The organism is Acidaminobacter sp. JC074, assembly GCF_022496765.1.
Classification (GTDB): Bacteria; Bacillota; Clostridia; order Peptostreptococcales; family Acidaminobacteraceae; genus JABXKX01.
Window position 1 is genome coordinate 1 of sequence record NZ_VANV01000020.1, and the last position, 57,671, is coordinate 57,671.

At 36.0% G+C, this 57,671-nt stretch carries 54 protein-coding genes and 1 tRNA gene (1 of these 55 running past the window's edge); 38 read left to right on the forward strand and 17 right to left on the reverse strand.

Going from position 1 to position 57,671, the window contains the following annotated elements; translation table 11 throughout:
- Positions 1-72: 72 nt before the first annotated feature.
- Positions 73-148: transfer RNA gene (locus EZV73_RS20690), tRNA-Phe, on the forward strand.
- A 16-nt stretch (positions 149-164) separates the two neighbouring features.
- On the opposite strand, the gene trpA is transcribed toward EZV73_RS20690, so the two are convergent.
- The 7 genes from trpA to aroF all read right to left on the reverse strand — a co-directional run bounded on the left by trpA (position 165) and on the right by aroF (position 7,309).
- A complete protein-coding gene (trpA, locus tag EZV73_RS20695) occupies positions 165-887 on the reverse strand; it encodes a tryptophan synthase subunit alpha (protein WP_240842337.1) in 723 nt (240 codons plus the stop codon).
- The gene (gene trpB, locus EZV73_RS20700) at positions 881-2,053 is read right to left on the reverse strand and encodes a tryptophan synthase subunit beta (protein WP_240842338.1); all 1,173 of its coding nucleotides are present in this window, start codon (positions 2,051-2,053) and stop codon (positions 881-883) included. Before trpB ends, trpA begins: the two co-directional genes overlap by 7 nt.
- Positions 2,053-3,381, reverse strand: coding sequence for a hypothetical protein (locus EZV73_RS20705; protein ID WP_240842339.1), 1,329 nt, complete (start codon positions 3,379-3,381; stop codon positions 2,053-2,055). The genes trpB and EZV73_RS20705 overlap by 1 nt, the downstream gene beginning before the upstream one ends.
- Positions 3,350-4,345, reverse strand: coding sequence for an anthranilate phosphoribosyltransferase (gene trpD / locus EZV73_RS20710; RefSeq protein WP_240842340.1), 996 nt, complete (start codon positions 4,343-4,345; stop codon positions 3,350-3,352). Before trpD ends, EZV73_RS20705 begins: the two co-directional genes overlap by 32 nt.
- Positions 4,338-4,922, reverse strand: coding sequence for an aminodeoxychorismate/anthranilate synthase component II (locus tag EZV73_RS20715; RefSeq protein WP_240842341.1), 585 nt, complete (start codon positions 4,920-4,922; stop codon positions 4,338-4,340). Before EZV73_RS20715 ends, trpD begins: the two co-directional genes overlap by 8 nt.
- Entirely contained in the window at positions 4,903-6,210 is a 1,308-nt protein-coding gene (locus tag EZV73_RS20720) for an anthranilate synthase component I family protein (protein ID WP_240842342.1), read from the reverse strand. The genes EZV73_RS20715 and EZV73_RS20720 overlap by 20 nt, the downstream gene beginning before the upstream one ends.
- A gap of 226 nt (positions 6,211-6,436) precedes the next feature.
- Positions 6,437-7,309, reverse strand: coding sequence for a 3-deoxy-7-phosphoheptulonate synthase (gene aroF / locus EZV73_RS20725; RefSeq protein WP_240842343.1), 873 nt, complete (start codon positions 7,307-7,309; stop codon positions 6,437-6,439).
- 656 nt (positions 7,310-7,965) lie between these two features.
- On the opposite strand from aroF, the gene aroB reads away from it, so the two are divergent.
- The 14 genes from aroB to EZV73_RS20795 all read left to right on the forward strand — a co-directional run bounded on the left by aroB (position 7,966) and on the right by EZV73_RS20795 (position 21,992).
- Positions 7,966-9,036 (forward strand): 3-dehydroquinate synthase, encoded by a 1,071-nt coding sequence (gene aroB, locus EZV73_RS20730; RefSeq protein WP_240842344.1) that lies wholly within the window; start codon positions 7,966-7,968, stop codon positions 9,034-9,036.
- The gene (aroA, locus tag EZV73_RS20735; RefSeq protein ID WP_240842345.1) at positions 9,030-10,310 is read left to right on the forward strand and encodes a 3-phosphoshikimate 1-carboxyvinyltransferase; all 1,281 of its coding nucleotides are present in this window, start codon (positions 9,030-9,032) and stop codon (positions 10,308-10,310) included. Before aroB ends, aroA begins: the two co-directional genes overlap by 7 nt.
- Positions 10,288-11,352 carry a chorismate synthase gene (gene aroC, locus EZV73_RS20740; RefSeq protein WP_240842346.1) on the forward strand — a complete coding sequence of 355 codons (1,065 nt, stop codon included), beginning with the start codon at positions 10,288-10,290 and terminating at the stop codon, positions 11,350-11,352. Before aroA ends, aroC begins: the two co-directional genes overlap by 23 nt.
- Before the next feature lie 111 nt (positions 11,353-11,463).
- A complete protein-coding gene (gene cdaA / locus EZV73_RS20745; RefSeq protein WP_240842347.1) occupies positions 11,464-12,312 on the forward strand; it encodes a diadenylate cyclase CdaA in 849 nt (282 codons plus the stop codon).
- On the forward strand, positions 12,275-13,564 hold the full coding sequence (locus EZV73_RS20750; protein WP_240842348.1) for a YbbR-like domain-containing protein: 1,290 nt from the start codon (positions 12,275-12,277) through the stop codon (positions 13,562-13,564). Before cdaA ends, EZV73_RS20750 begins: the two co-directional genes overlap by 38 nt.
- 110 nt (positions 13,565-13,674) lie before the next feature.
- The gene (locus tag EZV73_RS20755) at positions 13,675-15,390 is read left to right on the forward strand and encodes a sigma-54-dependent Fis family transcriptional regulator (RefSeq protein ID WP_240842349.1); all 1,716 of its coding nucleotides are present in this window, start codon (positions 13,675-13,677) and stop codon (positions 15,388-15,390) included.
- Positions 15,391-15,399: 9 nt separating this feature from the next.
- Positions 15,400-16,479, forward strand: coding sequence for a butyrate kinase (gene buk / locus EZV73_RS20760; RefSeq protein ID WP_240842350.1), 1,080 nt, complete (start codon positions 15,400-15,402; stop codon positions 16,477-16,479).
- Between the two features lie 220 nt (positions 16,480-16,699).
- The gene (gene ptb / locus EZV73_RS20765; protein WP_240842351.1) at positions 16,700-17,605 is read left to right on the forward strand and encodes a phosphate butyryltransferase; all 906 of its coding nucleotides are present in this window, start codon (positions 16,700-16,702) and stop codon (positions 17,603-17,605) included.
- A gap of 9 nt (positions 17,606-17,614) precedes the next feature.
- Complete coding sequence (gene buk, locus EZV73_RS20770; protein ID WP_240842352.1) at positions 17,615-18,685, forward strand: butyrate kinase; 1,071 nt, start codon at positions 17,615-17,617, stop codon at positions 18,683-18,685.
- 18 nt (positions 18,686-18,703) lie between these two features.
- Positions 18,704-19,378 carry an ATP-binding protein gene (locus tag EZV73_RS20775; RefSeq protein WP_240842353.1) on the forward strand — a complete coding sequence of 225 codons (675 nt, stop codon included), beginning with the start codon at positions 18,704-18,706 and terminating at the stop codon, positions 19,376-19,378.
- A 45-nt stretch (positions 19,379-19,423) separates the two neighbouring features.
- Positions 19,424-19,630 (forward strand): ferredoxin family protein, encoded by a 207-nt coding sequence (locus EZV73_RS20780; protein ID WP_240842354.1) that lies wholly within the window; start codon positions 19,424-19,426, stop codon positions 19,628-19,630.
- Between the two features lie 10 nt (positions 19,631-19,640).
- On the forward strand, positions 19,641-20,705 hold the full coding sequence (locus tag EZV73_RS20785) for a 3-methyl-2-oxobutanoate dehydrogenase subunit VorB (RefSeq protein WP_240842355.1): 1,065 nt from the start codon (positions 19,641-19,643) through the stop codon (positions 20,703-20,705).
- Positions 20,705-21,448, forward strand: a complete 744-nt coding sequence (locus EZV73_RS20790; protein WP_240842356.1) for a thiamine pyrophosphate-dependent enzyme — start codon at positions 20,705-20,707, stop codon at positions 21,446-21,448. The genes EZV73_RS20785 and EZV73_RS20790 overlap by 1 nt, the downstream gene beginning before the upstream one ends.
- A gap of 1 nt (position 21,449) precedes the next feature.
- A complete protein-coding gene (locus tag EZV73_RS20795; protein WP_240842357.1) occupies positions 21,450-21,992 on the forward strand; it encodes a 2-oxoacid:acceptor oxidoreductase family protein in 543 nt (180 codons plus the stop codon).
- 48 nt (positions 21,993-22,040) lie between these two features.
- Here the strand turns inward: EZV73_RS20795 and EZV73_RS20800 are convergent, their stop codons facing one another.
- Both EZV73_RS20800 and EZV73_RS20805 read right to left on the reverse strand, forming a co-directional pair.
- Positions 22,041-22,607, reverse strand: a complete 567-nt coding sequence (locus EZV73_RS20800) for a DUF1700 domain-containing protein (RefSeq protein WP_240842358.1) — start codon at positions 22,605-22,607, stop codon at positions 22,041-22,043.
- Between the two features lies 1 nt (position 22,608).
- Positions 22,609-22,920, reverse strand: a complete 312-nt coding sequence (locus EZV73_RS20805) for a PadR family transcriptional regulator (protein WP_240842359.1) — start codon at positions 22,918-22,920, stop codon at positions 22,609-22,611.
- A gap of 185 nt (positions 22,921-23,105) precedes the next feature.
- Between EZV73_RS20805 and glmM the strand changes: the two genes are divergently transcribed.
- Complete coding sequence (glmM, locus tag EZV73_RS20810; RefSeq protein ID WP_240842360.1) at positions 23,106-24,452, forward strand: phosphoglucosamine mutase; 1,347 nt, start codon at positions 23,106-23,108, stop codon at positions 24,450-24,452.
- Positions 24,453-24,459: 7 nt separating this feature from the next.
- Here the strand turns inward: glmM and EZV73_RS20815 are convergent, their stop codons facing one another.
- Both EZV73_RS20815 and EZV73_RS20820 read right to left on the reverse strand, forming a co-directional pair.
- Positions 24,460-25,059 (reverse strand): hypothetical protein, encoded by a 600-nt coding sequence (locus EZV73_RS20815; protein WP_240842361.1) that lies wholly within the window; start codon positions 25,057-25,059, stop codon positions 24,460-24,462.
- On the reverse strand, positions 25,052-25,534 hold the full coding sequence (locus EZV73_RS20820) for a flavodoxin family protein (protein ID WP_240842362.1): 483 nt from the start codon (positions 25,532-25,534) through the stop codon (positions 25,052-25,054). Before EZV73_RS20820 ends, EZV73_RS20815 begins: the two co-directional genes overlap by 8 nt.
- A 100-nt stretch (positions 25,535-25,634) precedes the next feature.
- Here EZV73_RS20820 and EZV73_RS20825 point away from each other — a divergent pair, with 100 nt between their 5' ends.
- Genes EZV73_RS20825 through EZV73_RS20845 form a run of 5 tightly spaced genes read left to right on the forward strand, consistent with a single transcriptional unit; the run spans position 25,635 to position 30,932 of the window.
- Positions 25,635-26,219: a TetR/AcrR family transcriptional regulator gene (locus EZV73_RS20825; RefSeq protein ID WP_240842363.1), complete on the forward strand. Its 585-nt coding sequence runs from the start codon at positions 25,635-25,637 to the stop codon at positions 26,217-26,219.
- Between the two features lie 54 nt (positions 26,220-26,273).
- Positions 26,274-26,936, forward strand: a complete 663-nt coding sequence (locus EZV73_RS20830) for an ABC transporter ATP-binding protein (RefSeq protein WP_240842364.1) — start codon at positions 26,274-26,276, stop codon at positions 26,934-26,936.
- A complete protein-coding gene (locus EZV73_RS20835) occupies positions 26,933-29,317 on the forward strand; it encodes an ABC transporter permease (protein WP_240842365.1) in 2,385 nt (794 codons plus the stop codon). Before EZV73_RS20830 ends, EZV73_RS20835 begins: the two co-directional genes overlap by 4 nt.
- Before the next feature lie 9 nt (positions 29,318-29,326).
- The gene (locus EZV73_RS20840; protein WP_240842366.1) at positions 29,327-29,968 is read left to right on the forward strand and encodes a response regulator transcription factor; all 642 of its coding nucleotides are present in this window, start codon (positions 29,327-29,329) and stop codon (positions 29,966-29,968) included.
- Positions 29,961-30,932: a HAMP domain-containing sensor histidine kinase gene (locus tag EZV73_RS20845; RefSeq protein WP_240842367.1), complete on the forward strand. Its 972-nt coding sequence runs from the start codon at positions 29,961-29,963 to the stop codon at positions 30,930-30,932. Before EZV73_RS20840 ends, EZV73_RS20845 begins: the two co-directional genes overlap by 8 nt.
- A gap of 44 nt (positions 30,933-30,976) precedes the next feature.
- Here the strand turns inward: EZV73_RS20845 and EZV73_RS20850 are convergent, their stop codons facing one another.
- Entirely contained in the window at positions 30,977-32,455 is a 1,479-nt protein-coding gene (locus EZV73_RS20850; protein WP_240842368.1) for a hypothetical protein, read from the reverse strand.
- Between the two features lie 421 nt (positions 32,456-32,876).
- On the opposite strand from EZV73_RS20850, the gene glmS reads away from it, so the two are divergent.
- From glmS to EZV73_RS20870, 4 genes are all read left to right on the forward strand, one after another.
- The gene (glmS, locus tag EZV73_RS20855; protein WP_240842369.1) at positions 32,877-34,706 is read left to right on the forward strand and encodes a glutamine--fructose-6-phosphate transaminase (isomerizing); all 1,830 of its coding nucleotides are present in this window, start codon (positions 32,877-32,879) and stop codon (positions 34,704-34,706) included.
- Positions 34,707-34,895: 189 nt separating this feature from the next.
- Positions 34,896-36,719, forward strand: a complete 1,824-nt coding sequence (locus tag EZV73_RS20860; RefSeq protein ID WP_240842370.1) for a hypothetical protein — start codon at positions 34,896-34,898, stop codon at positions 36,717-36,719.
- 175 nt (positions 36,720-36,894) lie between these two features.
- Positions 36,895-37,287 carry a cytidine deaminase gene (locus tag EZV73_RS20865; RefSeq protein ID WP_240842371.1) on the forward strand — a complete coding sequence of 131 codons (393 nt, stop codon included), beginning with the start codon at positions 36,895-36,897 and terminating at the stop codon, positions 37,285-37,287.
- A gap of 221 nt (positions 37,288-37,508) precedes the next feature.
- Positions 37,509-39,572, forward strand: a complete 2,064-nt coding sequence (locus tag EZV73_RS20870) for a hypothetical protein (protein ID WP_240842372.1) — start codon at positions 37,509-37,511, stop codon at positions 39,570-39,572.
- Positions 39,573-39,617: 45 nt separating this feature from the next.
- Here EZV73_RS20870 and EZV73_RS20875 read toward each other — a convergent pair whose 3' ends face one another.
- The 4 genes from EZV73_RS20875 to EZV73_RS20890 form a co-directional block, all read right to left on the reverse strand.
- On the reverse strand, positions 39,618-40,094 hold the full coding sequence (locus EZV73_RS20875) for a hypothetical protein (RefSeq protein WP_240842373.1): 477 nt from the start codon (positions 40,092-40,094) through the stop codon (positions 39,618-39,620).
- A gap of 106 nt (positions 40,095-40,200) precedes the next feature.
- Entirely contained in the window at positions 40,201-41,445 is a 1,245-nt protein-coding gene (locus EZV73_RS20880; protein WP_240842374.1) for a transposase, read from the reverse strand.
- Positions 41,446-41,461: 16 nt separating this feature from the next.
- Positions 41,462-41,551, reverse strand: a complete 90-nt coding sequence (locus tag EZV73_RS29015; RefSeq protein ID WP_240842375.1) for a transposase — start codon at positions 41,549-41,551, stop codon at positions 41,462-41,464.
- Positions 41,552-41,902: 351 nt separating this feature from the next.
- Positions 41,903-42,211, reverse strand: a complete 309-nt coding sequence (locus EZV73_RS20890) for a MerR family transcriptional regulator (RefSeq protein WP_240842376.1) — start codon at positions 42,209-42,211, stop codon at positions 41,903-41,905.
- 86 nt (positions 42,212-42,297) lie between these two features.
- On the opposite strand from EZV73_RS20890, the gene uvrA reads away from it, so the two are divergent.
- From uvrA to EZV73_RS20925, 7 genes are all read left to right on the forward strand, one after another.
- The gene (uvrA, locus tag EZV73_RS20895) at positions 42,298-44,772 is read left to right on the forward strand and encodes an excinuclease ABC subunit UvrA (RefSeq protein ID WP_240842377.1); all 2,475 of its coding nucleotides are present in this window, start codon (positions 42,298-42,300) and stop codon (positions 44,770-44,772) included.
- A complete protein-coding gene (locus tag EZV73_RS20900; protein ID WP_255813807.1) occupies positions 44,772-45,302 on the forward strand; it encodes a dihydrofolate reductase family protein in 531 nt (176 codons plus the stop codon). The genes uvrA and EZV73_RS20900 overlap by 1 nt, the downstream gene beginning before the upstream one ends.
- Before the next feature lie 95 nt (positions 45,303-45,397).
- Positions 45,398-46,186: an ABC transporter ATP-binding protein gene (locus EZV73_RS20905; protein WP_240842378.1), complete on the forward strand. Its 789-nt coding sequence runs from the start codon at positions 45,398-45,400 to the stop codon at positions 46,184-46,186.
- Positions 46,179-47,804, forward strand: coding sequence for a hypothetical protein (locus tag EZV73_RS20910; protein WP_240842379.1), 1,626 nt, complete (start codon positions 46,179-46,181; stop codon positions 47,802-47,804). Before EZV73_RS20905 ends, EZV73_RS20910 begins: the two co-directional genes overlap by 8 nt.
- A 71-nt stretch (positions 47,805-47,875) precedes the next feature.
- Positions 47,876-48,742 (forward strand): endonuclease/exonuclease/phosphatase family protein, encoded by an 867-nt coding sequence (locus EZV73_RS20915; RefSeq protein WP_240842380.1) that lies wholly within the window; start codon positions 47,876-47,878, stop codon positions 48,740-48,742.
- A gap of 142 nt (positions 48,743-48,884) precedes the next feature.
- Entirely contained in the window at positions 48,885-50,426 is a 1,542-nt protein-coding gene (locus EZV73_RS20920; RefSeq protein WP_240842381.1) for a GGDEF domain-containing protein, read from the forward strand.
- Positions 50,426-51,205, forward strand: a complete 780-nt coding sequence (locus EZV73_RS20925) for a MerR family transcriptional regulator (RefSeq protein ID WP_240842382.1) — start codon at positions 50,426-50,428, stop codon at positions 51,203-51,205. Before EZV73_RS20920 ends, EZV73_RS20925 begins: the two co-directional genes overlap by 1 nt.
- Here EZV73_RS20925 and EZV73_RS20930 read toward each other — a convergent pair.
- Positions 51,202-52,059, reverse strand: coding sequence for a nitroreductase family protein (locus tag EZV73_RS20930; protein ID WP_240842383.1), 858 nt, complete (start codon positions 52,057-52,059; stop codon positions 51,202-51,204). The two genes, EZV73_RS20925 and EZV73_RS20930, sit on opposite strands and share 4 nt — an antisense overlap.
- 119 nt (positions 52,060-52,178) lie before the next feature.
- Between EZV73_RS20930 and EZV73_RS20935 the strand changes: the two genes are divergently transcribed.
- The 6 genes from EZV73_RS20935 to EZV73_RS20960 all read left to right on the forward strand — a co-directional run.
- Entirely contained in the window at positions 52,179-53,537 is a 1,359-nt protein-coding gene (locus EZV73_RS20935; protein WP_240842384.1) for an MATE family efflux transporter, read from the forward strand.
- A gap of 11 nt (positions 53,538-53,548) precedes the next feature.
- A complete protein-coding gene (locus EZV73_RS20940) occupies positions 53,549-54,349 on the forward strand; it encodes a hypothetical protein (RefSeq protein WP_240842385.1) in 801 nt (266 codons plus the stop codon).
- Positions 54,350-54,387: 38 nt separating this feature from the next.
- Positions 54,388-55,269 carry an EamA family transporter gene (locus tag EZV73_RS20945; RefSeq protein WP_240842386.1) on the forward strand — a complete coding sequence of 294 codons (882 nt, stop codon included), beginning with the start codon at positions 54,388-54,390 and terminating at the stop codon, positions 55,267-55,269.
- A 124-nt stretch (positions 55,270-55,393) separates the two neighbouring features.
- Complete coding sequence (locus tag EZV73_RS20950) at positions 55,394-56,173, forward strand: YidC/Oxa1 family membrane protein insertase (RefSeq protein ID WP_240842387.1); 780 nt, start codon at positions 55,394-55,396, stop codon at positions 56,171-56,173.
- Positions 56,163-56,999 carry a DegV family protein gene (locus EZV73_RS20955; protein WP_240842388.1) on the forward strand — a complete coding sequence of 279 codons (837 nt, stop codon included), beginning with the start codon at positions 56,163-56,165 and terminating at the stop codon, positions 56,997-56,999. Before EZV73_RS20950 ends, EZV73_RS20955 begins: the two co-directional genes overlap by 11 nt.
- 88 nt (positions 57,000-57,087) lie before the next feature.
- Positions 57,088-57,671, forward strand: the 5' portion of a protein-coding gene (locus tag EZV73_RS20960; RefSeq protein WP_240842389.1) for a DNA-3-methyladenine glycosylase 2 family protein. Its footprint extends 832 nt past the window's final position; 584 of the gene's 1,416 nt are visible here — the first part of the coding sequence; it begins with the start codon at positions 57,088-57,090; the stop codon falls past the right edge of the window.

Genomic DNA, 57,671 nt, shown 5'->3' on the forward strand with positions numbered 1-57,671 from the left:
TAACGGGGCGGTCTTGAAAACCGTTAGGGTGCAAGCCCACGTGGGTTCGAATCCCACCCTCTGCGCCATTTTGCCCAAGTAGCTCAGTCGGTAGAGCAAGGGACTGAAAATCCCTGTGTCGGTGGTTCGATTCCGCCCTTGGGCACCACCAAAAAAACTGTTATTTATATAGCAGTTTTTTTTATGATTTCATATATAGAAGTCATGTCATTTTCATATGCAAGTTCTACAAAGTGACTACCTATTATAATACCATCAAAGTCATTTTTAAAGTAATTAACCTTTTCTTTGCTGTTTATTCCAAAACCAATTGCCACAGGCAAATCTGAATTTCTACGTATCCTTTCTAATGTTTGATAAATATAGGCGTAATCAAAGTCTGATGCACCTGTTGTACCTATATTAGATACTAGGTATATAAAGCTACCAGACTTATCACATATTTTTTTTATGCGCTCTTCACATGTATTGATTGGAATAAGTCCTATTATTGGGATATCCATGTTTAATATAGAAAACTCTTCAATTGGCATATCAGGAATGATTAAACCATCTACATTAGAATCTATGATGTGTTTATTATCAATGGTCAGGATAGGGTTTAAATAAGACATTAAATACACGCTAACATGAGGGTGTTTTTCTTTTATAGCTGACACAACTCTTAAGCTATCTTGTATGCTGCTACCATTCTTGATGGCTCTCGATGAAGCTCTTTGAATAACAGGTCCATCTGCTGTGGGGTCAGAGAAAGGCACGCCAATTTCCATTGCCATAATACCGTTACTGATATAGAAATCTGCCATTTCCAATGTTTTTTCTATTGTGTCATCTCCTGTCATTATAAAAGGGATGATAGGATGTTTATTTAAGTTGTTCTTTAACATAATTCACTCTCCTTAAGTATGGTGTCCATATCTTTATCACCGCGTCCAGAAAGACAGATGACGATGGACTCATTTTCTGTCATACCAAGAACTTCTTTTTCTACTTGTGCAACAGCATGTGAGCTTTCGAGTGCTGGAATGATACCTTCTAATCGTGTAAGTAGTTTGAAGGCATTTACTGCTTCGATATCAGATATAGCCTCATAACGAACACGACCTATATCCTTTAAGTATGCATGCTCAGGTCCGATTCCTGGATAGTCTAGACCAGCCGATATTGAATAGGCTTCTTGGACATTACCATTTTCATCTTGTAAAAGATACATATGACTACCATGTAGAACACCCGTCTTTCCTAAAGACAGGGTAGCTGCTGTTTCAAAAGTATCTATGCCCTTACCAGAAGCTTCTACACCAATAAGAGACGAACCAGTGTCGACAAAGTCATTAAACATGCCTATGGCGTTGCTACCGCCACCAACACAGGCGATGATTTTATCAGGCAGCTTACCTTCTAATTCAAGTATCTGCTTTTTAGTTTCTCTACCAATGATACTTTGAAAATATTTGACGATGGAAGGATAAGGGTGTGGTCCTATTGCAGAGCCAATGATATAAAAAGTCTCTTCCTGGTGATTGATCCAGTATCGAATGGCTTCATTAGTAGCGTCTTTTAAAACCCTGCTACCACTTTTAACAGCAACGACCTTTGCTCCTAAGAGCTGAATACGTTTGACATTTGCAGCCTGCCTTTTGACATCGATTTCACCCATAAACACTGTACATTCCAAGTTTAATAAAGCGCAGGCCGTTGCTGTAGCCACACCATGTTGTCCTGCACCAGTCTCTGCAATGATATGTTTTTTACCTTGGTACTTTGCAATCAGTGCCTGACCAAGGGCATTGTTTATCTTATGGGCACCAGTATGATTTAAATCCTCTCTTTTAAGATATATCTTTGGGCCCCCATAATGGTCAGTTAATCGAGAGGCATAGTAAAGTGGTGTTTCTCTGCCCACATAGTGCGCCAACAATGTATTGTATTCATTGACGAAGTCTTCATCATTTATACATTTTTTAAAATCACCTTCAAGTTGATTGAGTGGTGGTATAAGGGCCTCTGATACAAATTGGCCCCCATATTTACCGAAATATCTTTTAAGCATTATATACCTCCTGTAGTTTCTATAAACTCTTTAATTTTATGGATGTCCTTCTTATGGTTTGTCTCAACTGAACTGCTTAAATCAACTACATCAGCACCGCTAATAAGTAGACGGTCACGAACATTGTCATGATTGAGTCCGCCTGCAAGAAAGACTGTCTTACACTTGTTGTCAATTTTTGAAATAGGGTAAGTCTGACCACTTCCTGGTGAATGGCCATCTATTAACACATTGGCTGCCTGTGTCTTTTTAATATCATCATAGCTAAAGGCCTTTATGATTTTCTTAGAATCAATTGTTAACTCGTTTTCATTTATTTGACCATGTAACTGTACATAATCAAGATTCAAATCCTTATAAACTTGATGAATAAAGTCTATACTTTGATTTTTAAAGACACCAACGATTTTAGAGTAACCGACATTTTTGATGATGTCCTTGGCTTGAGCCATAGTGACCTGTCTTTTGGACTTTGCAAAGACCAACCCAATATAATCGACCTTTTTATTATCACAGAATTCAGCAGTGTGAGCATCGGTAAGGCCACATATTTTTACTTTAACAGGCAACTTCCTTATAGTAAGGGTTTTGAGTAGTTTTGGATCATTGACCAAGCTTTCGCCAATTAGAGCGCCATCAATATAGGGTCTTAAACCTAGTAAGTCATCTTTGGTGTGTATACCACTTTCTGTGATTAAAAGTTTATTATGAGCTTTGATGTGTCCTGCGAGTTTTTTACTCTTATCAAGGTCAATGGAAAAATCCTTCAGCGATCGGTTATTAATGCCACACAGTTTAAAGTCTAAATCTGAGATTTCATCAAATTCAGATTTGGAATGCACTTCAACAAGTACTTCAAGCTTTAGATTGTGCGCATAATCCAGTAGTGCCTTGAATCTATCTCTGGTAAGAATTCTTTTTATTAAGAGTATGACATCAGCTCCTAAATCTTTAGCTTGTTTGATTTGAATCTCGTTTATTATGAAATCCTTAAACAAGAGTGGCAGTTTTGTATGTTTTCTAACTGTAGATAAATAATCAGGACTACCGTAGAAAAAATGCTTATCTGTTAATACAGAAATGCATGAAGCACCATTTTCTTGGTAATACTTTGCCTGGGAAATAATATCTAAATCAGGTGCAAAACATCCTTTTGATGGAGAGCCTTTTTTAATTTCAGCTATAATTGCCATTTCATTGGATTGTCTGATGGCATCAATTAATGAAATTGATTCATGAACACTGATCTCTTTTTTTAATAGGGGACTGTTCATCAGCTGTGCAACTTCGATTTTCTTATGCGCCACTATTGTCTGCAAGATGTTCATATCTACTCCTTTCTCCTTGTAGGTATTGGTGTACGACTTTTATGCCTTGTTCAATACTTGAAGCAACTTCACCAATGTATAAGGCAAAGCCTGCATTTAGGGCTACAAGGTCATACTTAGGTCCCATGGCGCCATTTAAAATGGACTGAGTGATTTTGACATTATCTTCTGGTGTACCGCCTTGAAGGTCAGTAAGGCTTGCATATGATAAATCATAATCTTTGGGATCTAGTTTTGCATAGGTGATTTGACCATCATTTATTATAGCGATATCATTGATCCCTGTTGTCGAAAGTTCATCCATTTTGTTATGGCCACAAACAACTGCACCTCTTTTTACATTCTGACGAAGAAGTACATTTGCCATAGGCATGATAAGGTCAGGGTCATAAACACCAATCACTTGATGACTTAGAGTAACTGGATTACAAAGAGGACCAAGTACATTAAAAATGGTTGGGATTTTCAGTTGTTTTCTTACCCCCATTATTGATTTCATCTTTGGATGCATATAAGGGGCAAAGAGAAATGAAAAGTTATTTTTTTCTAGTTCCTCTGAAATAGCCAGGCCTTCATGATGAAAGCTTTGTCCCATCTTTTCAAGAAGATCTGCACTACCAGACTTGGATGATATTGAACCGTTGCCATGTTTGGCAACAGTAATAAAGTTTTTTAGTATCAGTGCAACCGTTGTTGAGACATTGAAAGTATTGTGACCATCTCCACCAGTACCGCAAACATCTATTACTTTTTTAGACTTGAAAGGTACTTGAACAGCATGTTTCTTCATAGCAGTACTAAATCCATGAAGGACCTCTTCAGTAAGAGGCAGGGTGGTTAAAAGTGTTAATAGGGATGATATTTCAACATCATTTGCGTCAAATAACAAGTACTCTGCTAAGTTGTTTGAAATATCATAATCAATATGACCTTTCATAAGTTGATTGTAGAATGTTTTATACATAATGCCTCCTAGCTAGTTCCACAAAGTTGTAAATAATTTGGCTTCCATATTCGGTCATGTAGGATTCCGGGTGATACTGTAAGCCAAAAATGGGTTTAGATTTATGTTCAATGCTCATGATTTCATTATCCGTTTCAGAAATGCCAGTCACTAAGAAGTCAGAAGAAAGGGTAGGTGGATCGACGATCAGTGAATGATAACGTGTTGCCTTGATAATTTCTGGCACAGTCTTATAAATATTCGAATAGGATGTTTTTATCTTATCAACAACCCCATGATAGATTTTCTCAGCATGGGTGATCCTTGCATCGTATGCTGCAGCAATAACTTGCAGACCCAGGCAAATGCCAAGCAAAGGGATGTGACTCGGTAGATTTCTAACCAGGTCTAGACATATACCAGCCTCTTTTGGAGAGGAAGGTCCTGGGGACAAAACAATGGCTTTTGGCTTAAGACTCAGAATCTCATGAATACTAAGCTCATCATTTTTAACCACTTTTATGTCAGCATAGTATTTGGCTATTAACTGCTTGACATTGTAAGTAAATGAATCATAATTATCGATAATCAAAATCATATCTTGCTCCTTTTGTATAAAAACTAGAGAGTGTTTGAATAAGCGCTCTGCCTTTGTTTATGGTTTCTAGATATTCGTCATGGCAATTGGCCTTAATGACAATGCCGGATCCTACTTGAATAGTATACTTATTGTCTTCTTTTAAAATAGTTCTGATGGCTATGCAGGCATCAAGTTCTTTAGCAGTCGAAATACATATACCGCCGCCATAAAGTTTTCTATTGTCTTTTTCTTCGACATCAATTATACTCATAGCCATGTCCTTAGGTGCACCAGAAACTGTTCCTGCTGGAAAGACCGATGCCAAGGCATCGATAGGTGACTTAGAATCAGATAGTTTTCCCCTGACTGTTGATACAAGGTGCATGACTTGTTGATAATATTTGACCTGACAAAAGTTATCAACAGTAACTGTATCAGTTTTAGAGACTCGGCCAACATCGTTACGCCCTAAATCCACCAGCATGAGGTGTTCAGCTCTTTCTTTAGGATCTTTGATCATGGAAGCTGCTCTCTTTTCATCTTTGCCATCATATTTCCTTGCCCGTGTGCCCGCTATAGGGACAACCTCAACGATTCTATCCTTGACACTTACCAATCTTTCTGGTGATGTGCATATAATGCTTTTGTCACGGTTTTCAATATATATTTGATAAGGTGAAGGATTTAATTCACAAGCTCTTTTGAAGACATCAAGACCAGTTAAAGTACTTTTGGCTTCAAAGCATTGAGAAAGTACAACTTGAAAGACATCACCATCGATTAAATGTTTAATAGCGGAATCAAACATCGTCTGGTATTCTTCCTTTGTAATATTGGATGTAAAATCGATAAAACCATCATACTTAGGCGTCTTGTAAGCTTCTAAAGCTTTCAACTTATCTTTAATTTCATTTATAATGTTCTCGCTAAGTTCAATGTTTAGGTCATTAGAGCGATGTACAATCTTAAGTGATTCTTTTTCTAATACCAATATAATCTTAGGCACAAAGACTTCTATTTGATTTTTTTTCTGATCAAAGGGGAGTGTTGTGAGTTTGATATCGCAGTAGTGAGGAAGTTCATTTAGATATGTATCCCCATTAAGTTCTACTTCTGATAAGCAAGTAAAACTTTCTATATCTGCATCTAATCCAATAATCTTTACATGCTCATAATCTGGGAACTTATCTATGAGAAATGAGGGTTTGTCATCCTTGAGTTTGCGATAAAGACTAAAGACGTCTCCTGAAAAAGCGACGTTATCGTGACTTAAGACGTACTTAAACTGACTAAAATTTTGATTCATGCATTTTCCTCCAAAAAAAAATCGTCCCTAAAAAAGGACGATTACTCGCTATGCCACCTTATTTGTGTTGTTCCAATCCATCAATTGGTCATCTCTGTAACGGGAGATCCCGGCGCCCCTACTATGGTTCAGTTTGCTCTCATAAGTCCATTCAAAACAACTCTAGATGTTCGCTCTCACCTAACCGAACTCGCTGGAATCTTTTGTTGAGTTTACTACTCTTAATCTATGATTTACTTTGCTTTAATTGTTTGATGCTTATATCTTCAATGCTGCTAATCTGTTTAATAGACTGCATCATTTTTTCAAATGCTTTTGGCTTGAGTGATTGTGGACCATCGCAAAGGGCTAATTCTGGTTGGTAGTGTACTTCAACCATTAAACCGTGAGCCCCAACTATAACAGAAGCTTTTGCAAGTGGTTCAATCATGTTGTGTCGTCCAGTTGCATGACTAGGATCAACGATGACTGGTAAGTGAGTCAGCTCTTTAAGGGCAAGTACTGCACTTAAGTCTAAGGTATTTCTTGTGTAGGTTTCAAATGTTCGAATACCTCTTTCACACAAGATAATTTGTTCATTGCCTTCACTCATAATGTATTCAGCTGCCATCAGTAGTTCTTCGATTGTCGCTGACATACCTCTTTTCAAGAGGATTGGTTTCTTTGAGCGTCCGGCTCGTTTTAAGAGTGGGAAGTTCTGCATGTTTCTTGCACCAATTTGGAGTATATCCACATACTGTTCAACAACGTCAAATGTTTCAGTTGAAATGACTTCAGAAACAATCGGCAGCTCAGTAAGTTCACCGGCCATTTTGAGAAGTCTTAACCCTTCTTCTTCAAGACCTTGAAAACTGTATGGTGACGTTCTTGGCTTATAAGCACCGCCTCTAAGGATGGTTGCACCTGCAGCTTTTACTGCTCTTGCTGTAGAAAGCATTTGGTATTCATTTTCTACAGCACATGGACCTGCTATGACGGTCAGGTGACTGCCACCTATTTTTGTGTTCTTGATCTTAATAACTGTGTCGTCGGCTTTGGATAAGCGACTTGCCAGCTTGTACGAAGGTAATTTTATTTCTTTTTCAACTATGTTTAACATTTTTATTCTCCCATCTAATATTATTCCAAATTTAATTACTAAAAAAGGAGCTTCCCATCGGGAAACTCCTCTACTTGTTTTCTATTGCTCGTAAAAACCTTAAGTTTGATAGCTTCCCTCATAATATTCAAATGCAAATAGACCAGCGCTCCAATAAAAGAAACCCCAGTAAAAAAAGAAAAAATAATCTTGAATTAAAGATAGCGTATTATTTAATTGCTTAATAATTGATTTTCTTGAATTCATCATTTTTTTCTCCTCGTTTTGCGTTGTTATTGAGAATTGTAGTACCAATACAAGTAAAAGTCAAGTAGTTTTTAAAAACTTTTTTTAGACTTGACAATTGCATATATATTGAATATGATAAGAATCAACATTCTAACACACGTATGGGAGTGTATTTTTATTGCATATTTCATGTGCAAATATGTCTTATAAATAATATGAAATAAGGGCATGTAATTATAGGAGAAGTAATAGTTCTTAATGTTGCGTAATCCTTGTAATTAGTAGCTTTGATGAAAGTGTTCGTTTGGAATGTTCGACCTTTGAAAACAGAAAAATTGGTGTATGAAATGACTTAGTGTTACAATGATAGAAAGGATGTTTTATCTTATGACTAAGGTGATAAAAGATATAATAAAAGGTGTATAAATATGCAAAAAATAAATTTGGATTTGGGCGAAAATTCTTATAATATATTTATTGGAAAAAATTATTTTAATAAGATTGCAGGTATGATTGTTGATGAATTCAAGTACCAAAAGATTGTTATCGTAACAGATGACAATGTCGAAAAGTTATATTTAAGTGATTTGCTTCAAGGGTTTAACAACTTAAATATAAGTACATTTTCTTATACAGTTGAAGCTGGTGAGAAAAGTAAATCTATAAGGGTACTAGAAAATCTCTATCAATATTTTACAGAATGTCATTTAACAAGAAAGGATCTGATTATAGCCCTTGGTGGAGGTGTTATTGGTGATTTAGCAGGTTTTGCAGCTGCAACCTTTTTAAGAGGTGTTGATTTTATCCAGATTCCTACAAGCTTATTGTCTCAAGTAGATTCTTCTGTTGGGGGTAAGGTTGCGGTGAATTTACCACAGGGGAAAAACTTGGTAGGCAATTTTTATCAGCCTAAAGCAGTTTACATAGATGTTCATGTACTTTCTACATTAGATAGAAGAGAATTCATATCTGGTATGGCAGAAGTGGTTAAGTATGCCTTTATTGAAGACAAAACTCTTTTCGATGACTTAATGACATATGATTTGACTTCTATTGAAGACCATATTATTCCTATTATAAGAAGATGTGTGGAGATAAAGGCACAAGTTGTTGAAAGAGATGAAAAAGAATCTGGAGAAAGAATGCTCCTAAACTTTGGTCATACAATTGGACATGCCATTGAAAAGCTAACCTCATATTCTAAGTTTAACCATGGTGAAGCTGTTGGCATGGGCATGGTCTATTTCTTTAGGGCCATGAGGGCTAGAGGTATGATGACACAAGAGACATATGATTTGAGTATGGCGCTTTTAGAAAAGTATGAATTGGATACTTATGAGTCATATGACATAGATGAATTGGTAGAAGCAAGTAAATTAGATAAAAAAAGTGATAAAGATAAGCTAAATATCATATTACTTGAATCGATAGGAAAAGCGTATATAAAATCAGTGGATTTTGACTGGTTTAGAGAGTTTATATTGGAGGGAACATGTTAAATTTAAAAATAAAGGGTGGTCAATCATTAAAGGGTGAAATTCAGATACCGCCATCAAAGTCTTTGAGTCATAGAGCTATTATTGCATCAGGCTTATCAAAGGGCGGTAGGGTGGATAACCTTATCCAGTCTCAGGACATCATTGCAACAACACAGTGTATGTCACAGTTGGGTGCAAGTTTTGTTAAAGAAGGCCATGATTATATAGTAAAAGGGGCCGATTTTCCACTGGCTTGTTCAAACAATGTATTTGACTGTCATGAATCAGGTTCTACCTTAAGATTTATGATTCCGATTGCCATGTTAAGTGGTGAAGAAGTATCCTTTGAGGGTAAGGGAAAGCTTGTTACAAGACCTTTGGATCCTTTTTATGATATTTTCGACAAACAAGGCATCAGTTACAAACACGATGGTTGTTTACCTCTAACAGTAAAGGGGGCCATCAAACCAGGTCAGTTTGAAATTCCGGGAGACATCAGTTCACAGTTTATTACGGGATTATTGTATACGTTACCCCTTTTAAATGGTGATTCTCAGATCAAGGTAACATCTGATTTAGAATCCAAAGGTTATATTGACCTTACAATTGACGTATTAAGAGCATTTGGTATTGAGATTGGTAATGATAAGTATGAGACATTTACCATCAAAGGCAATCAAACATACACAGGCAGAGACTACAGGGTGGAAGGTGACTTTTCACAAATTGCCTTCTGGTTGGTAGCAGGTCTTTTAAATGGTGATATTAAATGTTTAGATATGAATCCAGATTCTAGTCAAGGCGATAAAGAGGTGCTTGATATCATCCAGAGAATGGGTGGTAAGCTGACAATGGGATCAGACTTTATAAGTGTAGAAAAAAGTCCAACCAAGGCAACTGTAATTGATGCTTCTCAGTGTCCTGACATTATACCTGTTTTAACGGTATTAGCGGCCGTTACGCCAGGTACAACTGAAGTCATCAATGCCAAAAGACTAAGAATTAAAGAGTGTGATAGATTAAATGCCATTGCAACTGAACTTAATAAGTTGGGGGCTGATGTAGAAGAATTAGAAGAAGGTTTGATCATTAAAGGCAAGTCTTCTTTAAAGGGTGGCAGAGTCAAAGGATGGAATGACCACCGTATTGTTATGTCGATGGCAGTTGCCTCATTGGCTTGTAGGGAAGATGTCTATATTGAAGGTTGTGAGGCCATCAACAAATCATATCCTCATTTCTTTGAACATTTTAAAACATTAGGAGGCACATTCGATGAGTGGCATATGGAAGAGTAATTTAGGTTTATCTATATTTGGTGAGTCTCATGGTCCTATGGTTGGCATCACCATGACCGGTGTAAAAGCAGGTCATAAATTAGACTTAGACTTTATTCAATCAGAACTTAATAGAAGAAAACCTGGCAAGAGCCTAATGGAAACTCAGCGTAGGGAAGATGATCTTTTTAAGATTGTCAGTGGTGAGTTTAATGGGTTTACAACAGGTGCGCCTCTTACAATGATGATTGAAAATACCAATCAGCGTTCTAGAGACTATACTGGCTTAAAAGAGCGTTTAAGACCGGGGCATGCAGATCTGACTGCCAATATCAAGTACAATGAGTTCCATGATTATAGAGGTGGTGGCCATTTTTCTGGCCGTTTGACTGCAGGGATCGTGTTTGCAGGTGCTGTTGCTAAGTCTATCTTAAAAGAATCGGGTATCATCATAGGTTGTCAGATTAAATCTATTGGAGATGTTGAGGATAGAGAAATTACAACTTTGGATGAAAAGACTTTAGACTTATTAAAAGGTGCATTTCCTGTTGCAGATTCTGAAAAGAAATCTCAAATGGAAGAACGTATACTAGAAGCTAGACAAGCCCACGATTCAATTGGTGGAAAAGTTAGATGTTTTGCCATTAATGTACCAGCAGGTTTAGGGGATCCCTTCTTTGAATCATTTGAAAGTGTATTGTCACAACTGGTATTTTCTATACCTGCTATCAAGGCCTTAGAATTTGGTTCGGGTGTAGAACTCGCAAGCATGAAAGGTTCAGAGGCCAATGACCCTTATTATTTTGATGAAAATATCAAGACGAGAACCAATCATAATGGTGGCATATTAGGCGGTATTACAAACGGTATGCCAGTAGATTTTACAGTCACTGTAAAACCGACGCCATCTATTGGAAAAACTCAGGAAAGTGTCAACTATCAGACCAAGGAATCTGTGGATTTAGCCATTACTGGCAGACACGATCCATGCATTGTGCCGAGGGTGCTTCCAGTATTAGAAGCTGTGCTTGCAATTACAATTTTAGATAGGATGAAGGAATAATATGATTGTTATGTTACAATCATATTATTTTTGTTTCAATTGTCCTATTAGAGTAGTCTATTTCCATAGAAATGCTATAATATTTAATAGAGACTAAAAGAGGTGGCATATATGGAAAACGTCATGAAACTGTTCATGAATTTTCGAATTATCGACTTAATCGATATCGTAATTGTAGCAGTAATTTTTTACAAACTTTTGATGTTAATAAGARAAACACGTGCAGAGCAACTGATCAAAGGATTGATTGTTCTTTTAGCTGTGTTCAATATTTCTAAGTTTCTTCAATTACATATGATTCAGTACATTTTGGAAAATACATTTACAGTTGGTATTTTTGCCATTCTTGTTGTGTTCCAGCCTGAGTTAAGAAGAGCGCTTGAATATATTGGTCGAACCAGATGGTTATCCGTTTCGATTTCTGAAATTATTAAAGAGGAATTAAAGCAAAATATTGAAGAGATTGTTACTGCAGTTTCTACCTTATCAAGAACCAAAACAGGTGCTCTAATTGTTATGGAAAGAGATACTGGTTTGAATGAGATTGTAGATACGGGGACCCTTATAGAAGGTAAAATTAGTGCCTTATTAATTACAAATATATTTGAACATAATGCACCCCTTCATGATGGTGCTGTACTTATAAAAAAAGAAAAAATAATGGCAGCAGGCTGTTTCTTACCACTGTCTATTAAAACAGACCTTTCAAGAGATTTAGGCACTAGACACAGGGCTGCTCTTGGTATGATAGAAAACTCTGATGCCTTAGTAATTGTTGTATCAGAAGAAACAGGAGCTATTTCTGTGGCAATGGACGGTAATCTCAATAGATTCCTCGATGCAAGTGATTTAAGAAACATACTGCTTGAAAACTTTGTTATAGAGGAAAAAACATCATTTGTAGATAAATGGAGGAATTCAAATGCTAAAAAGGATAAGGGAGATTTACAGCAGGAGTAAGTTTTCTAGAAACACTGCCCCTAAGCTGCTCTCATTGTTATTCGCAATTGTATTTTGGGTATTTGTTATGGATCAAGTGAATCCTGAGATTACTAGATCGCTCCAAGATGTACCAGTGCAGTTGATGGGGATAGAAGAGTTAAAAGCCAGAAATTACGAAATTATGGGTGAACGTGAATTTAATGTGGATGTCACCTTAAAAGGACGTCGTAATGAAGTCAACAGCATCACCAAACAAGAAGTAGAAATATCTGCTGATATAGGTGATTTAACAAGTGGCAATCAAACCATTTTACTCAATCAGAATGTTTCTATTGAAGATATAACAATTGATTCGATTTCAAAAGACAACATCACCTTAGATATTGATGAGATCATCAGACAGCCAATTGATGTAAAAATTATCAAGCAAGGGACTGTTCCAGAAGGTTATTTGACAGAGGATATGACCCTGTCATTGCAACAGGTTTTTATCAAGGGACCAGAGTCTTTTGTCAATTCTGTTGAAAGTGTAAGAGGTATCATAAATATCACCAATGAAACCACAAGAATATCTAAAGAAGTTGCTGTAGAACCAATTGATATCAATGGTGAAACTGTAACGGGCCTAGAAGTAGAAACCAACTATGTGTCGGTGACCATACCTGTTTCAAAGCTGATGGATGTGACCATTCAGCCAAGTACAGTCGGTACTGTTAAGGAAGGTTTTGGTTTGACTGCCATCAAGGTGACACCAGACAGTGTCAATGTTCGTGGTCAACGTGAAGTCATTAACGCCTTAAAGTTTATAGAAACCATGGATGTTAATCTGAATGGTGCAAGTGAAAGCTTCGAGATTTATACTAAGCTGAATGTGCCAGAAGATGTTACCATGAACCAATATTTAGATGAAGTAAAAGTGGATGTGACCATAGAAGAAATCATAACAACAGAGTTTACTTATGATTATTCTGATATAACATTCCTAAACAAGGCCAGTAGTCTTAGAACCAATATGGCAGATTTAGAAGGTGTCGTTCTTCTTAGGGTATCGGCTTTTGAAAGTATTGCAAATAGCTTAACTAAGAATGATCTAACTTTATATGTGGATGCTGAAGATTTTGAAGCTGGCACGATTAACGCTGAAATTGTACTCAACAAACACAATGAATTTAATGGTATCGAAATCATACCAAGTAACATAGAATTAGAGATTGTAGATTTAGATGCAGAACCAGTAGAAGAAGAAACAACAGAAGAAGATACAGAGTAATGAGATGCCAAAAACAGTTGTTTTTGGCATTTAAACTTTTTGTGGAACTATTAAAAAAATCTTGTAAAGCCATAAGAGCTAATGATACAATAGAAAAGAGTAGGTGAGCTATGAAACGAGAACTAGAACTAATACTTGATTCAACACATGATGCAATGATTGCCGTTGATATAGATGGTGTAATCACACTTTATAACAGAGCAGCTGAAAAGTTGACTCATTTTTCTGCTGATCATGTTATAGGAAAAAATATAACCGAAGTTATTGAAAATACGCGGTTACCCCATATTATGATATCGGGACAGGCTGAACTGGACCAGAAACAACAGCTGGGTAATACGGAAATCATCACCAATAGAATGCCCGTTAAAGACAAGAATGGTCATATTATTGGCGCAATTGCAGTTTTTAGAGATATTAGTGAAGTTGCTGGACTTGCAGAAAAAATAACCAATCTGAAGCAAGTACGTTCCATGCTTGAAGCCATCATCAATGCAACACAGGATGCCATATCTGTAGTGGATGAAAATGGTTATGGTATTTTAATCAATCCTGCTTACTCAAGATTGACAGGTTATTATGATGAAGACATCATCGGCAAACTGTCTACTGTAGACCTTGGCGATGATGGAGAAAGTATACATTTGGAAGTACTTCGTAAACAAGCGCCTGTAACAGGACTTAAGTTTAATGTAGGCTTAAATCGAAGAGATGTTTATGTCTCTGCAGCACCCATATTTGAAAATGGTGAGTTAAAGGGCAGTGTTGCTGTCTTGCAGGACTTTACTGAAACGAGAAGACTATCAAAGGAACTTGACCAGGCCAAGCAGATCATTAGAAATCTAGAAGCCAAATATACCTTTGAGGATATAAAGGGTGAAAACCCAGTGATTATCAATGCCATAGAAAAAGCAAAACTGGCTGCAGATACACCTGCGACCGTCCTTCTTCAAGGAGAGTCAGGTACTGGTAAAGAGCTCTTTGCTCATGCCATACACAATGCCAGTGATAGAAAACACTCTAAGTTTGTCCGTGTAAACTGTATGGCCATTAATGAAGGCGTTTTAGAAAGTGAACTCTTTGGTTACTCAGGTGGTGCTTTTACAGGTGCCTTAAAGTCTGGTAAAGCCGGTTATTTTGAAATGGCTGATGGCGGCACCATATTCCTAGATGAAATTGGTGAAATCAGTTTGGCAACGCAAGCCAAGCTTTTAAGGGTACTTCAAGAAAAAGAAGTGGTTAGAGTGGGAGATTCAAAGGTTATACCTGTAGATGTTCGAGTTATTGCAGCAACCAATGTAGACCTAGAAAAAGCCATTGAAATCAAGCGTTTTAGAAAAGACTTGTATTACAGATTAAATGTCATTCCAATTAAGACGCCTGCTTTAAGAGAGCACAAGGATGATATCAAACCCTTGATCATATCGATCATACAGAAGCAAAATCAAGTGTTTGGCCGTTCAGTAAGAGACTTAAGTGATGAAGCCCTACATGTCATTGAAGCCAACGACTGGCCTGGGAATATTCGTGAGTTAGAAAACTATATTGCCAGGGCAATGATCAATATGAGATTTAACGAAATCATCATCACAAGATCTCATTTACCAATTATTGACCATCAGGAAGTTATACAATTACCAGATAAGAAGATAGCTAAAAATTTCAAGGCTTCATCCTTACAAGATAAGATGGACCTTTATGAAAAGCAATATATAGAAAAAGTACTTAAGTTAAACCAAGGGAACAAAGTAAAAACAGCTGAGACTTTAGAGATTTCCATACGGAATCTATATTATAAACTCAACAAACATCAAATAAAAGAATAGGGAGGCATTATGAAAAAGTATATTCTGGCCATTAATCCAGGCTCAACGTCTACTAAAGTTGCAATATTTGAAGGTGAAGAAAACAAGCTTCAAAAGAACTTATCACATTCAACTGAAGAACTAGATAAGTTTGAAAAAATTGCAGATCAGTTTGAGTACAGAAAAAACATCATTGTAGATTGGTTAACATCTGAAGGTTATCAGCTTAGCCAGCTTAAAGCTGTTGTAGGTCGTGGTGGTCTTTTAAAGCCTATGCCAAGTGGTACTTACAAGGTAACAGATGCTTTAGCTGAAGATTTAAAGATTGGTGTACAGGGAGAACATGCTTCTAACTTAGGTGGTTTAATAGCAAGAGCTATTGCTGAAACTGCTGAAGTAGAGTCATACATAGTAGATCCAGTTGCAGTGGATGAGTTTGAAGATGTTGCAAGAATTTCAGGTATGCCTGAAATCAAAAGAAAATCACTACTTCATGCTTTAAATGTTAAGGCCATTGCTCATAGGGTGGCAAATGAAAAAAATACGACTGTTGATCAGTTAAATATGGTTATCGCTCATCTTGGTGGTGGTATTTCAGTTGTTCCTTTAAAGAAGGGCAAAATGATTGATGCCAACAATGCCAATGAAATGGGACCTTTCTCTCCAGAGAGAACAGGTGGTTTACCATCAGGTGATTTAGCTAAGTTGTGTTTCTCAGGTAAATATGCTTCATTTAAAGAGCTAAAACCTTACTTAAGAGGTAAAGGTGGTATGGTTGCCTATTTAGGTACAAACGATGTTAGAGAAGCTTTAAAAATGGTGGAAGCAGGCGATGAAAAAGCTGAACTTGTTTTAGAAGCAATGGCCTATCAAATTTCAAAAGAAATTGGTGCTATGGCCACTGTCTTAAAAGGCAAGGTTGATGCTGTTGTTTTAACAGGTGGTGTGGCTTATTCTGATTACATTACTTCAAGAATTGCAGACAGCGTTGGTTTTATTGCAGAAGTTATTGTTAAACCAGGCGAAGATGAGATGATTGCACTTAATGAAGGTGTTATGAGAGTTGAAGCTGGCGAAGCAGTTAAGATTTATGAAAACGAAGTAAAGTAGTGCAAAATCTTGCACATATACGATAGCATGCAATATTTTGCATGCTATTTTTTGCAAATACATATTTTGGAGATTGCATGGATTGTTGGTAATAGACTGGGAAAACGGTGTCATACCAAGGATTCAAGCGATCTTTTTATATTTTTTTGCTCTTTATAAAAAGTTGGCACAAGACTTGCAATATAGGTGATAGGTGAAAAACAAATAAATGAGGTGAATCATGATTAAAAGTTTTGAAGAAGTTTTAAAGATTGCAAAAGAACGTGGTCCTAAGACAGTTTCTGTTGCATGTGCTCAAGATAATGATGTATTAAAAGCTGTTGATAATGCCAAGAAAAACGGTATTGTTGAAGCAATTCTAGTAGGTGACAAAGAAAAAATTGAGGCAATTGCAAAAGAAGAGAGCATTGATTTAAATGATTATGAAATCATTGATATCAAAGATTTAGCAGAAGCATCTCTAAAGGCAGTTGAGTTGGTTTCTTCTGGTAAAGCTCATATGGTGATGAAGGGCTTAGTGGACACAAGTATCATCTTAAAGGCAGTTTTAAATAAGGAAACTGGTTTAAGAACAGGCAGTGTATTATCACATGTGGCAATATTTGATGTAATGAATTATCCAAGATTATTACTCGTAACAGATGCGGCAATGAACATTGCACCAACATTAGAACAAAAGAAGCAAATTATTGAAAACTCTTTACAAGTGGCAAATGGTTTAGATATTGATCAGCCTAAAGTAGCAGTTATTTGTGCTAAAGAAAAGGTAAATCCAAAGATGCCTGCAACAGTAGATGCTGGTGAATTGGTTAAAATGAATGAAAATGGTGACTTAACAGGTTGTATCGTAGGCGGTCCATTTGCACTAGACAATGCAGTTTCTGTAGAAGCAGCTAAGTTAAAGGGTATCGACCATCCAGTTGCCGGACATGCAGATGTATTAATGTGCCCAAACATTGAATCGGGTAACATTTTGTATAAAACATTAGGTTTCTTAGCAAATGCTAAGAGTGCAGGCGTAATTGTTGGCGCTAAGGCACCAATTATTTTAACATCAAGAGCAGATAGTGAAGAAGCTAAGCTTAACTCTATTGCATTAGGTGTTTTAATGGCTGCAAAAATGTAAGGAGGATCTATGACAGAGTTAAGAATATTGGCAATCAACCCAGGTTCAACATCAACTAAGATTGCTGTATATGACAATGACAAAGAAGTGTTTGAAACAACTTTAAGACATTCTACTGAAGAAATCAGTAAGTACGAAACAATCTTTGATCAATACGATTTTAGAAAAGATGTTATTTTATCAGCTTTAGATGAAAACAACATCAACCTTTCTAAATTAGATGCAGTTGTTGGCCGTGGTGGTTTATTAAAGCCAATCGCAGGTGGTACATATCAAGTAGACGATAAGATGCTTGAAGACTTAAAAGTTGGTGTTTTAGGAGAGCATGCTTCTAATCTAGGTGGTGTTTTAGCTTACGAGATTGCTACTAACTTAAATATTCCATCTTATATTGTAGATCCAGTAGTTGTAGATGAATTAGAGCCAGTTGCAAGAATTTCTGGTATGCCAGAACTTGAAAGAAAATCTATTTTCCATGCACTTAACCAAAAAGCGGTTGCAAGAAGACTTGCTGATGACTTAGGTAAAGAATATACAGACTTAAACCTAATTGTTGCTCACTTAGGTGGTGGTATTTCAGTTGGTGCTCATAAAGCTGGTAGAGTAGTTGAAGTAAACAATGCCTTAGACGGTGACGGTCCATTCTCTCCTGAGAGAACGGGTGGTGTGCCATCAGGTGACTTAGCTAAAATGTGCTTCTCAGGTAAGTATACACATGCTGAAATCAAGAAGATGATCAAAGGTAATGGTGGATTAAATGCTTATTTAGGTACAAATGATGGTAGAGATGTTGTAAAGATGATTAATGAGGGTGATAAAAACGCTGAGTTAATCTTTAAGGCAATGGCTTACCAAGTAGCTAAATACATTGGTTCTTGTGCAGCAGTGCTTCATGGTAAAGTAGACGGTATTATCTTAACAGGTGGTTTAGCATACGGTAAGGAGCTTGTGGAGTGGATTACTGAATCAGTAGATTTCATTTCTAAAGTGTATGTATACCCAGGTGAAGATGAAATGAAAGCTTTAGCTGAAGGCGGCTTAAGAGTATTACAAGGAAAAGAAGAAGCTCAAAGATACTAGATAGAAAATGGTGATGACATGTTTAACGACAAAAGAATACGTATTATAGTAGGACATTATGGTAGTGGGAAAACAGAATTTGCAGTTAATTATGCAATGAAATTAAGTGAAACAGAAGATAATGTAGCATTAGCAGATTTAGATGTAGTCAATGTCTATTTCAGATCAAGAGAAAAGGCACAATTGATGACAGATGCTGGTATCAAGGTTATCTCAAGTCAGTTTGGACATGGTGCCAACTTAGATCTACCAGCCATTTCTGCAGGCGTATTTGGTCCACTTCAAGATGACAACTGTCATACAATACTTGATATTGGTGGAGATTCAACAGGTACCAGAGTACTTGGGACGTTTAAACAAATCATTGGTTTTAAAGGCTATGATATGTTCTTGGTTGTTAATGCGTATCGTCAAGATACTCAGACCAAAGAAGGTGTTATTAAGCATATAGAGGAAATTGAAAACCAAACTGGCTTTAAAATTACAGGCTTGGTTAACAATACTCATCTACTAAGAGAAACAACCTTAGAAGATGTGAAAAAAGGTCAAGAATTAGTTAAGAGTGTTTCGGAGTCTACAAATATTCCGATCAAGTACATTTGTGCTATTGAAAAGGTTGCCCAAACTATACCATCAGATTATGATGGCGAGATTATGCCAATTAAAATGTACATGCGAGAAGAATGGATGTAGACAGAAACCTTATATAATGAAAACGATTCTGAGGAGGGTTGTGTAGTGGCAAAAGTAACGTTTAATGAAAACATTTGTAAAGGATGCGGCTTATGTGCATCAGTTTGTCCTAAGAACATCATAGTGATGGCTGGCGATCGAATCAACGCAAAAGGTTATCACCCAGCAACAGTTGAAAAAATGGAAGAATGTATTGGATGTACAAATTGTGCATTAATATGTCCTGATTGTGTTATTACGGTAGAAAGATAGGAGGACGACAATGGCAAAGATTTTAATGAAAGGTAACGAAGCAATTGGTGCTGCAGCTATTCAAGCTGGTTGTAAATATTTCTTCGGATATCCTATTACACCTCAAAATGAATTACCTGAATATATGTCAAAAGAAATGCCTAAAACAGGCGGTGCTTTTGTTCAAGCTGAATCTGAAGTTGCAGCAATCAACATGGTTTATGGTGCAGCAGGATGTGGTGTTAGAGTAATGACATCATCTTCATCTCCAGGTATGGCTCTTAAGCAAGAGGGTATCACTTATATCGCAGGTGCTGAGTTACCTTGTGTTATTGTAAATATTGTTCGTGGTGGTCCAGGTCTTGGTGGTATCCAACCTGCTCAATCAGATTACTTCCAATCTACTCGTGGTGGTGGTAACGGTGACTACAAATGTTTGGTTTTAGCACCAGCTAACCTTCAAGAAATGGTAGACATGGTACAAGAAGCATTTGATATTGCTGATTACTACAGAAACCCTGTTATCGTTGTTGGTGACGGTATGATTGGTCAAATGATGGAGCCAATCGAGTTCAAAGCACCTAAGAAGAGAGATTTACCTTCTAAGGATTCTTGGGCTACAACTGGTACTAAAGGCGAAAGAAAGCCTCATATTATTAACTCATTATTCTTAGATCCTCAAGGTCTAGAAGATCACAACCATAAGTTACAAGCTAAGTATGCTGAAATGAAAAAGAACGAAACAAAGCATGAAGCTTACAACATGGAAAATGCTGAGTATGTAATTGCTGCTTATGGTACAACTTCAAGAATTGCAAAGAATGCAATTGACAAGTTAAAAGAAGAAGGTATCAATGTTGGTTTAATCAGACCTATGACATTATGGCCATTCCCTGAAAAAGCATTCCAAGAGATGCCTGATACTGTAAAGGCAGTATTAACTGTTGAAATGTCTGAAGGTCAAATGGTTGAAGACGTTAGATTAGCATTAAACGGTAAAGTACCTACTGAGTTCTATGGTAGATCAGGTGGTATGATTCCTGCTCCAGATGCAATCATTAATAAGATCAAAGAAATGATAGGAGGGGTTAAATAATGGCTATCGTATTTGAAAGAACTAAAGGTTTAACAACTAAAGAGACACACTATTGTCCTGGTTGTACACATGGTGTTATTCATAGATTAGTAGCAGAAGTATTAGAAGAATTAGACGTACTAGGCGATGCAATTGGTGTTGCACCAGTTGGTTGTTCAGTATTAGCTTATGACTATTTCAACTGTGACATGCATGAAGCTTCTCATGGTAGAGCGCCTGCTGTTGCAACTGGTATCAAAAGAGCTTTAAATGATAAAGTTGTATTTACTTACCAAGGTGACGGTGACTTAGCTTCTATCGGTACTGCTGAAATTGTACACGTAGCACACAGAGCTGAAAAAATCACTACAATCTTTGTTAACAACGCTATCTACGGTATGACAGGTGGTCAAATGGCGCCAACGACTTTAATTGGTCAAAAGGCAACAACTGCACCTCTTGGTAGAACTGTAGAGCACTCTGGTATGCCACTTAAGGTATCTGAAATGTTAGCAACTATTGATGGTGCTGCATTTGTAGAAAGAGTATCTGTTCATAACCCAGCTGCAATCAGAAAAGCTAAAAAAGCGATTAAAGCTGCATTTGAATGTCAATTAAGAGGCGACGGTTTCTCAATTGTAGAAGTTTTATCTACATGTCCTACAAACTGGGGTATTGCACCAGTTGAGTCATTAAAATGGTTAGAAGAAAACATGATTCCTTACTATCCATTAGGCAACTATAGAAAACCAGAGGAGGCGTAAAATGTTAAACGAGAAAGTAATCTGTGCTGGCTTTGGTGGACAGGGTGTTATGTCTATGGGTCAAATGTTAACTTATGCAGGTATGATTGAAGATAAGCAAGTTTCATGGTTACCATCATACGGTCCGGAAATGCGTGGTGGTACTGCTAACTGTAACGTCATCGTATCTGATCACTTAATTGGTTCTCCAATTATTGTTGACGATGCTACTTGTGCAATCGTTATGAACTTACCTTCTTTAGACAAGTTCGAAGCGGATTTAGCTGCTGAAGGTAGATTATTGATCAACTCATCATTAATCGAGAAGAAGGCTTCTAGAGATGATGTAACAGCTTACTACATTCCAGCGAACGAAATTGCAATTGAGTTGGGGAACGATAAGGTTGCAAACATGGTAATGTTAGGTGCTTACATTGAGTTAACAAAGGTTGTTGAAGTAGAATCTCTTCATAAGGCATTTATGAAGGTATTTGGTGAGAGAAAAGCTCACTTAATCGATATCAACATGAAAGCTTTAGAAAAGGGTGCTGAAGCAGTTAGATAAGTATCATTTTAAATTATATGAAAAGCACTTCCTAGTGGAGTGCTTTTTTTAGTGTTTAAGATTATTTAAGTCTCTTCTGATATATTTCTTTAAGTACTTAATGGATGCATTGCTGCCTTTAGATAAGAGCTTGTGACATAGCCTTGTAATGATGAGAGAGATGATGCCCGCAAGAGGAAAATACATAAGTGGGATCCCACCTGTAGAAACAAGACTAGGTGTTAAGATCTTAAATAAAGGAGTAAGAATAAGTAGTCCTCCAGTAAGATAAAATGAAAATACCAGTAAGAAAGCCGCCAGTAATAGACTGCCTATGGTTAAAAGTATGGGTGCAAAAATAATGTTTTTGAAGCCTATTCCTATGATTTTCAAAATCACAATAAACTTATCCTTGTATGAAGAGTCAGCTATTTGATCCATGTCGTATTCTAATAAAATTGCATTGGCAAGCTTTTTAGGATTTCCCAGTGCACTTGCTACAAGATTTTCATCTCTACCTGCTAATTTAGCTTCTTCGAAGTGAGCCACCACTTCATTTATAATATCCTCCATTTCATCTTTGGGTAACTTACTCAAGTAGGTTTTTAGTTTTTTTATGTAAAGCTCCTTAGTCATCTTATCCCTCCTTTAACAACATGTTGATTGAAGACTGAAAGTCATGCCATTCATTAAGTAGTTCTTTATAGATGGTCTGCCCCTTATGGGTCAGCTTATAATATTTTCTAGGTGGTCCTTCTAGGGACTCTTGTAAATAGGATGTAACGTATTCGTCCTTCTTAAAACGTCGAAGGAGAGGATAAATACTGCCTTCTGATATTTCCATGTAGGTCATGACTTTATTTGCAATCTCATAGCCATAAGCATCTTCATGATGAAGAATTGAAAGGACACATAAGTCCAGTAGGCCTTTCTTAAATTGTGTATTCATGTTTGCCTCCTAGATACAGTATATTATTCACTACTATTTAATACAAGGTACTGAACATTAGAATATAATTAGAATTTGTGTCTAATTTTGCATCTTATATGACTAAATGCGCGCTTATAGCAATAAAATTAGAGAATCCACTGAAATTATGGTACACTATAAATGTTGAAAAAATGGAGGAAGTAATGAGAAAATTATTTGGTACAGACGGCGTAAGAGGTGTTGCAAATACTGAGTTAACACCAGAGATCGCTTTTAAACTAGGCAAGTATGGTGCTCATGTTTTAATAGGCAACAAAGAAAAGGCTAGAATCGTTATTGGTAGAGATACAAGAATCTCAGGTGACCTTTTAGAGCATGCACTTGTTTCAGGTATTTTATCTGCAGGTTGTGATGCTTTATGTGTGGGCGTTGTGCCAACACCGGCGGTTTCATACTTGACCAAACATTTAAATGCAGATGCAGGTATCGTTATTTCAGCATCTCACAATCCAGTAGAATTTAATGGTATTAAGTTCTTTAATGAAGACGGTTTTAAGTTAAATGACGAAATAGAATTAGAAATTGAAAAATACATATTTGGTGAACTTCAAATGGAAAACCTGCCTGAAGGTGATAAGGTTGGCCGTTGTGAGTTCCACGATGAAGCGGAAGACTTATATGCAAAGTTTGTTATGAACACCATAGAAGGGGATTTAAAGGGCTTAAAGGCAGCTGTTGACGCAGCCAATGGGGCGGCTTCTCATGTAGCCATTAAAACACTTCAGAAATTAGGTGTAGAAGTAACTGCTATTCATAATGAGCCGAATGGTTTAAACATCAATGCAAACTGCGGATCGACACATCCAGAACAAGTTGCAGAGCTTGTAAAAATTGTTGGTGCAGATATTGGTCTTGCCTTTGATGGAGATGCAGACAGATTGATTGCTGTAGATGAAAAGGGTCAAATTGTTGATGGTGACAAGATCATGACCATTTGTGGTATTCACTTAAACAAGCAACATAAACTAAAAGATCAGACCGTTGTATCTACTGTTATGAGTAACTTAGGTTTTGATATCGCCTTAAAAGAAAATGGTCTTAGAACAGTAAAGACTAAGGTTGGTGACCGTTATGTTTTAGAAGAAATGAGAAAGTCTGGTTATGTACTAGGTGGTGAACAATCAGGTCACGTTATCTTCTTAGAGCACAACACAACAGGAGATGGCTTATTAACGGCTGTACAACTTTTAGATGTTATGAAGCATACTGAAAAATCAATGTCTGAGCTTGCATCAGTCATGGATGTTTATCCTCAAGTTCTTTTAAATGCAAAAGTAGCCAATACTAAAAAACATGCTTATACAGAAGATGAAGTTATCACAAATAGAATTTCAGAAATTGAAAAAGTTATGGAAGGACAGGGCAGAGTCTTAATTAGACCTTCTGGAACAGAACCACTTGTAAGAGTTATGTTAGAAGGTAAAGACCAGTCAGTTCTTGATGGTTATGCCAAAGAACTTGTAGACTTAATTGAAGAGAGATTAAAATAGCCATTGATTATTCAATGGCTTTTTTTAGGTCCTTTTTTCTGAGTCCATTCTTCTTGCCAAGACTGTACCAGTGTTGTGTAGACATCCACTTAAAAAGAAATTTTGACATTTTAGCCTGTGTGATTCTAGTTTCATAAGCCTCTTGATTGGATATGGCCATTGATAAGGCCTTTAAACAGTCTGCTACAGGCTTTTTGATAGGCGTTTGCATAGGCATTGACTGTGAATTTCTCATAAACTCACCTGACCCGACGCCTAGTCCACCCATATAGTCTATCTGATTTTTCTTACAAAATAGGTCAATGGTAGACAGACTTACTTGTGTTTGATGACCTTCTGGAAAACCGCAAGTAACAAGGGCATAAAGCTTCAGACTTATAGGATGGTCTTTTAAGTAGTCAGATAGGTTTTCTAAGTAAACTAGCAAGTTAGCGGGAAGGCTGTCTACATAGACAGGACAGGCGATGATCAAGGTATCGCCACTTGAAAATGTGTCAAAGGTCATATCTTTTACATAAGTGTATTCAGCCTCTAAATTTAAAAGTGAAGAGAGGTAGTAGGATGTACTATTTTTCAGTCTTGGACTTGCAATCAAAATTCTATTCATTCAAACCTCCAATTACTTTATCTAAATATGCTTTTAAATCTTTGTTCTTGCAATAGTGAAGGGCATGCATGGGTGCATGTAGGTTAATACTGTGTGCAAGTACCATTTTATTCATTAAAACTTTTTCCTCTTCTAGCGTTACATCATAGCAAATAACGTGGATAGAGGGATATTTTTTATATCTGGCCTGGTGATGTAGGTCACCATTAATAGTTTTAAAAGTAGGTAGCACAAGAGGTATGGTCCGATCAATCACTCGTTTGACAGGTGAACTGTAAGAGCCGAAGTTTGCATGAGTGACAATTATAAGATGATCACTAGCTATGATGGCTGAGTTGATATCGCCTCCCAGTATGCATTTGCCTGGTGTTCTTAGCCAGCAAGACAAACAGCCTGTGCAAGTTTTGTAATTGTTATCTGCTAAAAAGACAGGATAGTCTGTATCTAAATGTGTATCAGTGATGATTTGAATCATAAAACCTCCTTAATGTTTACACTGTTAACATCTAAAATATAACACGAGATGTTTACACTGTCAACTTTAAAGGGTAAAATAGGATTAGAAAGGAAATATTATGGATAATTATCATCACGGAGATTTAAAAAAAGCCCTTGTTGAAGAAGGCCTAATTCTTCTGAATCAATATGGACTAGAAGGCTTTTCACTTAGAAAGGTTGCTGCTAAATGTCAAGTCAGCCATACAGCACCTTATAAACATTTTAAAAACAAAGAAGAACTTATTGCTGCCATCAGTCACCATGTAAAAACTTCTTTTGCACATGCCCTAGATCAGGCAAGAAGCAGGCATGAAAATATTGAAAATAAAATGGTCGCTGTAGGCGTTAACTATGTTATGTTTATGGTTAACAATCCTGATTATTACAGGTTTTTATTTTCTAATAAGTATGACTGCAAAGTAGAGATCAAGACTGGCATGATTGAATATTATGACGACCCTGTTTTTCATGTTTTTTATGAAACTGCAGTAGATTTTTTCGATTTTTATAGGTTGCCAAAAGAAACTTATATAAAAAATATCATTGCCATGTGGGCCATGGTACAGGGCTTATCAAGCCTGTTTTCAGGAACTATGACGACCGAGGAGGACCTTGAAGGTTTAGTGGTAGAAATGTTAACTCAGAAACTTAAGTTTATTTAGTAATGTATGAAGATTGTAATAAGTTGCTGTTAGGCTGATGATAGGAGGTGACTTATGATACTAAAAACAAAACAATTAAAGAAGCATTATCATCAAAGCCAGCATGTCGTTAAGGCTTTAGATGGCGTTGATATTGAAATCAAAGAAGGTGAGTTTGTAGCTGTTGTAGGAAAATCAGGTTCTGGTAAAAGTACACTATTGCATATGTTGGGTGGTTTAGATGATCAAACATCTGGTCAAGTATTTATAGAAGGTCATTCATTAAATGACATGACACCTGATGAAAAAACAATTTTTAGAAGAAGAAACATTGGATTTGTCTTTCAGTCTTACAATCTCATTCCGGCACTTAATGTTTATGAGAATGTGACTTTACCTTTGGAACTAGATGGTCTTTCAGTGGATGAAAATCATATTAGCCATCTATTAAATATGCTTTCTATCAATGATAAAAGATACAATTTACCGTCACAGTTGTCAGGGGGGCAACAACAAAGGGTGGCTATTGCAAGAGCCCTAGCAACTAAGCCATTTATTTTACTGGCAGATGAACCTACCGGTAACTTAGATTCTCATACCAGCCAAGAGGTGATTGGGCTTTTAAAGTTGTCCAATCAGACCTTGAAACAAACCATCGTTATGATCACTCATAATTTGGAACTGGCTCAAATGGCAGACCGAATCATCCATATAGAGGATGGAAAGGTTGTGTCATGAATAACAACGACAAGATCATAAAGAAACTGCAAAAGAATAACATAAAAAATAATATGGCTAGGACCCTTATGATTGGTCTGGCAATCATTTTAACATGCATTTTGTTAACCAGTGTGGTGACTATCACACTAAGTTTAAATGAGTCTTTTGAACAGACTACTGCTTTGCAGGTTGGTTCCAAAGCACATGCTGGCTTTAAGTTTCTGACAATGGAAGAGGTAGGCAAACTGAAAGACCATAGATTAATCAAATCTTATGGAGTTTCAACAGTTGTAGGACTTGTGACCAATAAAGAAACCGAGGATATGCAGATAGAAGTAATGACAATGGATGACCAGTATATGGAGGATGCCTTTATTGACCTTGTTGGTGCTTATCCAAATGATTACCATGAAATAGTTCTTGATACTTTAGTCCTTGACAGACTTGGTTTGAATCATGAATTGAACCAATTAATCTCTTTAACGGTTAAGACTGCTGTAGGAGAAGAAACAGAAGATTTTTTACTTGTAGGCTATTATGAAGGCAACTTGTTTTCTCCAGCAAGTTACTTATTGGTTTCAAAAACTTATAAAGGATTACATGTCTTAGAAGATGAATATCCTGATTATATGGGCACCAACAACCTAAGTGTGAACTTTGCATCGAAGCATAATCTTGTGAGTAAACTTATGAAAGTAACTTTGGACAATGATTTAGAACATGTAAAGGCAGGACCTAACTGGGCTTATACTGATGTTTTTCAGATGAACCTAGAAGATGTATTAAGTTATTTTTTTTTACTTCTTGTTCTAATGACATCAGGTTATCTTATTATTTATAATATTTATTTGATAGCAGTACATAAAGATATAAAATACTATGGTTTGTTAAAAACAATAGGAGGGACTTCCAAACAAATTAAGCGATTGGTTTATGGAGGTGCATTAAGAATATGTCTAATAAGCATTCCCTTAGGTCTCTTACTTGGTTATGGCTTTGGACAACTCTTGGTACCAACAGTCCTGGGTTCTTTAAACACTGAAGTGATTAAGGTTTCTACAAGTGGATGGATATTTGTTTTTGCAGGTGTTTTGACATCTCTAACAGTTTGGATATCTTGTAGAAAACCTGCAAAAATAGCTTCTAAAGTATCTCCTATAGAAGCCATTAGAACATCGGAAGTAACAGTCAATAAGAAAGCGAGAAGACGTAAACGCAGTAAGGTCTATCAAATTGCATGGCATAATGTGTTCCGTGTTAAGAAAAAGGCTCTATTGGTGATTTTATCATTATCGTTGAGTTTGGTTATTTTCTCATCAGTGCTAATAGAAATAAAGGATTTTGATTCTGAGAATTTTGTGTCTAGAATGATTGGATCGGATTATCTTATTGCGGATTCAGGTTATTTTGCCTCAAGTCATGATGGTGAAAACCTAAGTGAAAGTTTTCTTGAGGATATTGAGAGACTGGGTTTAGAAATGCACCCTTTTAAAATGAATATGAAAACAGTTTATATAGAAGATGATATACGAGAAGTCTTGGTATCGAGTTACAATGATGATAACCATGTTTCTTATGGTCATAATGAAGCTAAAGAAGGCCGAGTGACTCTAGAAGCTTATGGTGTTGACAGCTATTTTATTGATAAACTTAAACCCTATTTATTAGAAGGCAACTTAAAGGAGAGTTTAAAAGCCGATGAGATTATCTTAGATAATCATTTTTTCTATGGAGCAGATCAAGGTATCATGCCTTATGAGGTAGGAGATAAGATAGATATTGAAGGTAGAGCCTTTAAAGTTGTTGCAATAGTTTCGAATGTACCAATGTATATGTATAACCAGTATTTCACAGGTTTCTATTTACAAGGTTATATCAGTCAGGAACATACTAGTGATATTATATCTTTGATGCTTGAAGGACAAAATGACCTTATAAATGAAGTAATGGCAACTTATCCAACCTTAACCATAAAATCAAGACAAGACTATTTAGATGAAGCAGATGAATATATCAGGATGTTTCGAATTGTTGGTTATTCATTAGCGGGACTATTGGCCATTATAGGTATTCTGAACTATATAAATATAACTGCAACGAACTTCATTATTAGAAGAAGAGAGTTCGCCATGATGCAGAGCATAGGTATGAGTGATAATCAGTTTAGAAACATGTTTATAGCAGAAGGTTTGTATTATATTATTTTTGCTTTGTGTTTAACATTAATGATTACTTTACCTTTAAGTATTTTAATGACAGGACAGTTGACGGTATCTTTTATAGTGCCACTGTTATGTTGTACAATAAGTTTATGTATATTAGTTATTCTAATTGCTTTTACAAATTATAGGAATGTATGCAAAGAGAGTATCATAGAGCGGTTACAGACCGCAGAATAAGGAGAATCCATGTCAAGGATTTTAGTTGTAGAAGATGACAAGATGTTAAGTGATGGCATGGCCTATGCACTAAAAAAAGAAGGATTTACTGTCTTTCAAGATGATGGGACAAAGTCTTTAGATCATCCAGTAGATTTGGTTTTACTAGATGTAAACCTACCTATAAAATCAGGTTTTGATAGGGCTGGAGATTATAAGTCACCCATCATATTCATTACAGCCAATAATAAGGAAGCTGAGATGTTAAGAGGATTCTCTTTGGGATGTGAAGACTATGTAACCAAGCCATTTTCAATTGCTGTATTAATAGAAAAGGTAAAGGTTGTATTAAGAAGACACAACCATAAAGAGACATACTTTCATAAGAATTTGGCTTACAACAGGTTGAAAAAAGAGTTGTTAGTAGATGGGTTAGAAATTAAACTGACCAAGAAAGAATATAAGCTCTTAGAGTACTTTATTGATCATAAAGAGCAAGTCCTGACAAAAGACCTTTTATTGGAGCATATCTGGGACATTGATGGTGATTTTGTGGGTGAAGGTACACTTAATGTTACAATTAACAGGCTTAGAAAGAAGTTAGATGATAAGGGGGCTTGGATTCAAACTGTTTTTGGTATTGGCTATAAATGGAGTGAGAATCATGTCTAAAAAATATATCTTATTGCTTTTAATGATGATCCTGGCCATGCTTACCTTGTCTTACTCAGGCTTGCTATTTCTATTGGTATTGATCATAAGTTTATTTCTTATGGTGATTTATAGAGAACATCTTAAGGAGCAAAATAAATTAAAAGAAGATCTTGAGTCCTTAAGTACAAGCATTGAAAGCAGCTTAAATGGTCAATCTGACAGTCAACTTTATATTGAAGATACCTTAGTCTCTAAGATAGCCCATCAAAACAGTAAGTTGATTAAACGTTTAGACTTCTATCATGCGAAAGAAAAAGATGATAGGATGCGTTTAGAACAACTCATTGGTGATATTTCCCACCAACTAAAAACACCTTTTGCCAATGTGAAGATGTATCAGGAGCTTCTTATAACTTGTGATGAAAAAGACAAAGACAAACTAGCAGAAGCACTTATCAAGCAAACCCATAAGATGGAGTGGTTGATTGAATCATTGATGCTTTTGTCTAAAATAGAATCGGGCTGTTTGAATCTTAATCCTTCAGAAAATGATTTGAATCAAACCATCCTTGAAGCCATTAACATGGTTCATCATAAGGCTGTTAAGAAAGATATAATGATTGTCTATAAGCCAAGTCAAAGGATGATCAATCATGATCAGAAGTGGACAAGCGAAGCCATCTTTAATGTGCTTGATAATGCTGTTAAATACAGTCAAGCAAAGACTAAGATAAGTATTTCAATAACAACGAGTGATATGTTTGAATCTATAGAGATTGATGACCAAGGGATGGGCATAAAAGAAGAAGAACTCAACTTAATTTTTCAAAGGTTTTATAAAGGACAAGCGAGTAAGACTTATGAAGGGGTGGGTATAGGTTTGTACCTAGCACAGGAAATTATGATGAAACAGGGTGGTTATATATACTGTAAATCATGTCAAAAAGGCAGTCGATTTACATTGAACTTTAAAAATCATTAAAGACACTGATGAAAACCATCAGTGTCTTTAACATATTAAGAGTTTTATCTTTCAGACACTAGGATGATTTTTCTAGTGTCGATTTGCATTGGCCAGCTTTCCATAATTGCATCGACATATACAGCTAATACATCACCTTGTTTGAGTTGGCTAAGGTTGAAGTTCTTATTAGGTCTTGATGTACCAAATACATACTCGCCACCATCAGCATCTTTACCTGAAATCATGAGTTCACCGTTGTCAGCTCTATTCAAAGTGTCGATCGTGATATTGATGATGCTGTTTGGATCATACAGCTCTACCACAGGATCAATTGATTTAGACATGGTATAGATATCCATATCATAGGTCATATCATCTTGTGGCATCATATCACCATAATAAGAGAATGTTTTCTTGATGCCTTTAATTGATACAACAAGTGTGTTCTCATCTTTGTTGTGTTTGACCACTTTACCTGTAGCATTAGAAATTTCAGCACCCCATCCTGTTAATGGTCTAGAAAAATCCTCTAGTAAGTATGCTTCAATGTTTAATGCATCATATTTCATAAAAAGCTTAACAGCTTCACCTAAATGGATGTTTGAAAGTTTATCTTTTCCTATTGTAAAGATCTCAATAACATCGCCTGACATTACATGGACATCATCACCATCAATCTCTACGACTTGACCAATTGATTCACCTTCAATAGCTGTTGTACCAAGAGGCAAGTCTCTTTCTACTAATAAATCAATTCTTGAAGGATTAACATGTGCTGGAATAGACATGGTCATAACCCTTGAATAGAAGTCGATTGTTGCACCTACTTTTAAGTCTGTAAAGTTAAAGTTCTTTGCTGCTGCGTAAGTTGGAATCATATAAGTCATACCATCTGTTGATGTACCAGAAATGATGAGTTCACCTTGATCATTTCTTTCAAGACCATCAATGGTAACTGTGATTTTTTCATCAGCAGAGTAGAATCCTGATACCATTAAATCATCTTCATTAAAGAAGATAACATCAAACTCATAAGACTTGCCAACTTCAACGAAGATATCTTCATTGATTTGTAGAGATTTTTCGCCTTCATCAGTTGAAACAAGGATGGTTTCTCCATCTATAGACACAACCTCACCTGTCATTCTTAGTATCATATGGCCCATATTAGTATGTCTTATGCTAAAATCCTCAGTATAATAAGGCATTAATGAATACTCTGTATCTGTTTCTTTTGTTACATAAACAGTTTGTCCTAAATAGAAGTCCTTGTGTTGGTCATTAGACACGTAAAATACCTCAGCTATATCGCCAGTGAGTATGTCAACGGCATTGTCTGAAAAGCCGATGATTTCACCAATTGTTTCTACATTTTCTTCATTAACTCTTACAACTTCTTCTGGCTTCTCAGTCACTTCAGTTACCGTAGAAATGGCGATATTCTTTGATTCGTCTGTAATCACTTCACTTGAATTTGCACCACAACCCGTAAATAATAGTGACGCTGTTAATAGACCGACTGCTATATTTTTCTTGTTCATTTTTCTTCTCCTTTTAAACCCTTGTTTGTTATTAAGACGCAGAGAATTTTATTTGGTTCCATTTATTTTTGAATTATCATGGAAAATGAAATAAATGACCGTTTTATGGCTAAATGTGTTCAAAAACTATCCTAGGATATGATGTTATGGTATAATCTAGAGGATTATGAAAGGAAGGTGGAGCTTATAGAAAACAAAATGGACAATTGAATTTCAAGCGCCTGGACTGCTTAAACAGTTGACGAGGACGGGGTTTTATCGAAAGATTCGGCGGGTGCCCCGTGGTGAACTCACACCGTTAAAGGTTGGCAAAACTATAAAGTGATTTATAGGACAAATCCAACTGGTGAGCAAAAACGTATGGAACTTTAAATGTAGGAACCTTATGGTTCTTTTTGTTGTTTTTGAAAGGATAAAAATTATGTGTGGAATAGTAGGATACATTGGCGAGAATAAGGCGTTGCCTGTGTTATTAAATGGATTATCAAAGTTAGAATATAGAGGGTACGACTCAGCAGGTATAGCACTTCTAGACAATGAAAACTTGTTTGTAAAAAAGAGAAAAGGCCGTTTAGTCGGTTTAGAGAATGAGTTAGATGTAGACAGTCACAACTCAGTAATTGGTATTGGTCATACACGCTGGGCAACTCATGGTGCACCAACGGAGAAGAATGCCCATCCACATACGGATCAAGTGAACTCGATAGCAGTAATCCATAATGGGATTATTGAAAACTATATCAAAATAAAAGAATGGTTAAGAGAAGTTTCAGACGTTCATTTTAAATCAGAAACAGATTCAGAGGTTATTGCCCATTTGATCAGCTATTATTATGAAGATGATTTAATGGATGCAGTTTATAAAGCTGTAGATAGAATGGAAGGTGCTTATGCCATTTCAGTCATTTCTGAAGAAGAGCCAGATAAGATTATTGCAGTTAGAAAAGATTCACCTTTGATTGTAGGTATTGGAGAGAACGAGCAGTTTCTTGCATCAGACATACCAGCACTTCTTAAATACACAAGAAAAGTTCATTTTATTGAAAATGATGAGTTTGTACTTTTAACAAAAGACAAGATTCAGATCTTTGATGAATTTAGACAACCAGTAGAAAGAGAAGTTTTTGAAGTAACTTGGGATGCAGAAGCAGCTGAAAAAGAAGGTTTTCCACATTTTACATTAAAAGAAATCTTCGAACAGCCTCAATCGATCAAAGAAACTTTATCTAGAAGAATTGATGCCAGTAATGAAATTACCTTAGAAGGTTTAAACATTGCTGATGATAAGTTCAAAGAATTTAACAAGATTTATATTGTTGCTTGTGGTACCGCATACCATGCAGGTTTAATTGGTAAATACGCCATTGAAAATATTGCAGGTCTACCTGTGGAAGTTGATATTGCATCTGAATTCAGATACAAGAAAACTTTCATTGATGAGAAGACACTTTTCATAGCAGTCTCACAATCAGGTGAAACACTAGATACATTACAATCATTAAGAGAAGCTAAGAGACAAGGAGCAACAATACTATCAGTCGTAAACGTGGTTGGTTCATCGGTTTCAAGAGACTCTGATGGTGTACTATATACTTGGGCAGGTCCTGAGATTGGTGTAGCGTCTACAAAAGCTTACACATCACAGGTATTGGTATTCTATTTACTGGCTCTAAAGCTAGGTTTGGTATTTGATCAAATTACTTTAGAAGAATCAAAGAAGATGATAGATCAGTTACATGAGATGCCAAGACTTTTAGATCATGTACTAGATAACTCTACAGCGATTCAGTCTTTTGCTGATTCTCAGTTTAACAATGAAAGTGTTTTCTTTATGGGAAGAGGCGTTGACCTTTATTCTGCTTATGAAGCATCGCTTAAGTTTAAAGAGATCTCTTATATCAATTCATTTGCCATTGCTGCAGGTGAGTTAAAGCATGGTACGATTGCCTTAATAGAAGACAATACACTTGTTATTGCATTTGCAACGCAACAACACCTTTATGAGAAAATGCTTTCTAATATCAAGGAAGTTAAGGCAAGAGGTGCTCATGTAGTGGCAATCGCTATGGAAGGGGACAACGAAATCTTAAAGACAGCAGATGAAGTCATCTTTATTCCAAAGGTTATGGAACATCTAGCACCACTTCTAAGTGTAGTGCCAATGCAGTTGTTTGCATATTATGTATCAGTAGCAAGAGGTAACGACGTTGACAAGCCAAGAAACCTTGCCAAATCAGTTACTGTAGAATAAATTGATATTAAAAACCATGAAGCATGAACAGATTTTCGTATGAAAATCGTTCATGCTTTTTTTCTTCATTCACCTCTTGAGAAGAGTCTAGATATTTTATGCTTTGTAGTGTAATAATTTACAATTATAGTATATGATAATTATATAGTTTTATATAACATATAAATAATCATTAACGAGGAGATATTTATGAAGAATGTGATTAGAGTGAGTTTGGTGCTCTTAGTACTATTACTATCGATTGTAACGGTGTATGCTGAGGATTCTTTAGAGGTGGTGATACCTGAATTTCCAGTGACATTCAATGGTGTTGATATGAACCCAGCCTATAGTGAATACCCTTTATTTGTTTATAAAGGCATTACATATGTACCTATGACTTACAATGCATCGCAAGGACTCGGTTTATCTGTTGAGTTTTCAGGAGAAAAAGGTCTCAGCATCAATCCGATTCAAGCCAATGGCACCATCAAGGATTATACTAAAGCGGGTAAGAATCCCTCTCAGATGAAGGCGATTCGACCTTCTTATAAGATTGCAGTTAATAACAAACTCGTTGATAATGCAAGTGAAGATTATCCTATTTTATCACTGAATGATGTGACTTATTTTCCTTTGACTTGGAAGTGGGTAAATGATGAGTTTGGTTGGGAAATTAGTTTTTCAAATGAAGCGGGTTTAAAGATTGAAAGTTCATTATCAAGTGTAAAAGAAGAAACAACTAGTATAGAAGTAGAAAGGCAGTATGCCAGTGGTGAAGTCATCAAAGTAGAAAAAAATCCTGATGCGGGTTTCTTCTGGCCGTACTACTTATACATACCTAAGAACTTAAGTGATGATAAAACATACATATTTGTAGAACCCAATAATCAGCCCAATAAAGATGTGGCATTTAGTCAAACTGAAGAATCTGCATATGGCACTGCTATGCATAACATCCAATATGCAGAAAGCCTAGGCATGCCTGTTCTTGTACCTGTATTTCCAGGTACAAATGACATTACTAAGGTAACACCAGAGTATTATCATGCCCTTAATACACCTGCAGTTTTAGATGATGAAGAAATCTATAAAAGAGTTGATCTTCAACTTTTAAAGATGGTTGAGGATGCGAGAGACAAGTTAAGTGGTGATTCTATTGAAACATATGAAAAAATCATTATAAACGGTTTTTCTGATTCAGGTAATTTCTCTAATAGGTTTACAGCCATTCATCCTGATAAAGTAAAATTGATGGTAGCTGGTGGTATCAATGTTTTCTTGTATCCAACAGATAAGTATGATGGCGTGGACTTTGAGTACCCGCTAGGTACTGCCGACTATGAAAAACTATTTGATAAGGCCTTTGATCATAAGGCTTATGACCAAGTTGCAAAGTTCATCTATAGAGGTGGTGCTGATGAATCGGACCCTATTTATGGTACAAACTTTATGACAAAAGAGGTCAAGAACTTTATTATCAATCACTTGGCCAAAGATATTTCAAAGAGACTTGATATTTCAAAAGAGATCTATGAAGAAGGTACTGACAATCTTCAGTTTGTCATCTATGAAGGCATTGAACATACCATTACTGAGGAGATAAGAGAGGACATCATCAAGTTTATTAAGACAAATATAGAAGGGGATTTTAAGGCTATTGAACCTTCTGATCATAAAGGTAAGTTGGCATTTATGGAAGGGATGAAGAGTGCCTATTACTTAGGTGGTCGAACTGAAACGCAATATGCAATAAAAAAAATATCTATAAATGGACCAGGAACAGGTGCTATGAATGCAGATCCTGAGATACTTGCAGATGCCGACTTAGTATTTTTATCGGTTAGAAATCAAAATGATATCCCGGCTTTATTAAGCAAAGATTTTTCTGATTTAGTTGTGACTGATAAAGACGATTACATCAAGACTAAGTATGAAGATGGTAAGGTTTATATCTTACTTCAAGCCACTAGTGAAACAAAGGGAAAAGAACTTATAGATACCATAAAAGTAGAACAACTTATAAGTCAATAATTAAAGAACTCACCTAAAGTCAATATAGGACATAGGTGAGTTTTCTTATGTACTCATAACTGTTGAGAGCTAGATATTCCGAATGCATGAATTTAGGTGTAACTATATTGTCACAACAGATGAAAGATTTACATGATATAATTTTTTAGAATCGGATAAAAAGAGGAGAGATATTATGTTAAATAAAAAGGATTTAGAATTAGTTGAGAAAGCTAGACAAGTCATTACTGAAAATTATGATAAGGTAGATTATCTTCATACTGTTGGTGCGGCAGTACGTTGTAAAAACGGTAAAATCTACACCGGTGTCAACGTATACTCACTTCATGGTGCTTGTGCAGAACAAGTAGCCATAGGTGCTGCTATATCAAATGGGGAAAGAGAGTTTGAAGCAGTTGTAGCTGTTAGAGGCCAAAAGGGAGAGGAAGTCTTGCCACCTTGTGGTAACTGCAGACAGATGTTAGCTGACTATATGCCAAAAGCTTATGTCATCATTGATTCTAAAAAAGGCCTTATCAAAGTAAAAGCACACGACTTACTACCTTTTGCTTATCAGGTAGAAGCATAAGAGTAGACTCACCAACTGAGGTGAGTTTTTTATTGGTTTGAAAGCAAAGTTTTCATAAGAATCGAAAGCCACGATGGCTTGAGTTTTTACTTAAGTGGTATTTTTCATTGAAGAGCTTTCTTATTTAAACATGATACGGTTAGTAAGGCCAATAAGAAATCATATTATGATTAGAATCATCTTGCCCTCATTGATAAAATTTTTTTGAAAGGTAGGTTCTTATGAAAGAATATAATTTTAAAGCCAAACCCATTTGGCCCAAGGGTCTAGAAAAAGAAATGAATTTGCAGGTTGCCTTTAGAACTTTTATTAAATCTGGTGAAAACATCATGATTGCCTTAACGGCATCAACTGTTTACCGTTTGTGGGTTAATAATATGTTTGTAGGGATTGGTCCAGCCAGAACAGCCAAAGGCATCTTTAAAGTAGATGAATATGATATCGGTCAGTATTTAACATTAGACGAAAATGAAGTGATTGTAGAAGTTGTGGGTTATAATGTTAACTCCTACTATACCATGGATCAGCCATCATTTTTACAGGCTCAAGTGGTTGAGGATGATCAAGTTATTGCCTATACAGGCGGTTCATATTTTGACTATAGAATATGTGATGAAAGGGTAAGAAAAGTACAGAGATACAGTTATCAAAGGCCTTTTTCAGAATGTTACCATTATCCAAAATCAAATAATTATACAAAGAATAATTTATCCGTTTTAGAAGATAAGAGATGCATCTACAGAGAGATTCGCTATCCAGCTTATGAAGTCTTATATCCTCAAAAGATTATTTCATCAGGCCAAGTAGACTTTGACTATGTATCAGATTCAATAAAAGAAGATCGGTCATATACGGATATAAATGATAAACTCAAAGGCTATAAAAAAGAAGATCTGGATGAACATCTGAGTAGTGAGTATCAGAATATGAGTTTTGCCGAGAGTCAAGGTGAACATGATCAGTCATACAAAACCTATGAGTTTCCATTTAATGCAACAGGCTTAATTGCCTTTAGTATTAAATGTGACAAGAAGACAAGTGTTTATGCGCTATTTGATGAACTTCTAATAGATGGCGACATAGACACAACTAGGGCTGATTGCTGTAATGGCATTAAGATTTACTTTGAAAAAGGTGACTATGACTTTATAAGTTTTGAACCCTATACCTTTAAGTACTTAAAACTTGTAAGTGATGGTAACTGTTCTATAGAAAACATTAGGATTATAGAATACAAACATGAAAAAGTAGACTATGAAATTGACCTAGAAGATGAGGATTTAAAGTTGATTTACCAAGCAGGACTTGAGATCTATCTTTCTAATGCAGTGGACGTCTTTACAGATTGCCCTTCTAGAGAAAGGGCAGGTTGGTTGTGTGACAGCTTTTTTATAGGTCGAGTTGAGTATGTTCTTACGGGTGAAAACATATTAGAGAAAAGTTTTCTAGAAAATATCATCTATGCTCATGATTTTCCTCATATACCAGCAGGCATGATTCCCATGAATTATCCAGCTGATCATTATCGAGGTGGCTTCATTCCAAACTGGGGTATGTGGTTTATTCTTGAACTAGAAGAGTATTTTTTGAGAACAGGTGATAGAAAGTTAGTTGACCAGGCAAAACAGAGAGTTTATGACTTTTTAAATTACCTAGAAAACTTTGAAAATGACTTGGGCTTACTTGAAAACTTAAAGGGCTGGGTTTTTGTAGAATGGTCAAAAGCCAATGACTTAACTCAGGATATAAACTATCCGTCCAATATGGTTTATTACAAGATGCTTAGAGCCATAGGCAAGCTTTATGGCGACCATGGTCTTTTAAGTAAAAGTCTTAAGCTAAGACAAGTCATCTGTAAAAGGTCCTTTAATGGCGAGTTTTTTACAGATAATGAGGTTAGAAAAGATGTTTTGATAAATCCAAATCATACAACAGAAGTCTGTCAGTACTATGCTTTTTTTACTGGTATTGCAGATAAAGAATCTCATAAAGATTTATGGCTTAAGCTTATGAATGAGTTTGGGCCAAACAGAAAGAAGGACAACAAATATCCTAAGGTTTATTTTGCCAATGCCTTTATAGGCAATTATCTACGATTGGAGCTCCTGTATAAAGACAAGAGATACGACCAAGTATTACAAGAGATGAAGGACTATTTTTTAAAGATGGCAAGGACAACAGGGACGCTTTGGGAGAAGGACGAGGCTACTGCCTCCTGTAATCACGGTTTTGCATCCCATGTAATTTATTGGTTAAATGGCATTTATAACTCACCTAAGATTTAGGTGGGTTTTTTAGTGGAATCAAGACTTCACTGATGAAATCTTCATTCATAGATTCCCAGTAATCAAATAGGGGGACATAAAATGCCTGGTCGCCAGGTAATAGATTATGCTCTTTAGCATAATTAAGGAGTTTCTTGATGGTTTGATCGACAGATGGGGTTTGCCTTTGTGTATGCACCTCATGTATTTAGTCATAGCTAGTTCTTTGCTGCTTATATCTTCATGTGAAGTCAAATAGTCAAAGACGTAAATCATTTTATATTTGCCTTCTTGGTCTTCTCTGATATCAAAGCATATACCAAATTTTGAGGCTATTTGGCCCTCATTTTCAAGTCGCTTTTTTAACCTTACGACTGCAGAAGTGTATGACATGAGAGGCCCATAACCAATAAACTCATTGATGCTCTCAGGCTCAGGATACTCATCTATGAGGATGCCTTGGTAGATGCTGAGTTCATTAAATCTCTTAAGACTGACTATTATTTTTTGGATGATTTGACTTTGCATTTCTAAAGACTTCATCTTCTTTTGAACCTCTCATGACTAAAAGTCACGAGATTCTTAGGTACAAAAGCCTAACGGCTTTTAATTTACTAAGCTAACCCGCCAGTTCCTGACGTTTTTATTTCTATGCTATTGATTTATATCTGCCTTCTTTTAGGCCTTTCAAACCTTCATTCTCAATGTTTATACTCGCATTATCATCTCTGTCGTGTTTTGTTCCACAAACTTGACACGTCCATTTACGGATAGATACATCTTTCAATCTCTTATTTTGATAGTCACACTTATGGCATATTTGACTACTAGGATAATACTGATCGATTACAATTAGCTTTTTATGTGCTGGAACCATTTTATATTCCAGAAACCTTTTGAAAGTACTATAAGCTGCATCACTTATACTCTTAGCAAACAATTTATCTTTTTTCATTTCTTCTGGCTTTAAATCTTCTATGCAAATAATATCATAATCGTAAACAAGATCAGTCGTAAGTTTATGAAGAAAGTCTTCCCTACGATGCTTGATTTTCTTATTTTGGCGACTCACTTTCAAACGAGACTTATGATAGTTCTTACCATATTTTTTCTTTAGGTTCATGCTTCTTTGCAACTTTGCTAGTTTCTTCTCATTCTTCTGATAGTACTTTGGATTATCGATTACATTTTTATCGCTCAAAGTGGCAAATTTATGGACACCCAAATCTATACCTACACTCTTATGTGTTTTAGGTAAGATTTTTACCGGTATATCTTTACAAGTAATTGAAATATAATATTTTCCATCAGATTCTCTTGTGATAGCAACATTTTGAATCTGTCCTTCATAAGGTCTTGAATAAGCTAACTTCACCATCTTTATTTTTGGAAGTTTAATCTTACAGTTTTGTTTCTTATATTTATTGATTGATGTGAACTCCCATTCTTTTTCAAGGACTTCAATGTTATTATTGGTTAGGTTCATCACGATGGATTGCTCATAATCATAACGTGATTTAAACTTCGGATGGCGCTGCAAGTCATAAAACGTTAACACTTTTCCTGTTCGTTTAGCCTTTTCTAACTTCTTTTCTGAGTAGGTCATAGGACCATCGAAAAAATAGTCATAAGCCTTTGCCAAGTCTTTCAATGTGTTTTGCATGACTGATTTTTCACACTCATATAACCAATCGTTATTTTTCTTCAAATCAGTTAACATAGAAGACATTTTATTGTAAGAGAGAATACCCTCATTTTTTTCAAAACGGTCCATATTGATCTCTAGAAAATGATTCCAAACAAATCTTTTTGCCCAAAAGGATTTTTCCAAAATTTCTATTTGCCACTTTTTCGGATAAATTCTGTATCTATAAGCTCTCATAATTTCAGACATGGAAACCTCAATTCTTTTAACTTCGAATATAATCTACAATTTGGCTCTCAGTATGTTCACTGACAGTTGTAACAAAGTATGACGAGTTCCAGAGATGTCCACCCAAAACGTTTTAGTCTAAGGTATTTAAAACAAAATTGCACTTGTACCTCTAAATATTTGGTGATATAAGGTAAATAATCTTGTCAACAATTTATTAGAATATGTATAGAATCGTGTTTCATTGAAGTATGGGCTTTTGATACTTAGTAGACCAAACTGAATGATCATTAAGCGAACTCACATATCTTCTTTTTGCTGATTTACTCATATACACCTTTACCTAATGATAACATAATAAGCAAAGAAAAACAAGAACAAACGTTCTCGTTTTTCTCGATATCAGCCTCACCACCAGCCTCACCATCAGCCTCACCTTAATTGATTTAGTTTCACAAATATAGCCTACATTTATGCTCTAACTCACTACTAAAGTAACGAGTGTGCGAGCACTTTTCATCAATTTGATCCTTTTACTGGATAAGAAGTTCAAGCTGGACTTCTTGTTTTCACCAGATAAATATGTCTGAATTTCCTTAAGCGTTAAACCACTTTCTTTTAGAGCCAAAATAAGCTCTAACTTATCTAGATCATCTCTTGTATAGAGACGGTACTTGTTTTTTCCCCTATACGAAGGTTCTAGTAGACCACACTTGTCGTAATGGATTAGTGCGGTTCTTGAAACATCGAATTTCTTGGCAACTTGACTGATTTTGTATTTTTCCATATAAACCTCTTGACTGTAATGTAACATTATAGTTTATGCTTATATTATACAGTAGTTGTTAAGTTTAATAAAGTTATGGAGGTGGCATGCATAATTACATTGAAGTCATTGGTGCAAGAGAGCACAATTTAAAGAACGTTTCTGTTAAGATTCCCAAGAATAAGTTGGTTGCAATTACAGGACCATCTGGTAGTGGCAAGTCGTCATTTGCCATGGATATACTTCAGAAGGAATGTCAAAGGCAGTATATGGAGTCTATGGGACTTGTAACGGATGGTTTGAACAAACCTAAGGTAGACAAAATAATAGGTTTATCACCGGCCATTGGTATTTCTCAAAGAGGGATTGGGTCAAGTTCTAAGTCTAATGTAGGGACTTATACAGAAATCCTTACTTATTTAAGAGTTTTGTATTCAAAAATAGGCCAAAGAACCTGTCAGCATTGTCAGACTTTAATTAAGCCAGATTATATGAATCGTAGTTTGGCAGAAATTGATGAAAAAAACGTGGTTTGTCCATCATGCACACATGAAATGAAACATTTGACCATGGGCATGTTTTCTTTTAACAAGCCTGAAGGTGCCTGCATGACATGTGGTGGCTTAGGCAGTGTGACGGACATTGATCTGTCTAAGGTGGTAGATGAGTCTTTAACAGTTGGTGAAGGTGCAGTAAAGATATGGGGCAATGGTCAATTCTTTGATTACTATGCTGAAGTCCTAGAAAAATGTGGTCAGCATTATGGCTTTAAGTTTGATGCTTCAAAGAAAGTAAAAGACTACAATGATTTGGAGCGTTTAGTTTTTTATAAAGGCGTTGATTCAGAAGCCTTTAAAGCCTTATATCCTAATATCAAGAAACCTAAAAAGGTACATGAGGGTTATTTCAAAGGCATCTTAACTTTTATGAATGAAAAAGCAAAAGAAAATGCAACAAAAGAAAAAAAGAACTCTAAGATCAAAGATGCATTTATAAGTAAGACTTGTCCTGAATGTGAAGGTTCAAGATTATCTTACGAGGGTCGTACAGTTAGGGTCCAGGGCAAAACACTTGTTGAAGTGTCGAGTTATGATTTAAAAGAGTTAATAAGCTGGTTGGACAGTTTTCAACTGACTCAAGCAGAAGAAGCCATTGCCTCAGCAGTTGTTTCTGATTTAAAGAAAAGAATTAAAAATGTCATCAAAATTGGCCTTGGTTATTTGTCACTTGACCGTCAAACGTCAACCTTATCTGGCGGAGAAGCTCAAAGACTTAAGTTATCCAATATCATTGATTCTGGTTTAACTGGCGTACTTTATGTCTTAGATGAACCAACAACAGGTTTACATCCCCATGATGGCAACAAGCTGTTAGATGCCTTAAAGCATATAAGGGACCTAGGCAATACTGTGCTTGTTATAGAACATGATACAGATTTTATAGGCGCATGTGATCATATCATTGATTTTGGACCAAATGCTGGTCCAGATGGCGGCAGGATTGTGTTTTCTGGTAGACCAGAAGAGATTATAAAGAGTGATCATTCAGTGACTGGAAAGTATATGACAAAGAAAGTGGTGAAGCCTAACACGTCATTTTCAGTAAAAAATAAGATCGGTGTAAAAAATGCTTATGCACATAACCTGCAAAACATCAGTCTGGATATACCTCTGAATGCCTTGGTGTGTTTTACAGGTGTTTCAGGTTCGGGAAAATCATCACTTGTTATTGATATTATAGATAAATACGTAAAAAAGGGGTATTCAGATTGTGAGACCATTCATGGCATAGAATACATTAACAGAATTGTGACCATTAATCAGAAGCCTATTGGCAGAATGTCTAGGTCCAATGTAGCAACATATACAGAAGTCTTTTCTTTAATCAGAGAACTGTTTTCGAGTCAAAAGGATGCCAGAAAGGCAAAACTGAAATCCACTTTCTTTTCATTTAATGTTAAAGGTGGCAGATGTGAACATTGTTCTGGTCTTGGTGTTGTTAAACTAGATATGCATTTCTTAGATGATGTAGAAGTTCAGTGTCCTGTTTGTGAAGGTCACAGATTTAGAGAAGAAATCTTAAGGGTTAAATACAAGGATAAGAGCATCTCTGATGTTTTGGATATGACAGTTGATGAATGTGTGGACTTGTTTTCAGAAACCTATACGATTAAAGACAAGTTACTTCTACTTAGTGAAGTTGGTCTAGGCTATCTTAAATTAGGACAAACCACCATCACTTTATCAGGTGGTGAGTGTCAGAGAATCAAGTTAGCTAAAGAGTTATCCAAAGAATCAGTTACAAAGACACTTTATATTTTAGATGAACCAACAACAGGTTTACATCCTAGAGATATAGAAAAAATCACAACACTTCTTAGGAAGTTAAAAAACAAAGGCAATTCTATTTTTGTTATAGAACACGCCTTAGAAGTGATGGCAGCATCAGATTATATCATTGATTTAGGCCCTTATGGTGGACGTGAGGGAGGTCAACTTGTCGGACAGGGTTCTGTCATGGAGATCATATCACAGAAAACCTTAACGGGTTTGTACTTAAAAAATTTTATAAAGGAGGCATAATGAGAAAAATTATTTTGAATTTGGCAATGAGTTTAGACGGTTTTATTTCAGATGAACAAGGTGGTTTTGATTGGATCATCGGACATGGTGATAAGACATCTGATACAGAGGATTCTTTTTCATTTGAAAAGTTTATAGAGTCTGTTGACACTGTAGTGATGGGATCTAAGGCTTATGAAGATTGTATTCTTACTGGTTTAACTGCTTTTGAAGGCATAGATATCATCGTTGCAACGTCTAGAAGGTTTGAAGAAAGAGAAAATGTGACTTTTATAAGTGGAGATATCAATAAGACTATCTTAGATTTAAGAGAAAAACCAGGTAAAGATATTTGGTTATTTGGTGGGGCAGGACTTACGGATTCATTTATTAGAGAAGATATTGTTGACCAGTACATCATTGGTCTTATCCCTACTATCCTTGGTTCAGGTAGACCCTTATTCAAAGGTGGCTACAATAAAATCGATTTGCATTTAGATCAGTTTACTATAGATGAAGGTGTTCCTGTAATCATTTACAGTAAGAGATAAGGTGGGTTTTGACACACCTTTTTTTCATATAAACTTAAGAGACCCTATAGATGCTTTTAATATCTTTGTTGTAAAATGATGACAGGGGGTGGCATATGAATCCGATTATTAAAACTGAGAACTTGGTGATGGGTTACAGTCAAGACAAGAAAGTACTCAATGGCATAGATATGGAGATATATCCAGGTGAAATCATTGGTTATATTGGACCCAATGGTGCTGGTAAATCGACTACTATTAAAATTCTTTTAGGACTGCTTTCTTACGAAGAAGGCAAAATAGAAGTCTTTGGTGAACAATTAGATCCGAAGGCTTATCAGTATAAGTCACGCATTGGTTATGTACCAGAATCTGCCGCACTCTATGAATCTCTAACAGGTAGAGAGTATTTAGAGTTTGTTGGTGCTATGTTTTCTTTATCGGAAGAAGTGATTGAAAAAAAGTCCTATGATATGTGTGAAGTTTTTGATATTCACAAACATCTCGATGAAAGAATAGGCTCTTATTCTAAAGGCATGAAGCAGAAATTATTAATTGTTTCAAGTATGCTACATAATCCAGATCTTCTGATATTAGATGAACCGCTGAATGGTATGGATGCCAACAGTGTTATGATTTTTAAAGAAGTTTTATCAAAGCTTGCAGCAAATGGTAAGACAATCTTGTATTCTTCTCATATTATGGATGTTGTAGAAAAGATAAGTGATAGGATTCTCTTAATCAATGAAGGTAAAATAGTCGCAAATGGCAAGTTTGAAGACTTGGTAAAAAGAAGTGATATGGATTCACTGGAATCTCTCTTTAATGAAATTACAGGTTTTGATGAATACAAAGAACTGGCTGATAATTTTGTGTCTGCTATGTTGGGAGGCCTCCATGTCTAGTGGCATCTTATGGCTTGTAGATCGATTTAAGTTTGTCTTTATTAAAGCGGGCATAGACTTCGATCAGATGAGAAGGATACTTGCATTAAAACTTGTTATGGACACCAGAAGATCTAATACGAGTATACAAGACGAAAACAAGAATACGCAAGTCATGGCCTTACTGTCTTACGGTCTGATGGGCCTGTTTTTGCTGGTATTTTCTCTTGTTATGTCTGACTTGTATGTGAAGGTTGGCATTTTAATGAGTATTACCTTGGTTATGATGTCTCTGACCATGATATCTGATTTTTCCAATGTGATACTAGATATACGTGAAAAGTCTGTCCTTCATACCAAGCCCATTGATCCCAAGGCCATTAGTGCAGCTAAAGTCCTTCATATACTTAACTATATGGTTTTGTATACCATGGCTTTGATGTTACCTTCACTAGTTGCCATAAGCATCAAACACGGCTTATATGTGCTACCATTAATGGTTCTCGCTTTTATTTGTATCAATTTTATTGTGGTCTTCATTACTTCAATATTGTATGTGATCATACTTAAGACTTTTGATGGAGAAAAACTAAAGGACATCATTAACTTTTTTCAGATTTCTCTGGCAATCTTAATGATGGTAGGTTATCAACTCTTTAACAACACCATCATTGTTTCAGATATGAACTTAGTGATTGTTCCTAAGTGGTATCACGTTCTCATGCCATCCATGTGGTATGCATCCTGGTTTATAAGAGAAAACACACTCTTATTACTTGTGTTGAAAATCTTAGGTGTTGTGGTGCCTGTTGTATTATTTTGGGTCTATTCAAAGTACTTATCTAAAAGATTTGAATCTTATTTGTCAAAGTTAGAAGAGAGTGGAGAGAAAATCAATATCACCAAGGCCAATCATAAAAAGAAAAGATTAAAAGCTTTAGCTAAGCTTTTGACAGGTTCTAGGCAAGAAGAAGCCTCTTTCATGCTTGCCATGACCATGCTTTCGAAAGATAGAAAATTAAAGGTAATGATGCTACCGACCATGGCTCTTGGAGCTTGTCTACCTATTATACTGACGATGAGGATGGTCTTATCAGGCCTTGACCTATCTAATGAACATCTATGGATCTATATGACAGTTGCCATGAACTCCATTTATGTTCTTTATCTGGTTCATACAGAACATGCAGGCGGAGCGTGGCTTTATGATGTATTTCCATATGACAATTATTTTGATATTCATAAAGGCTTACTAAAGGCTTATCTTCTTAAGTATGTACTGCCAATGCTGATGATACCTCTAGTTGGATTTGTGTTTATCATTGGACCTTCTGTCTTATTAGACCTTTTATGTGCATCCTTGTTACTGATAATTATAGTTAGAATAGCAGGCCTATTTATAGCGGCTCAGGCACCTTTTTCACTGGATGTATCTGAAGCGACCAAGGACAAGGGAGGTATGTTTGTAAAAAACATGATATTTATGACGATTGTGGCTGTGTTGGCTTTTCTTCATATGTATTTAAAGAAACTTGACTACGGGGTAACCATATTAACATGTCTTTACTTAATCATTAACATAATCATTTGGCATACAAAAATATTCTATAAAAGCTTTAGAAAAGAAGGTGTTCATTAACATCTTCTTTTTGGGTATAAAGTTAATGCACGATTTTATGACTTTAAATCGTATTCTGAATGGAGGTCATAATGAAAAAATTAATTATCGCATCAATCATACTTTTGAGTCTACTTCTGATAGGTCTTTATATACCAAAAGTAAAAGCTGTAGACAAGAAAGAAGACCATATCATAAGAGTGGTTTCATACAACCTGAAGTACGGGTCTAGTAATCAAGAAGACTGGAAAGAAAGAAAAAACATTTTAGCCGACCAGGTTTTAACCTATCAACCAGATTCCATAGGCATTCAAGAAGGTGACTATTTATGGATGTCTGATAGCGGTTTGCCTGGCCTATTAGAGGGCTATGACTATGTAGGGGTTGGAAGAGATGATGGTCATACATCTGGTGAATATACAGCCATTTTCTATAGGTCTACATATGAAGTCGTAAATAGTGGCAACTTTTGGTTGTCTGAAACACCAGATCAACCTTCTAAGGGCTGGGATGGAGCTTGTAATAGGATCTGTACTTGGGTCACACTTGAAAACAAGGAAACAGGTCAGATTTACACCCACTTTAATACCCACCTGGACCATATCGGTAAGGAAGCCAGAGAATATGGCACAAAGCTCATATTGGACAAGATCTCTCATTTTGATACACCAGTCGTCTTAACAGGAGACTTTAACTTTTATCAAGATTCCAAGAACTATCAGGTGATTCAGCAGTCTGGCCTTTTAAGAGATGCTAAGTTTGAAGCAAAAGACTCTATGTCCTATGGGACCATCAACTGGTTTTTAAAACTGAATTTCAGGTGGTTTAAACCCATTGATTTCTGCTTTGTATCAGATGACTTTGACGTTCAGTCTTACAGGATAGACAATACTGGCATCTATAATAATAAACCGGTCAGTGACCATTATCCAGTCATTGTGGATATGATTATCAAGTAGACTCACTGCAGTTTGTCTTCTTCTAAAGAAGATAATACCGAATGAATCAAATATTATTGCGATGAAACTTATATAAGAGAAAGTGTAAAAACTGAGTAATTTCAAGGCAAACCGTGTATAATATAGATACGGGGGAAGTGAAATGAAGAAGATCAACAGTACAATGTTTATACGCTTATTTGCCTTACTATTTATAGTAACGCTTTTTGTCGTGCTTGTTATTCAAACTGTTTATGAGTATTCTTTAATCAGCGAAACAAAAGATATCATGATTGAGGAAGAACAAGTTGCCTTGTCAACCATTAAAAAAGTCATAGGCAATGATCTGAAAAATGTTGTTTCTGATTTAGAGTTTATGAAACTAGAAATGATATCTCATCATGATGAGAGTTTTAACTACGACCATGTCTGGTGTAATTTTATAAAGTCCAAGAAGTTTTATGATCAAATAAGATTTATTGATGTTTCAGGTAAAGAACTTGTAAGGGTCAACTATGATGATGGACATGTAGATATTGTACCTGAAGATCAATTACAAAATAAATCGGACCGCTATTATTTCAAGGAAGCCATCGATCTTGAACCCAATACATTTCATATATCAGACTTAGATTTAAATGTAGAAAATGGTGAAATTGAGCAGCCTGAAAAGCCTATGCTCAGAATTGCTCTTAGGGTAAAAGAGGAAGACTTTGACGGTGTATTAATAGTCAATTACTTGGCTGAACACCTTTTAGATGAAATCGATATCATCAACGAAAACACCAAAGGTTCTATATACCTTATTAATGAATCCAGTGATTACCTTTACCATGAAGACGGTGACAAGGCCTTTAAGTTTATGTATCCAGGTAATGAAGCCATCAACTTCTGTGTGGATTATCCTCTAGTTTGCGATAACTATAATAAAGATTACCTGATATCTGATGGCCAGCTATTCATTGTTGAGTCGGTTAACTTTGATGAAGTCGTTGAAATTGATAGAGACATTGTCGTGACATCTGGTCAGTTGAGACTGGTAGACCATGTCGGCGGGGATGATTATGCTATATATTTTGATACGGACCTTATGACAGTTGTAAAAAATGTAATTATCAAATACAGGTATTCTGTAATCATCATATTCTTTGCTACCTTGTTAATTTCTTATTTGCAGTATAGAATCAGAAAGTCTAAGCTGATTGTCAGAGAGTTGTTTGAAAAGGATGCTCTGACCAATATCTATAATAGACGTGCTGGTATGCAGTACTTTACCAAGTTAATTGATGAAACCAAACTTACCGGTGAAGAGGTATGTGTGATATTTATTGATGTAGATGGCTTAAAGCAGATCAACGATACTTTAGGTCATGAGTATGGAGATGATTTATTAACAACCGTTACCTTTGTTGTAAAAGAAGAAATCAGAGAGAAAGACTTGTTTATGAGACTTGGGGGAGATGAGTTCTTAGTCGTTCTTTCTAACATTGATTCTTATATCACAGAAAAGATTATGTCTAGGATTGAAGACAAATTGGAGTCTATCAATGTCGGTGATGAAAAGAAATACATTATGAGCATCAGCCATGGTATTGCAAGTACCAAAGAAAATGATACTTTGAGTATTGAAAAGCTTATCAGCATATCTGATCAAAGAATGTACAACAATAAAAACTTAAAGAGCAAGAGGAACATGATTAAATAATGAAAACATATACAATTGGTGAAATAGCCAAGGCACTTGATGTCAGTGTTCAGGCCATCAGACTATATCAGAGAAAGGGTTTGATTGAACCTTCTTATGTTAATGAAGATACAGGTTATCGATACTTTGATGACCAAGAAGCAGCTAAAATATGGCGTATAAAAATATTGCAATCAGCTGGATTTGAATTAAGTGAAATTAAAGCTTTAAATGATTTGTCCTTAGACCAAATTGGACCTGTATTAGAGGAAAAAAGAAACAAGCTAAATGAAGTCATTTTACAGAAAGAATTGGCACTCAAGTATTTGGATCGTCAGCTGCTTGGTATAGATGCTCATAAGGAAAGACATGAGATTACAGAAAGATGGATAGATGACCGGTTTGGAATTGCTTTTGGTAAGGAAAGAAGGTATTCATTACTGGAGCATTTAGAAGACTTAAGCCAGTTAGAGGGGCTTTATGGGATCAACCAAGAAGTGGCATACGAACCTTCAACGAGGTTTCAAGTTATAGACGATGAACTTGTTATTGATGATTTATTTGCCATGCAATCATCTAGAAATGACCAGTCTAGCATACAACCAGGTGGCTGGTACTTGTGTACTTATGTAGTCGGTAAAGACCATAAAAATAGCTATAAATCTTTAATGACTTATGTTAAAGAAAATGGCTACACCTTGAGAGGTGACGCCATTCGAGTGATTTTGATCAATGATAATCTTACCAATCACAGTGATTATAATATTCATGAAATTCAAGTGGCCATTTTGAAAGACTAATAGTCTTTGTCTAGCCATTCAAAACCTGCTAGTCGTAGGGAATCAAGGAAAGTTTGGTTCCCTTTTCTAATGTGATCAGCCACATAGTGTAAACCAAAGTAGCGCTGGGCTGTATGGATATGACCAAGTTGATTGGCATAGTCAATAGCTGCATCGGCATATTCTTTACCATGAACAGCCATAGATGTTTTATGGAGCTGGTCAAGGTTCTTAGGACTTAAAGGGGTAGACCTGCCCTGGTACTTTTCATTCATCATGCCATTTAATTGGTCATCTGATGGCGAAAGGTAAGACTCCTTATGGACAATATTGTCGTATAAAAGCTTGCTTGCAGGCTCAGGATATTTTTTAGGATAACCTAATGATAAAATAACAACTGGAAAGACCCCCTCTGGTAAATTAAACATAGGTCTTAACTCATCAAAGCAAGATTCTACAGTCCCAAGATAAACACTTCCTAGACCGAGTGAGTCTGCGGCCGTGCAGATATTTTGTGCTGCAATAATGGTATCTTGAAAGGCTATCCAAAAATGTCTGTAGGATTCTCTAAGGACATGAGGTGCATGGTGTAGTTTAGCCCATTTTTCTATTCTATGCCAGTCGATGCAAAAGAGTAGATTAACAGGCGCCTGCTTAACAATGGGTTGGTGAACCCCTGTATCCATAAGTGCCTGCTTTTTTTCTTCACTTCTGATTTCGATGATGCTATAAGGCTGCAAGTTGCCACCTGTAGCAGCATGACAGCCTGCATCAATAATGGTTCTTAAGGTCTCTTCACTGACTTCCTGGTCTGTAAAACTCCTAACACTTGCACGTTCATACAAGCACTTGATTACTTCATTTTGATATTTCATAACTTACCTCCTAAAGCCATTATAATGTCTGTACTAGGTATAGAGTCAAAATTAAGTTGTATATTTTTTTTAGATGGTTTAGAATGTTACATATGCAAATTTATTTTGAGGAGCGAAATATGAGGAAATCAGACCTTATTTTAAAGGGATCCGTCAGTAAAGCAGTCTTGTTACTGGCTCTGCCGATTATGGCAAATAACTTAATTCAAACGTTTTATAATTTAACAGATACATATTTCGTATCTAAACTTGGAACCACTCAGATGGCAGCCATGCAGTTTATATTCTCATTGGTCTTTTTTATGATGAGTATCGGTATGGGCCTTTCCATTGGTGGTCTTGCACTTATTTCACAATATGTCGGTTCTGGCAATAAAAACGATGCAAAAAAGACCGCTGGTCAACTCTTAACTTTGGCCTTGATTGCTTCACTTGTAGTCGGTAGTTTAGGAGCCTTACTTTCAAGAAACATCGTTTCTTTGATGGGGGCTGAGGGTGATTTATTGAATTATGCATCGACCTACTTAAGAATCATGTTTTTAGGGGCGCCAACCATGTTTATTACCTTTGCCTTTAATGGCATCAAGCAGGGTGAAGGGGACACCTTAACGCCTATGATCTTAAGTGGTTTATCTGTTGTATTAAACATCATCTTAGACCCGATATTTATCTTTGTACTTGATTTAGGTATTGCTGGTGCAGCTTATGCAACGGTCTTATCAAGAGGTATCTTCAATGTGATATCCTTGTTTATTCTCTTTGGACCAAAACACAATACCCTAGGCATTGAAAAGAACGATCTAAAACTGAATAGCCAGTATTTTGTACCCATCATAAAGATTGGTTTCCCAGCAGCCCTAGGTCAGTCTATGACCTCTTTAGGTTTTACAGTATTAAATGTCTTTATCTTATCCTTTGGAGAAGCCATCTTAACAGCTTTTGCTATTGGTAATAGAATTTCTTCTATTATATTTATGCCGGCTATGGGCATCAGTGGTGCCTTAACAACCATTGTGGGTCAAAACATTGGTGCTGATAATTACAAACGTGCCAATGAAGCCTTTCTAAAGAGTGTTGGTATTGCATCAGCAATCATGGTTGTGGGTGCTGTTATTATGTTTATGTTTACAGATCAGCTGATCGGTGTATTCTCAGATGATCCTTATATCATAGAAGAAGGCAGCTTCTACTTGAAGATGATCTTGATTACCATACCACTATTTGGTTTCTTTAACTGTTTAACAGGCCTCTTCCAAGGGTCTGGTCATACCGTTTCAGCCATGGTTTTAAATGTCGGTAGACTATGGGGACTAAGGGTACCTATGCTTATGCTGATTCAAATGTACAATATCAACAATCCAGATTACATCTGGTATGCCATGATCATATCCAACACGGTTATTTGTTTTATAGGCCTACTTATGTATTTAAGTGGCCGCTGGAAATCTCCAGTTATAAAGAAAAGAAAATTCGCTTAAAAGAGGAAATTATGAAAAAACACGTTAAAAGTCAACTCTTGATCGGCTTGGGCTTAATAGCCCTATCGATCTTACTTCACTATGTTCATGTTCTTATGTTTCATGACGTCCACCATACAATGATATTTCTAGTAGCAGACATAGCCTTTGTACCTTTAGAGGTTTTCTTTGTAACCATGGTCTTGGATAAGATACTTGAAAAAAGAGAGAAGGCCCACTTGATGGAAAAGCTCAGCATGCTGGTTGGTCTTTTTTATACAAAGCTAGGCCAAGAGCTCTTAGAGATGCTCTCAAACTCTGACAAGAACATCGAACAAATAAGAGACCTATGTCAGGTTAATCTTGAAACCTATGAGATGGACTTTAAAAGAGCAGGTCAAGGTATGAAAGCACACAAGCACCGTATTGATATTTCTAAAGTAGACTTGATCAGGTTAAAATCACTACTAGACGAACAGGAGCCTTTTTTAGTAAATATGATTTCTAACCCGGCTCTTTTAGAACACGACACTTTTTCAGACCTTCTCTTATCCTTATTCCATCTAAGAGAAGAACTTGAAATGAGAAAAGTAAGTGGAGATCAAAGTCAAATGAAAGACTATCATCTGGATCATTTACGCATTGATTTAAATAGAGCTTATAGAAACCTGTCTATAGAATGGGTGGATTATATGAAATATCTAAAAGAACATTATCCATTCTTATATGTAACAGCGATTATGAAAAATCCTTATGATCAAAGACAAGCAGATGAGATAGAAGTAGAGATTATGAATCACTATTATAAGACACATCCGAAAACTGCTAGCTAAAAAAACTCAATTTGCTATCATACTAGACGGAGGTGTTTATGTCAGAAAATAATAAAGGTTTAATTGCTTATTTATCAGTATGTCTATTTTGGGGATCTACTTATTTGGCTATCAGAATTGGTGTAAAGGATTTTCCACCATCTTTGTTTGCGGCATTTCGATTTATCATTGCAGGTTCTATAATGTTCATGTTTGCCAAATTCAAAGGTTATGAGTTTCCTAAATCATTAAAGGCTATTAGGCATCAGAGTGTTATTGGCCTCTTAATGTTATTGGGCGGTACTGGTCTTGTGTGTCATGCAGAAAAGACCCTGCATTCAAGTATTGCATCATTGATTATTTCAACAGTACCACTTTTTATTGCATTATTTGATTTGGTCATCTTTAAGAGATCTAAGATGTCAAAAGTAGGTATCTTCGGACTGATCATTGGTTTTGTGGGGGTGGCAGTCTTAGCCTTAGCAGGGGCAAATAATATCAGCTTTGATTTCTTTGGAATGATTTTAGCCTTAGGTGCCAGCTTCTTTTGGTCAACGGGCTCTATGTATTCAAGCATGGTAAAAAAAGAAGGACATATTGTATCTAACATAGCCATACAAATGTTAGCAGGTGGTATAGGCCTATTGGTATTAGGCGGTTTATCAGGTGAGTTTTCCTCACTTCATCCGACCAGTGAATCTATGATGGCCCTATTATACCTGGTTGTCTTTGGTTCTATTGTGGGGTATTCGTCTTATATCTATGTGCTTCAAGTTTGGCCAGCATCAAGAGTCGGGACTTATGCCTATGTTAATCCAGTGGTGGCATTATTTTTAGGCGTCCTTATCTTAAATGAGCCGGTTAATCTTGTAATTATCATGTCACTTATCATCATATTATCAGGCGTTATCTTGGTCCAAAGATCGAAGATAGAACATTAAAATTATATAAAAAGGTTGATTTGATTGGCCTAACCGGTTATGATAATCATAATTAGGACGTTTGTCCGATAGCCTGCGGGCTATTTTTTCTAAATAGAATCGGACATTCGTCCGAGGAGGTATTATGTTAGATATTATTATTTATCCCATTGGACAAATGATGCACTTGCTCTATAATTTTTTAAGTGCTGTTTTGCCAGAATCTGCACCAGCTTATGGTGTTGCAATTATCATCTCCACCATCTTTTTAAAGTTGATTTTACTGCCTATTAACAACAAGCAGATGAAGTCTACAGAAAAGATGCAGGAAATTCAACCTGAACTTGAAGCCTTGCAGGCAAAGTATAAAGACGATCAAGAAAAACTTAGTCAGGAAATGATGAAGCTTTATCAAGAACACGGTTTTAATCCGTTTTCAAGTTTTGTTCCTATGTTGATTCAAATGCCGATTATCATTGGTTTTTTCAATGTTATTCGTGAACCGGCCAAGTACATCTTTCTTAACAACTTATCTCTAGATCAGATTAATATGAGTTTTTTATGGTTAAAGAATTTAAGTATGCCAGCAAGTCAAATGGTAGATGGCATTACAAACGGCATCGCCTTAGGGATGGATTTACCACTAATCGGTTCTGCCTTACCTTTATTGGCTATTTTATCGGCTTTTACCACATATTTATCAACCACTATAGGAGCGAGTTCACAGCCTAACAATCCAAGCATGAAAATTATGTCAGCAATGATGCCTGCAATGATCTTTTTCTTCGCACTCAATATGCCGACAGGTCTTACTTTGTATTGGGTTGTGGGTAACTTATTTCAAGTCGGACAGCAGTTGATAAAAAAATATAGAAAGTCAAATACATCCAATAAAGTGAAAAGGAGTTTTAAATATGCCAGTTAAGTTAATTACAGACAGTGGTTGTGATTTACCAAAGTCAGTGACCATTAGATATGATATAGAAGTAATTCCATTAAAGGTATTTGTTGATGAAGTCGAGTACCTAGATAGTGAAAGCATAGAGTCACATCAAATGATGTTAGCCATTGATAAGGGGGTGGAAGTTAAAACCGGTCAAATCACCCCAAATACTTATGAAGCGGTTTTTAATAGATATTTAGATCAAGGCTATGATGTCTTATACTTATCTTTTTCATCAGACTTGTCATCATCTTACCAATCGGCGTGTTTGGCTAAAAAGAATCTTGAAGGCAAAGGGAGAGTTGAAGTCTTAGATACAAGGTGTGCATCCCTTGGACAAGGCCTGCTGGTTTTAGATGCTGCTAAATCACTAAAACATATAGACAGCATTGATGCGCTTGTAGATTACGTTAAGAGTAGAATCGGTGATGTGAATCACCATTATGTTGTCTCTGATTTGAAGTACTTGTTCAAAGGCGGCAGATTGTCTTCTACCCAGTACCAAGTTGGTAAACTGATTAAGATGAATCTTATACTTGGTCTAGAAGATGGTAAGCTGCTCTTAAAAGATAAAAAGAGAGGTAAGAAAAAATCTTATCAAAAGTTATTGTCCAACCTATCCGGTAAAGATCTATCAAATGTTACAGTAGGGATCAACTACGGCTTAAATACAGACGATGCTGAATATATCAGAAGTGAAGTTGAAGCTTTGAAACCAAAAGAAATCATCATGCATCCAATAGGTTGTGCTATTGGTGCCCATACTGGACCTGATTATGTAGGTTTGTTTTTTCAAGAGAAGTCATGATGATTTCTCTTTTTTCTTGCCAAGAGACATCCGAAAACTGCTTGCTAATAGGCTCAAATATTCTTATGATAGAATAAAGGAGCCTTATATGAATATTTACAGTATAGCCAGAACAACTAAAGACGGGAATTTTGATGGTCAGTTTTATTTCGGCGTCAAAACAACCGGTATCTTTTGCAGGCCATCTTGTCCATGCCCTATAGCCAAAGAAGAAAACGTACGTTACTTTGAAACGGTTGATCAAGCCAAAAATGAAGGTTTTAGACCTTGCAAGAGGTGTCAACCTGATGTCTTTGTAGAGCATTATCAGAAAAATATAGCCGGTACACAGATTGTAAAAGAAGCTTTAAACTTGATTCATGAAGGCTATTTGAATCATCATACTTTAGATGATTTGGCAGAGTCTCTACATCTTTCTTTAAGGCACCTACGGTCTCTTTTTATAGAAAACATTGGAACAACGCCAGTTAAGATGTCAATGTTTAAAAAAGCCATGATGGCTAAGGAGAAACTCTATGAATCCGACTTATCCATAACAGATATTGCAGGCAGTTCAGGTTTTGGTTCATTAAGACAGTTTAATACCGTTTATAAAAGAACCCTGGGGGTAACGCCAAGTGAATCACGAAAACACATGGACCTTTACACATTGGGTAAATTAGAACTTCAACT

Coding starts and splice junctions, on each gene's coding strand:
- EZV73_RS20830 (WP_240842364.1), top strand. CDS start 26,274: ATGATACTAAAAACAAAACAATTAAAGAAGCATTATCATCAAAGCCAG.
- trpB (WP_240842338.1), bottom strand. CDS start 2,053: ATGCTTAAAAGATATTTCGGTAAATATGGGGGCCAATTTGTATCAGAG.
- EZV73_RS20920 (WP_240842381.1), top strand. CDS start 48,885: ATGAAGAAGATCAACAGTACAATGTTTATACGCTTATTTGCCTTACTA.
- EZV73_RS20880 (WP_240842374.1), bottom strand. CDS start 41,445: ATGTCTGAAATTATGAGAGCTTATAGATACAGAATTTATCCGAAAAAG.
- EZV73_RS20820 (WP_240842362.1), bottom strand. CDS start 25,534: ATGATTCAAATCATCACTGATACACATTTAGATACAGACTATCCTGTC.
- EZV73_RS20800 (WP_240842358.1), bottom strand. CDS start 22,607: ATGACTAAGGAGCTTTACATAAAAAAACTAAAAACCTACTTGAGTAAG.
- EZV73_RS20835 (WP_240842365.1), top strand. CDS start 26,933: ATGAATAACAACGACAAGATCATAAAGAAACTGCAAAAGAATAACATA.
- buk (WP_240842350.1), top strand. CDS start 15,400: ATGAAAAAGTATATTCTGGCCATTAATCCAGGCTCAACGTCTACTAAA.
- EZV73_RS20925 (WP_240842382.1), top strand. CDS start 50,426: ATGAAAACATATACAATTGGTGAAATAGCCAAGGCACTTGATGTCAGT.
- EZV73_RS20750 (WP_240842348.1), top strand. CDS start 12,275: ATGCTAAAAAGGATAAGGGAGATTTACAGCAGGAGTAAGTTTTCTAGA.
- EZV73_RS20845 (WP_240842367.1), top strand. CDS start 29,961: ATGTCTAAAAAATATATCTTATTGCTTTTAATGATGATCCTGGCCATG.
- glmS (WP_240842369.1), top strand. CDS start 32,877: ATGTGTGGAATAGTAGGATACATTGGCGAGAATAAGGCGTTGCCTGTG.
- EZV73_RS20815 (WP_240842361.1), bottom strand. CDS start 25,059: ATGAATAGAATTTTGATTGCAAGTCCAAGACTGAAAAATAGTACATCC.
- EZV73_RS20955 (WP_240842388.1), top strand. CDS start 56,163: ATGCCAGTTAAGTTAATTACAGACAGTGGTTGTGATTTACCAAAGTCA.
- glmM (WP_240842360.1), top strand. CDS start 23,106: ATGAGAAAATTATTTGGTACAGACGGCGTAAGAGGTGTTGCAAATACT.
- EZV73_RS20805 (WP_240842359.1), bottom strand. CDS start 22,920: ATGAATACACAATTTAAGAAAGGCCTACTGGACTTATGTGTCCTTTCA.
- ptb (WP_240842351.1), top strand. CDS start 16,700: ATGATTAAAAGTTTTGAAGAAGTTTTAAAGATTGCAAAAGAACGTGGT.
- trpA (WP_240842337.1), bottom strand. CDS start 887: ATGTTAAAGAACAACTTAAATAAACATCCTATCATCCCTTTTATAATG.
- EZV73_RS20875 (WP_240842373.1), bottom strand. CDS start 40,094: ATGAAGTCTTTAGAAATGCAAAGTCAAATCATCCAAAAAATAATAGTC.
- aroB (WP_240842344.1), top strand. CDS start 7,966: ATGCAAAAAATAAATTTGGATTTGGGCGAAAATTCTTATAATATATTT.
- EZV73_RS20850 (WP_240842368.1), bottom strand. CDS start 32,455: ATGAACAAGAAAAATATAGCAGTCGGTCTATTAACAGCGTCACTATTA.
- EZV73_RS20705 (WP_240842339.1), bottom strand. CDS start 3,381: ATGAACATCTTGCAGACAATAGTGGCGCATAAGAAAATCGAAGTTGCA.
- EZV73_RS20790 (WP_240842356.1), top strand. CDS start 20,705: ATGGCTATCGTATTTGAAAGAACTAAAGGTTTAACAACTAAAGAGACA.
- EZV73_RS20930 (WP_240842383.1), bottom strand. CDS start 52,059: ATGAAATATCAAAATGAAGTAATCAAGTGCTTGTATGAACGTGCAAGT.
- EZV73_RS20910 (WP_240842379.1), top strand. CDS start 46,179: ATGTCTAGTGGCATCTTATGGCTTGTAGATCGATTTAAGTTTGTCTTT.
- aroC (WP_240842346.1), top strand. CDS start 10,288: ATGAGTGGCATATGGAAGAGTAATTTAGGTTTATCTATATTTGGTGAG.
- EZV73_RS20775 (WP_240842353.1), top strand. CDS start 18,704: ATGTTTAACGACAAAAGAATACGTATTATAGTAGGACATTATGGTAGT.
- EZV73_RS20945 (WP_240842386.1), top strand. CDS start 54,388: ATGTCAGAAAATAATAAAGGTTTAATTGCTTATTTATCAGTATGTCTA.
- aroA (WP_240842345.1), top strand. CDS start 9,030: ATGTTAAATTTAAAAATAAAGGGTGGTCAATCATTAAAGGGTGAAATT.
- uvrA (WP_240842377.1), top strand. CDS start 42,298: ATGCATAATTACATTGAAGTCATTGGTGCAAGAGAGCACAATTTAAAG.
- EZV73_RS20795 (WP_240842357.1), top strand. CDS start 21,450: ATGTTAAACGAGAAAGTAATCTGTGCTGGCTTTGGTGGACAGGGTGTT.
- EZV73_RS20715 (WP_240842341.1), bottom strand. CDS start 4,922: ATGATTTTGATTATCGATAATTATGATTCATTTACTTACAATGTCAAG.
- EZV73_RS20840 (WP_240842366.1), top strand. CDS start 29,327: ATGTCAAGGATTTTAGTTGTAGAAGATGACAAGATGTTAAGTGATGGC.
- EZV73_RS20865 (WP_240842371.1), top strand. CDS start 36,895: ATGTTAAATAAAAAGGATTTAGAATTAGTTGAGAAAGCTAGACAAGTC.
- EZV73_RS20915 (WP_240842380.1), top strand. CDS start 47,876: ATGAAAAAATTAATTATCGCATCAATCATACTTTTGAGTCTACTTCTG.
- EZV73_RS20825 (WP_240842363.1), top strand. CDS start 25,635: ATGGATAATTATCATCACGGAGATTTAAAAAAAGCCCTTGTTGAAGAA.
- EZV73_RS20940 (WP_240842385.1), top strand. CDS start 53,549: ATGAAAAAACACGTTAAAAGTCAACTCTTGATCGGCTTGGGCTTAATA.
- aroF (WP_240842343.1), bottom strand. CDS start 7,309: ATGTTAAACATAGTTGAAAAAGAAATAAAATTACCTTCGTACAAGCTG.
- EZV73_RS20905 (WP_240842378.1), top strand. CDS start 45,398: ATGAATCCGATTATTAAAACTGAGAACTTGGTGATGGGTTACAGTCAA.
- EZV73_RS20860 (WP_240842370.1), top strand. CDS start 34,896: ATGAAGAATGTGATTAGAGTGAGTTTGGTGCTCTTAGTACTATTACTA.
- EZV73_RS20900 (WP_255813807.1), top strand. CDS start 44,772: ATGAGAAAAATTATTTTGAATTTGGCAATGAGTTTAGACGGTTTTATT.
- EZV73_RS20785 (WP_240842355.1), top strand. CDS start 19,641: ATGGCAAAGATTTTAATGAAAGGTAACGAAGCAATTGGTGCTGCAGCT.
- EZV73_RS20950 (WP_240842387.1), top strand. CDS start 55,394: ATGTTAGATATTATTATTTATCCCATTGGACAAATGATGCACTTGCTC.
- buk (WP_240842352.1), top strand. CDS start 17,615: ATGACAGAGTTAAGAATATTGGCAATCAACCCAGGTTCAACATCAACT.
- EZV73_RS20720 (WP_240842342.1), bottom strand. CDS start 6,210: ATGAATCAAAATTTTAGTCAGTTTAAGTACGTCTTAAGTCACGATAAC.
- EZV73_RS20890 (WP_240842376.1), bottom strand. CDS start 42,211: ATGGAAAAATACAAAATCAGTCAAGTTGCCAAGAAATTCGATGTTTCA.
- EZV73_RS20870 (WP_240842372.1), top strand. CDS start 37,509: ATGAAAGAATATAATTTTAAAGCCAAACCCATTTGGCCCAAGGGTCTA.
- EZV73_RS20935 (WP_240842384.1), top strand. CDS start 52,179: ATGAGGAAATCAGACCTTATTTTAAAGGGATCCGTCAGTAAAGCAGTC.
- trpD (WP_240842340.1), bottom strand. CDS start 4,345: ATGTATAAAACATTCTACAATCAACTTATGAAAGGTCATATTGATTAT.
- EZV73_RS20755 (WP_240842349.1), top strand. CDS start 13,675: ATGAAACGAGAACTAGAACTAATACTTGATTCAACACATGATGCAATG.